Below are 55,229 nucleotides of genomic sequence, written 5' to 3'. Positions count from 1 at the left end.
CTTCGTGCTCCGGGCCGGCGGCGCCGAGTCGAACGTCGCGATGTTCCTCGCCGCGCTCGGCCACCGGGCGGGCTGGGCCAGCCGGGTCGGCGCCGACCCGCTCGGCGAGCTGGTCGTCGGGGAGGTCCGGGCGGCCGGGGTGGACACCTCGCTGGTCGAGGTCGACGCGACCCGGCCGACCGCCGTCTACCTCAAGGACCCCGGCCCGGACGGCACGAAGGTCTACTACTACCGGCGCGGTTCCGCCGCGGCCGGGATGGATCCGGGGTACGCGGACCGGGTCGAGGCGGTGCCGGCGGCCGTGCTGCACCTCAGCGGCGTCACCCCGGCGCTCTCGGAGAGCTGTCGAGGGCTGGTCGAGCGGCTGCTCGGTACCCGGCCGGCGGGGCGGCGGCTGGTCTCCTTCGACGTCAACCACCGGCCCGCGCTCTGGCCCGACCTCTCCGCCGCCGCCACCGAGCTGCTCCGGCTGGCCCAGGCCGCCGACGTGGTCTTCGTCGGGCTGGACGAGGCGGCGCGGCTCTGGGACGTCAAGGCGCCGGAGGACGTCCGCGCCCTGGTCGATCGCCCCGCAACCCTGGTGGTGAAGGACGGCCCGGTGCAGGCGGTCGCGTTCTCCGCCGACGGGGTCGCCGTCGAGCCGGCCCGGCCGGTCGAGGTGGTGGAACCGGTCGGCGCCGGCGACGCCTTCGCCGCCGGGTGGCTCTCCGGCGCGCTGCGCGGCCTCGACCCCGCCGCCCGGCTGAGGCTCGGACACCTGGTCGCCGGTGCCGCACTCGGCTCCGTCTCGGACTTCGCCGAACTTCCACCGGTGCCCACGATCTGCGCGGTGCTGGGCATCACGCCGGACGACTGGCACCGGCCCGCCGGTCGGGCCCCGGCCGGGCGGAGATAGGACGATGTCCCAGACCGTCGAGCGCGCCCTGCGCATCATCGAACTCTTCGCCGAACGGCCCCGCTCGCTCGGCGAGATCGCCGACGACCTCGGGGTGCACAGGTCGACCGCGCTTCGGCTGGTGCAGACCCTCGAACGGGGCGGGTTCGCCCGCCCGGTCGACGGCCGGTACACGATCGGGTTCCGGATGGTGGCGATCGCGCAGCACGCGGTGGAGCAGCTCGACCTGCACCCGGTCGCCCACCCACACCTGGTCCGGCTCGGTGACCGGCACGGCCACACGGTGCACCTCGCCCAACTCGTCGACGACGAGATCGTCTACGTGGCCAAGGTGGACGGACGCGGGGCGCTGCGGATGCGGTCCCGGGTCGGCCAGCCGGTCGACCCGCACACCTCGGGGGTCGGCAAGGCTATCCTCGCCCACCTCGACGAGCCGGCCCGGGAACGCTTCCTGGCCCGGCTGACCTATCCCCGGCACACCGACACCTCGATCACCGACCCGGCCCGGTTCCGGGCGGAGCTGGCCCGGATCGCCGAGCGCGGCTGGGCCGAGGACGACGGCGAGTTCGAGAACTTCGTCAACTGCGTCGCCGTACCGGTCCGGGACGCCCGGGGCCGGGTGGTCGGCGCGGTGTCGATCACCGCGTTGCGCGCCCTGGCCCCGCTGGAGCGGCTCCGCGAGCACCTGCCGGAGCTGACCGGAACCTGCGCCGCGATATCCCGGGATCTCGGCTGGACAGGAGGACACCGACCGTGAACGGAGTGACCGTGCCCAACCCGTCGACGACCTTCTTCGACACCCTCTTCGCGGACCAGCCGGTGATGGCGATCCTGCGCGGCTTCGATCCGGACCGGACGGTCGAACTCTGCGAGCGGTCCTGGGACGCCGGAATCGACGTGGTCGAGGTACCGGTGCAGAGCCCGGACGCGCTGCCCTCGCTGCACGCCGCCATCGCCGCCGGCCGGGACCGGGACCGGCCGGTCGGCGCCGGCACCGTCATCACCCCGGACCAGGCCCGGACGGTGTACGAGGCCGGCGCGGTCTTCACGGTCGCGCCCGGATACGACCCGGAGGTGGCCGCCGAATGCTCCCGGCTCGGCCTCGCCCACCTGCCCGGGGTGGCCACCTCCTCGGAGATCGGTCAGGCGCTCCGCACCGGGCACACCTGGCTCAAGGCGTTTCCGGCCAGCGAACTCGGCACCAACTGGTTGCGGGCCCAGCACGGCCCGTTCCCGACGGTGAGGTTCGTCGCCACCGGCGGGGTGGACGCCGACAACGCGGCGGATTTCCTCGGCGCCGGTGCCCGGGTGGTGGCGGTTGGTTCCGCCCTACAGGATCCCCGCCAACTCGACCTGCTCGGCCGGCTCGTCGGCACTCCGTAACGCCGGACGGCACCGTCGGTACTCCGTAACGCCGGACGGCACCGTCGGTACTCCGTAACGCCGGGCGGCACCGTCGGCTCGTACCGCCCGGCGTCGTCGACACTCCGCCGGCGGGCGGTACGAGCCGACGGTGCCGCGTACCCTCGCCGGATGAGCGGCGGCGCGGTGCGGGCGTGGCGGGCGATGCTGGCGGGGGTCACGGCCGGGGCGATCCTGCTCGGCTGTTCGGCGGAGCCGGACGCCGCCCCGGCGACACCCGGGGCCCCGGTGAGCCCGCCTGCTCCGGCGCAGACCACCCCGGCGGCGTCACCGACCCCGGCCGCGCCGGTCGAGCTGCGGCTGGCGTTCGCCGGTGACGTCCACTTCACCGGGCGTACGCTGCGGCTGCTCGACGAGCCGGAGACGGCGTTCGGTCCGATCGCGTCGAGGCTGCGGGGCGCCGACCTGACCGTGCTGAACCTGGAGACGGCGGTGACCGGTCGGGGCACCCCGCAGCCGAAGCGATTCCACTTCCGGGCACCGGCGAGCGCCTACCCGGCGCTGCGGGCCGCCGGGGTGGACGCCGCCTCGGTCGCCAACAACCACGTACTGGACTACGGGCAGGTGGGGCTCCGGGACACCCTCGACGCGGCGAACAGGGCGCGGTTCCCGGTCTTCGGCGCCGGCATCGACGCCGACGCGGCGTACGCGCCCTGGCTGACCACGGTGCGCGGGGTGCGGATCGCCGTACTCGGCATGTCACAGGTGCACGAGCTGGCCGGGCGGTGGAAGCCGACCGCGACCCGTCCCGGTGTGGCGATGGCGTTCGACACCGCCCGGGCCACCGCCGCCGTCCGAGCTGCCCGGAAGCAGGCCGATCTGGTGATCGTCTTCATGCACTGGGGGATCGAGGGGAGTTCCTGCCCGAGCGGGGAGATGAAGGGCTTCGCCGGCCGGTTGTCCCGGGCCGGCGCCGACATCGTGCTCGGTACGCACGCGCACACCCTGCTCGCCGACGGCTGGCTCGGCCGGACGTACGTGCACTACGGGCTCGGCAACTTCCTCTGGTACGGCGACTCGAAGAGCACCGACTCCGGGGTGCTCCGGCTGACCGTCCGGGACCGTACGGTGATCCGCAACGAGTTCCTGCCGGCCACGGTCTCCCGGACCGGTCAGCCGGTGCTCGTCTCCGGTGCCGCCCGGGGGCGGATCGAGGACAGGATCGCCGCGGCGAGGCGCTGTTCCGGCCTCGCCGCGACACGATCCTGATCCGGTGGTCGGGCCCTCAGGAGACCCGGGTCTCCCGCTCCCGCCACGCGGCCCGCAGCGAGGTCTTACCGTTGGTGCGCAGCAGCGATCCCTCGTAGAGCCGGGCGGCGAGCGTGATGCAGAGCGCGGCGGCGCCGAGCAGGACCAGCAGGGCCAGCACCGGCTCCCAGCCGGCGGCGTCGCCGAAGAAGAGCCGCAGCGGCATCGCGGTCGGCGCGGAGAACGGCACGTAGGAGAGCACCGCCATCGCCGTCGGGTTGCCGTTGAGGAAGATCACCAGGAAGAACGGCGCCATGATCACCAACTGGGCCGGCCCGGACGCCCCGCTGATGTCCTCCTGCCGGCTGACCAGCGCGCCGGTGACCGCCCACAGCGAGGCCATCAGCACGAAGCCGACCACGAAGAACGGGATGAACCAGGCGATCGCCGGGCCGAGCTGGGCCAGCAGACCGGCGTCGCTGCCGACGACCTGCATGGAGATCACCGCGACCAGCGCGATCAGCGCCACCTGACCGAACGCGAGCGCGCCGTTGCCGAGTACCTTGCCGGCAAGCAGCGCCCGGACCGGTACCGCCGCCACCAGGATCTCCACGATGCGGGTCTGCTTCTCCTCGGTGACGCTCTGCGCGATCTGCACGCCGAAGGTGATGGAGAGGAAGAAGAAGACCATCGAGAAAGCCATCGGCACCAGGAAGGCCAGCATCGGGTCGACCGCGTCCGGGTTCAGCAGGTGCACCGGGGGAGCGCTGCTCAGCGCCCGTACCACCGAGTCCGGGGTGCGATCCATCGCCAGCACCCGGATGCCGCCGGCCCCGTCGCCCGGCACCACGGCGGCGTCCACCTCGCCGTCCCGGACGAGCTGCTCCGCCGCCGCGACGTCGGCGGCGGCCACCACCTCCATACCGGCCCGGTCCAGGACGCCGCCAACCTCGCCCGCGCCGACCACCGCCACCGTCGAGCTGCCGTCGGAGAAGAGTGCCGGCAGCACCGTGCCGGCCGCCGCGACCACCAGGAAGAGGATGGTACTGACCAGGAACGTCCGGTCCCGGAGCTTGACCACGATCTCCCGGCCGGCGACCAGCTTCGTCGCGCTCCACATCGTGGTGCGGGCTGCGGCCGGTCCGGCCTGCGACCGGGTCGGGGACGGTGCGAGCGTCGTCACTGGGTTACCTCCCGGAAGATCTCGGCGAGCGAGGGAACGATGGGGCCGAAGGCGCGTACCGGGCCACGGGCCAGGGCCGCCCGCAGTACCGCCTGGTCGTCGTCCGGAACGGCGAGTTCGATCACGACCCGTGCGCCGTCGAGATCCACGATGGAGATCCCGGGCAGGTCACGGACCCAGCCGGCGTCGCCGTCGGTGACGAGCTGGTAGTGCGGGGCCGCGTACCGGGAGCGGAGTTCGGCGCGGCTTCCGCTGGCGCGTACCGCCCCGGCGGCGATGATCACCAGGTCGTCGCAGAGCCGCTCCACCACGTCGAGCTGGTGGCTGGAGAAGAGCACCGGTACCCCCCGGTCGGCCCGCTCCCGCAGCACCCCGGCGATCATCTCGACCGCGATCGGGTCGAGACCGGAGAAGGGCTCGTCCAGGATCAGCAGCTCGGGGTCGTGCACCAGCGCCGCCGCGATCTGGGCCCGCTGCTGGTTGCCGAGGGAGAGCTTCTCCAGCGGATCGTTGGCCCGCTCGGCCAGCCCGACCCGGTCGAGCAGGTCGTCGACGCTGCGCCGGGCGGCCAGCGCGGTAAGCCCGTACAGCCGGCCGAGGTAGACGAGCTGCTCCCGGATCTTCATCTTCGGGTAGAGGCCGCGCTCCTCGGGCATGTAGCCGAAGCGCTGCCGCACGGCCCGGGTGATCGGCTCACCGTTCCAGGTCACCGTCCCCGAGTCGGCGGCGAGCAGGCCGAGGATGATCCGCATCGAGGTGGTCTTGCCGGCACCGTTGGCGCCGACGAACCCGGTCATCCGGCCCGGGGCCACCTCGAACGAGATGTCGTCGAGCACTCTCCGGTCGCCGTACGACCGATCGACGGACGCCACGCGCAGCATCCGGCCTCCTTTCCCAGGTGCTCCGCCGGCGCGCCCTGCGCCAGCGGGGACGAGGTTAGTTCGGCCTGAACCGTCCGGCGTCCGCCGCGCGGCGGAACCGTGAGGATGATCCACTTCCGGTGCGGCACGCCACAGGGATGACCGGTGTGGCGGACCGTGGGGATGACCGGGCGACGCGCCCGGCGGCCGAGCCGTCAGCCGCCGGCACCGCCCGGGGTCACCACCCCGTGTTCGTACGCGAAGACGACCGCCTGGGTACGGTCGCGCAGCCCGAGCTTCATCAGGACCCGGGAGACGTGTGTCTTCACGGTCGCCTCGCCGAGCAGCAGCCGCTCGGCGATCTCGGCGTTGGAGGCGCCCCCGGCGAGCTGCACCAGTACCTCCCGTTCCCGCTCGGTCAACTCGGCCAGCCGGCGTCGGTCCAGGTCGGCGGCTCCGCTGCCCGCGTCCGGCCGGCTGGCCGACTGGGCCGCCGTGCCGGCCGGGGTGGTGAAGGTCGCGATCACCCGCCGGGTGATCTGCGGTGCGAGCAGCGCGTCACCCCGGGCCAGGATCCGCACCGCCTCGACCAGATCCTCGGGTGAGCCGTTCTTGAGTAGGAAGCCGCTGGCTCCGGCCCGGAGTGCGGCGAAGAGGTAGTCGTCCCGGTCGAAGGTGGTCAGAATCAGCACCGCGGGCCCGTCCGCCCCGGTGGCCGCGACGATCTGCCGGGTCGCGGCCAGCCCGTCCAGGTGCGGCATCTCCACGTCCAGCAGTACGACGTCGGGCCGCTGGGACAGGGCGAGCTCGACCGCCCGCCGGCCGTCCGCCGCCTCGCCGACCACCTCGAGGTCCTCCTCCGTCTCGAGGATGATCCGCAGGCCGGCCCGGACCAGGTGCTGGTCGTCGGCGAGGAGGACCCGGATCGCGGTCTCCGGGATCGGTTCGGTCATGACCCCTCCCCGGCTCGCCCGCTCGCCGTCCCGGGGGAGACGTCGCCGGCGTCGGCCTGGGCGATCGGGAAGCGGGCCCTCACCCGGAAACCGCCGGCGGGCCGGGCACCCACCTCCAGGCTGCCGTCGTGCGCGGCGACCCGTTCCCGCATCCCGATCAGGCCGAGTCCACCGGTGCCGGAGGACGCGGCCCGCCCGGTACGGCCGTCGTCGGTCACCTCCACCTCGACCTCCCGGCGCAGGTACCGGATCCGCACGTCGACCGCGCTGGCCCGGGCATGCTTGATCGTGTTCGTCATCGCCTCCTGGACCACCCGGTAGCCGGCCAGGGAGATCGACTCCGGTACCGGTACCGGCGTACCGTAGATTTTGTACTCGACGGCGAGTCCGGCGTCCCGGGCCCCCTGGAGCAGGCTGTCGACCTGTTCCAGCCCGTAGCCGAGCGCTTCGTCCGCGGCGCCGGCGTTGCGGAGCACCCCCAACATCCGCCGCAGCTCGTCGACGGCGGTACGCGCGCTCTGCTCCACGGCGGCGAGCGCGGTCTTGGCCTTCTCCGGGTCCCTGTCCATCACCCGCCGGCTCGCGCTGGCCTGTACGCCCATCACCGAGACGTGGTGGGCGACGACGTCGTGCAGCTCGCGGGCGATTCGTACCCGTTCCTGGTTGACCGCCCGCTCGGCGTTCTCGGCCCGGGACCGGCGTAGCTCCTCGGCCTGCACCTCCAGTTCGTGCTGGCGCAGGGCGGAGGTCCAGGTGCGGTTGCCGAGCAGGTAGGCGAGGAGGAAGAAGGCGACGTTGAACAGCACGGTGGTGATCACGGCGGCGACGAACGGGGAGATCGGACCGCTCCCGTCCGGAAGGTCCGACTCGATCGACGCGATGCTCATCCCGGCGCCGATCACCAGCCAGGCGAACATCGCGGCGATGACCCCGATCCTGATCCGGGCGGAGAGCCGGCGGTCCCGTCCCCAGACGCCGAGGCTGTAGACGGCGATGAAGAGCCCGGCGGAGGCGACCGGCACCTCCGGGCTGTGCCGGACCTGGGCGGTGATGAAGATCGCGGCGAGTACCACGGTGCTGATCTCCGGATGGCTGCGCCGCCAGATCAGCGGCAGACCACCGGCGACCACCCAGGCCAGTCGCTCCGGCCAGGGCGGCGGGGTGCCGAGCGGAAAGCTGCCCATGCTGGTCGACAGCATCACGCTGAGCAGGCCCAGCGCGGCCATCGACAGGCCCAGGTAGAGGTCCCGCTGGCGCTGTTGCCGGGTCGGCCCGGGGCGGACCCACGGACGTGCCGAATCGATCCCCGGCGCGCCGGTCGGCGCCACGTCGTCTCGTCCTGCGCTGCCAGCCTGCACCCGACATGAATAACGTATCCGCCGTGTGCCGTGCAGTTTCGCCCGGCCGGCATGGCGGAGATCACCCATCCGGTCGGCCCGGCCCGCCGGGGTGTCCGGTGGCGGCCCGGGGGGAATGGGCTGTGGTGCGCGGCGGCGTACGGCGGAATAGTTGACACGGCAAGTATGTTGTGCGGGGCAACCGGAGGTTGGCACCGGGTACCGAGTGAGGAGCTGGTGATGCAGTTCGGGATCTTCAGCGTGGGCGACGTGACCACCGACCCGACGAACGGACGGGAGCCGTCCGAGGCGGAGCGGATCAAGGCGATGGTCGCCATCGCGTTGAAGGCGGAGGAGGTCGGCCTCGACGTCTTCGCCACGGGCGAGCACCACAACCCGCCGTTCGTGCCGTCGTCCCCCACCACGATGCTCGGGTTCGTCGCGGCCCGGACCAGCCGGCTGCTGCTCTCCACCGCCACCACCCTGATCACCACCAACGATCCGGTGAAGATCGCCGAGGACTACGCCATGCTCCAGCACCTGGCCGACGGCCGGGTCGACCTGATGATGGGTCGGGGCAACACCGGACCGGTGTACCCGTGGTTCGGGCAGGACATCCGCAACGGCATCCCGCTGGCGATCAACAACTACGACCTGCTGCGCCGGTTGTGGCGCGAGGACGTCGTCGACTGGGAGGGCAGGTTCCGCACCCCGTTGCAGTCGTTCACCTCCACACCCCGGCCGCTGGACGGGATCCCTCCGTTCGTCTGGCACGGCTCCATCCGCAGCCCGGAGATCGCCGAGCAGGCCGCCTACTACGGCGACGGCTTCTTCGCCAACCACATCTTCTGGCCCAAGGAGCACACCCAGCGGATGGTGGGCCTCTACCGGCAGCGGTTCGAGTACTACGGCCACGGCGCCGCCGACCAGGCCATCGTCGGCCTCGGCGGCCAGGTGTTCATGCGGCGCAACTCCCAGGACGCGGTACGCGAGTTCCGGCCGTACTTCGACAACGCCCCCGTCTACGGGCACGGTCCGTCGCTGGAGGACTTCACCCGGGAGACCCCGCTGACCGTCGGCAGCCCGCAGCAGGTGATCGACCGCACCCTCACCTTCCGCGACTACGTCGGCGACTACCAGCGGCAGCTCTTCCTGATCGACCACGCCGGACTGCCGCTGAAGACCGTACTGGAGCAGTTGGACATCCTCGGCGAGGAGGTCGTACCGGTACTGCGACGGGAGTTCGCCGCGCTGCGCCCCGCGCACGTACCCGAGGCACCGACGCACGCGTCGATGAAGGCCGAGCGGGACGCGGCGGCGGCCACCGGGGCGGGAGCCGCCCGATGACCGCCCGCCGGCTCGTGGTGGTCTCGGCCGGGCTGCGGGTGCCCTCCTCCACCAGGCTGCTGGCCGACCAGCTCGCCGAGGCCAGCGCGGCGGAACTCGACCGGCGGGGCGTGCCGGTCGAGACCGAGCCGATCGAGCTGCGCGACCACGGGCACGACATCGTGAACCACCTGCTGGCCGGCTTCCCGCCGGCGTCGCTCAAGCCGGCCCTGGACACGGTCGCCGCGGCGGACGGACTGATCGTGGTGACGCCAATCTTCAACGCCTCGTACAGCGGGCTGTTCAAGGCGTTCTTCGACCTGGTCGGCGACGACGCCCTGGTCGACCGGCCGGTACTGATCGGCGCGACCGGGGGGACCGCCCGGCACTCCCTCGCGCTCGAACACGCCCTCCGGCCGATGTTCAGCTACCTGCGCGCGGTGGTGGTGCCGACCTCGGTCTTCGCGGCGCCGGAGGACTGGGCCGGCGGCAGCGCGCAGGGCACGCTGCGCGGCCGGATCGACCGGGCCGCCCGGGAACTCGCCGCGCAGATCGCCCGCCGCGAACCGACCGAGGCCGCCGACCCGTTCCGGCTCACCACGAGCTTCGACCAACTGCTGACCGGCGACTGAGCCCGGGGCCGGATCGGCGGGTGAGCCCCGGATCGGGCTGGCGGGGTGCCCGGCCGCGTCGGGCCGGCCGGCGTGCGTCCGGTTGAATGTGCGGATGACCCCAGCGGTGCCCCGGGCCATCACGCAGGCCACCGTCCGTGCCGTCGAGGCGGTCCGGGCGCGGGACCCGGACGCCCTCGACGAGGCGGCCGGAGATCTGGCCCTGCTCCCCGCCGAACAGGTCGGGCTGGTGCTCGGCGCGGTGCTGCGGACACTGCTGGAGCAGGCGCACCCGGACGGGCTGGACGGCGAGGACGTGCAGGCGGTACTCGTACGCTGTGCCCGGAGCAACGCCAGCTGGCTGCCGGGGCTGGACGTCGAGGTGCTGGCGCTGCTGCTGACCGGCGCGCTCGGTGTACACCAGATGGCGGACGAGGCGCCGCCACCCGAGCCGGCGGCGGTGGCCCGGCATGCCCCGCTGCTCGTCGCCGACCTGCTCGCGGTGGCCGGCGGAGCGGTCGGCGACTACCTGGCCGCCGCGCTGTCGGAGATCGCCGTGGCGGAGACGATGGAGCTGCCCTAGTCAGCGGGGCCACCGGCTCGGCGGTCCGGTCAGTGTCCGGTCCTGTCGGAGTCGGTCGCGGCCTGCTCGCCCCGGTCGAGCGCGGAGAGCGCGGCGACGTCCTCCGGGGCGAGCGTGAAGTCGAAGACGTCGATGTTGCTCTTCATCCGCTCCGGCGAGGCGGTCTTCGGAATCGGGATCAGCTCCAGTTCGAGGTGCCATCGGAGCACGACCTGCGCGGGCGTGCGGCCGTACCGGTCGGCGATCCCGGTCACCACCGGGTGGGTGAGGAGCTCGCCGCCATGCCCGATCGGTCCCCAAGACTGGGTGGCGATGCCGTGCTCCCGGTGGTACGCCCGCGCGGCCTCCCGGGTCAGCGTCGGGTCGAGCTGGATCTGGTTGACGTCCGGTGTCACCCCGGTGGCGGCGCGGATCCGGTCGATGTGCGCCGGTTTGAAGTTGGACAGTCCGACGGCCCGTACCCGGCCGTCCCGGAGCAGGTCGGTGAGGCCCAGGAAGGCGTCGACGTACCGGTCCTGCCACGGCAGCGGCCAGTGGATCAGATAGAGGTCGAGGTAGTCGACGCCGAGCTTGCCGACGCTGTCCCGGAACGCCTCCTGCACCCGGTCCCGGCCGTGCCACTCGCCGTTCAGCTTGCTGGTGACGAAGAGTTCCTCCCGGGGTACCCCGGAGGCCCGCAGGCCACGGCCGACGCCCACCTCGTTGCCGTACTTGTAGGCGGTGTCGATCAGCCGGTAACCGACCCCGATCGCCTCGGCGACCGCCCGCTCGGCCTCTTCGTCGGTCAGCGGCCAGGTGCCGAAACCGAGCTGCGGTATCCGGGCACCGTTCGCCAGCGGTCGGGTCGGCACGCTCGGCGCTGCGTTCATTGAACCTTTTTCAACCTCCCCTTGCGGTCCGCCGGACTGCAAGGTCGGACGCGGTGCATGAGCGTCGCGCGGTTCAGGTTGAAAAAGGTTCATCGGGTTGATCTCCTGCGGTTCAGGCCGGTCCGGCGGAGCGGGCCGGTGGGGTGCGACGTTCCTCCAGATCAACCTACCCGCGGCATCAACCTACCCGCGGCGGCGTACCCGTCGCCGAGGTGCTCAGCCGGATCCGTCGACCAGGTCGAGCAGGGTCCGGGCCAGGGTGTTGCGGGCCATCGGCACCTTGAAGGCGTTGCCCGGCAGCGGCTGGGCCTGCCCGAGTTCCGCCTCGGCAGCGGCCCGGAACCGCTCCTCCCGGGCCGGGCCGCCGCGCAGCAGTTCCTCGGCCCGGTCGGCCCGCCACGGCTTGTGCGCCACCCCGCCGAGCGCGATCCGGACGTCCCGGACTATCCCGTCCGCCACGTCGATTGCCGCCGCCACCGAGACCAGCGCGAAGGCGTACGACGCCCGGTCGCGCACCTTGCGGTAGCGGGACCGGGTGGCGAAGGAGAGCGCCGGTACCTCGATCGCGGTGATCAGTTCACCGTGCGCCAGTACCGTGTCCCGGTGTGGTTCGCGCCCCGGCAGCCGGTGTAGTTCGGCGACGGGGATGCGCCGCCCGCCGGCCGGACCCTCGGTCTGCACGATCGCGTCCAGTGCGACCAGGGCGACCGCGAAGTCCGACGGATGGGTCGCGACGCACTCCGACGAGGTGCCGAGGATCGCGAGTTCCCGGTGGTATCCGTCGATCGCCGAGCAGCCGGTGCCGGGCTGGCGCTTGTTGCACGGGGTGGTGAGGTCCTGGAAGTACACGCACCTGGTGCGTTGCAGCAGGTTCCCCGCGGCGGTGGCGAGGTTGCGCAGCTGGCCGGAGGCGCCGGAGAGCAGCGCCTGGGAGAGCGCCGGATAGCGCTCACGGACCAGCGGGTGTGCCGCCAGCTCGCTGTTCGGGGTGGCGGCGCCGATCCGGATGCCGCCGTCGGGCAGTTCCTCGACCCGGTCGGAGGTGAGCCGGCGGACGTCGACCAGCAGGTCCGGCGTGGCCACCTCCAGCTTCATCAGGTCGACCAGGTTGGTCCCGCCGCCGAGGAAGGCGCCGTTGGGTGCCTCGGCGAGCAGCGCGACGGCCCCGGTCACGTCGTCGGCGCGCAGGTACCGGAAGGGCCTCATCGGCGGGCCAGGTCCAGGATCGCCGGCACGATGTTCGCGTAAGCGGCGCAGCGGCAGAGGTTGCCGCTCATCCGTTCCCGGATCTCGTCGGCGTCCAGCCCGACCCTGCTCCCGTCGCCGCCCACGGTCACCGCGCTCGGCCATCCCGCCTCGGCCTCCCGGAGCATCGCCACCGCCGAGACGATCTGCCCGGGCGTGCAGTAGCCGCATTGGAAGGCGTCGTACTGGATGAAGCAGCGCTGCATCGGGTGCAGGTCGCCGTCGGGAGCCAGGCCGGCCGCGGTGACGATCTCGGCCCCGTCGTGTGCCACCGCGAGGGCGAGGCAACTGTTCACCCGCCGCCCGTCCAGCAGGACCGTGCAGGCGCCGCACTGCCCGTGGTCGCAGCCCTTCTTCGGACTGGTGTTGCCCAGCCGCTCCCGGAGGGCGTCCAGCAGGGTGGTCCGGGTGTCCACGATGACCCGGTGATCGGCCCCGTCCACCCGGAGGTTGACCTCGGCATCCATCCTTCCGGCCTCCTGGTGGGATCGAGTGGCGGATGAACACCATCAAACTAGCCGTACCAGGAAGATACAGGCTGAAAAAGCGTAAACCAGCTCAGAATCCGACCGTACGCCGCCGGCACGGCGGTGGGCGACAATCGACGTCATGCGGTTCGGCATCCTGGGCGCGACCGAGGTGTACGCGGGCGACGGCGGGCGACTCGCCGTCGGCGGCCCGCGCCTGCGTGCCCTCCTGGTGCTGCTGCTCCTCGACGCCGGCCGGGTCGTCTCGGCGGACCGACTCATCCAGGGCCTCTACGGCGAGCGTCCGCCGTGCCGGGCCGCGAACGCGTTGCAGTCCCAGGTCTCCCGGTTGCGCCAGGTGCTCTCCGGGGTCGACGGGCTGGAGCCCCTGGTGGAGTTCCACCCGGCGGGGTACCGGCTCGTGGTGGACCCGGAGGACGTCGACCTGCACCGGTTCACCCGACTGGTGGCCGATGGTCAGGGCGCGCTCGCCGCCGGTGACCGACGGCGCGCTGTCGAGCTGTTGCGCGCGGCGTCGCGGCTGTGGCGCGGGGAGCCGCTGGCCGACGTCCGGGAGGCCCCGTTCGCCCGAGCCCAGGCGGTCCGCCTGGACGAGCTGCGGCTGGCCGCCATCGAGGACCGCGTGGCGGCGGAACTCGACCTCGCCGGGCCCGGGCCCTCGGTGGCCGAGCTGCGCGAGCTGGTGGCCGCGTACCCGCTGCGGGAGCGGCTGCGCGGCCTGTTGATCCGGGCGCTGCACGCGAGCGGCCGCCGTGCCGAGGCGCTGGGCACCTTCGAGGAGGTCCGCCGGCTACTCGCGGAGGACCTGGGCACCGATCCGTCTCCTGAGCTGGCCGCGCTGCACGTGGCCGTGCTGCGCGACGATCCCGGCCTGCTCCCGGCCGGCACGCCTCACCCCGGTTCGGCCCCCGCCGGCACGCCTCGGCCCGGCCCGACCCAGGCTGGCACGGATCGGCCCGCTCCGGCTCCGGCCGGCACGCGCCGCCCCGGTCCGGTTCGGGACGCCGGGCCGCCCACGGGTGAGGCCGAGGTGTCGGGGCCGCCGGTCGGGCTGCCCGGGCAGCTCAGCAGTTTCGTCGGACGGGAGGAGGAACTGGGCCGGGTCGGCAAGCTGCTCGGTGAGGCGCGGCTGGTCACCCTGCACGGTCCGGGCGGCGCCGGCAAGACCCGGTTGGCGATCGAGGCGGCCGGCCAGGAGCCCGGGGAGGTCTTCCTGGTCGAACTCGCGGCGGTGACCGCGGGCGCGGACGTCGCCTCGGCGGTGCTGGCCGCGTTGAAACTGCGGGACGCCGCGCTGAGCGGCCAGGGTGGTCCACGGGACGCCGCCGACCGTCTGGTCACGGCGCTCGCCGACCGCGCCATCCTGCTCGTCCTCGACAACTGCGAGCACCTGGTCGCCGACGTCGCCCGGCTCGTCGCCCGGCTCCTCGGCGCCTGCCCGAAGGTGCGGGTTCTGACGACCAGCCGGGAACCGCTCGGGCTCACCGGCGAGGCACTCTGCCCGGTCTCCGGGCTGCCCCTGCCACCGGCCGGGGCAACCGCCGAGGCCGCCCCGGCGTACGCGGCGGTCCGGCTCTTCGTCGAGCGGGCCGCGGACGTGGCACCGGGGTTCGCGGTCGGCCCCGACAACCTTGCCGCGGTACTGCGGATCTGCCGTACCCTCGACGGCCTGCCGCTCGCCATCGAGTTGGCGGCGGCCCGGCTGCGGGCCCTGCCGGTGGCGGAGATCGCGGCCCGGCTCGACGACCGGTTCCGGCTGCTGACCCGGGGCAGCCGGCTCGCCCAACCCCGGCACCAGACGCTGCGCGCGGTGGTGCAGTGGAGCTGGGACCTGCTGGACGAGGCCGAACAGCGGCTGGCGCGCCGGTTGACGGTCTTCGCCGGTGGCGCCGAGCTGGAGGCGGTCGAGCGGGTCTGCGGGCCGCGCGACGCGGACGTGCTCGACCTGCTCTCCAGCCTGGTCGACAAGTCCCTCGTGGAGGCGGGGGGCGGGCGTTTCCGGATGCTGGAGACGGTGCGCGCCTTCGGTGTCGAACGGCTGGCCGAGGCCGGCGAGGCGGACGAGCTGCGGCGGGCGCACGCGGCGTACTTCCTGGAGCTGGCCCGTACCGCCGACCTGCGGCTGCGGAGCGCGGAGCAGCTGGACTGGCTGCGCAGGCTGGACAGCGACCGCGACGACCTGCACGCCGCGCTGCGCCGGGCGCTGGCCGCCGGAGACACGGCGACCGCGCTGACGCTGGTCGCCGCGCTGTCGTTCTACTGGTGGCTGCGCGGCCTGCGGGGCGAGGGGGCGGCGCTGGCCGCCCAGCTCGTCGAGCAGGTCGACGGCGTCCCGCCACCCGACCTCGCCGAGGAGTACGCGCTCTGCCTGCTGCACGCCTCGCTCGGCGGGTACGGCCTGAGCCGGCAGGGTCTCGGATCGGCCGCCGCGATCCTGTGGAACCTGGGCCGACCGCCCCGGCAGCCGTTCCTGCTCTACCTGTCCGGGGTCGCCAACGGTCCACCCCCGGACCTGGTGGGTACCCCGCTCGCCACCCCCGAAGGCTGGGACCGGTTGATCGGCGCCGATCCGTGGAGCGCAGCGATGGGGGAACTCGGCCTGGGGATGCTCTCGATGGTCGAGGGCCGGTACGACGAGGCACACTCCAGGCTCGGCCGGGCGTTGGCGGACTTCCGGGCGATCGGGGAGCGCTGGGGGACGATCCTGGTGTTGACGATCCTGATCGAGCTGGCCTACCGGCGCCGCGACCACACCCACCCGGACCTGGTCGACGAGGCGCTGCGGCTCGCCGACGAACTCGGCTCGATCCTCGACATGGCCGAGCTGATGCGGACCCGGGGCGACGGCCGGCTCAGCATCGGCGACCTGACCGGCGCGGAGGACGACTACCGGCGGGTGCTGGAGCTGGCGCTACCGGCCGGGGCGCCGGAGCAGCTGGCAGCGGCCCACCTGGGACTCGGCGAGATCGCCCGGCGTCGCGGTGACCTGGACCGGGCCCGCCGGCTCGGTGAGCAGGCGCTGGCGGAGTGCCCGACCGGCTGGTTCGGTGCCGAGGGGGTACGGCTCGCGGCGCTCGTCTGCCTGGGGCAGATCCTGGCGGCGACCGGTGACGAGCTGGGGGCCGGGTCCCGGTTCCGTCAGGTGCTCGGCGCCACGGTGGGAGTGTGGGAACTGAGCACCCTCACGATCGCGGTCGACGGCCTGGTCGGACCGGTACTCCGGGACGGCGACGCCGACCGGGCCGGCCTGCTGCTCGGCGCGGTCGCGGCGCTGCAGTCGGGTTTCGGCATCGCCGCGGCGATCGACGCGGCACCGATCGCCGTCACCCTCCGGGCCCGGCTCGGCGACCCGGCGTACCGGCGTCTGCTGGCCCGAGGCGCCGCCCTGACCAGGGAAGAGGCATTGGCGGCGCTCGACGCGGCCTGACCGGAGCACCGGCGGCGACGACGAGGGGGTCGGCGGCGGTGCGTGGCCGGTCGGCGGGGCCGGCTGTGATCGGTGCGCGACCGGTCAGCGGGGCCGTCAGTGATCGGTGCGTGGCCGGTGAGTGCGGTCGGCGACCGTCGACGGCATGACAACACAGACATCAGCGGTCGTGGCCGAGGGGCTGCACAAGCGGTACGGCGCGACCCGGGCCCTCGACGGGTTCGACCTGAGCGTGCCGGCCGGCACGGTGTGCGGGCTGCTCGGACCGAACGGTGCCGGCAAGACCACGGCGGTTCGGATCCTCGCCACGCTGCTGCGCTTCGACGCCGGTCGGGCCTGGGTCGCCGGGTACGACGTGGTCCGCCAGCCCGAGCAGGTCCGTGAGGTGATCGGGCTGACCGGGCAGTACGCGGCGGTCGACGAGATCCTCAGCGGGCGACAGAACCTGATCCTTTTCGGTCGGCTGCACCACCTGTCGGCCAAGGCTGCCCGGCGTCGTGCCGACGAACTGCTGGAACAGTTCGGGCTGACCGCGGCGGCCGGCCGGTCGGCCGCGGAGTACTCCGGCGGGATGCGCCGCCGGCTGGACCTGGCGGCCAGTCTGATCATGACCCCCCGGGTGCTCTTCCTCGACGAGCCGACCACCGGGCTCGACCCGCGCAGCCGTAACCAGCTCTGGTCGGCGGTACGGCGCCTGGTTGCCGACGGCACCACCGTGCTGCTCACCACCCAGTATCTGGAGGAGGCGGACCAGCTCGCCGACCGGATCCTGGTGATCGACGCCGGTCGGGTGGTCGCGGAGGGCACTTCGGCCGAGCTGAAGGCGCGGATCGGTGCGGACCGGATCGAGGTGGTCGTCCGGCACGCGGCGGAACTCGGCACCGCCGCCGGGATCGTGGAGCGGTCCTCCGCCGGGCCGGTGACGCTCGACGCGGAGATCCGGCAGCTCAGCGCCCCGGTCGTGGACCGGGTGGCGGCACTCGGCGACGTGATGCGGGCGCTGCGGGACGCCGGGATCGCGGTGCAGGACATCGGACTGCGCCGGCCGACCCTCGACGAGGCCTTCCTGCACCTGACCGGGCACCAGGCCGGGGCGACGCGGCCGACCACGGCGGGAGTACCGGCATGACCGGGTGGGGCGCGCCGGCCCGGTTCCGTCGGGCGGTGGCCGACGGCGCGGTGATGACCGGCCGGAACATGGCGCACGTGGTCCGGTCGCCCGAGGAGATCGTGATCTATTTCAGTCTGCCGATCATGTTCGTGCTGGTCTTCGGCTACGTCTTCGGCAGCGGGATGGCGGTACCCGGCCAGGGCAGCTACCGGGAGTACCTCCTGCCCGGGGTCTTCGCGATGACCATGCTGTACGGGCTGGGCGCCACCGCCAGCGGCATCGCCATGGACGTCAGCCGGGGCGTGGTGGACCGGTTCCGTTCCATGCCGATGGCCCGGACCGCGCTGGTCACCGGGCGGACCGGTGCCGACCTGCTCCGCGCGATGCTGGAGATGACCGTCCTGGTGGTCTGCGGACTGCTGGTCGGCTGGCAGTGGCGCAACGGCCTGCTCGACGCGCTCGCCGCGGTGGGGCTGATCCTGCTGCTGCGGCTGGCGCTCACCTGGGTCGGCATCTTCCTCGGCCTGATGGTGCCGAGCCCGGACACCGTCGGGGTGATCGTCTTTCCGCTGGCCTTTCCGCTGACCGCGCTCTCCAACGTCTTCGTGGCACCGGACCTGATGCCGGAGTGGCTCGGCGCGGTCTCGTCCTGGAACCCGCTGTCGGCGACGGTGGCGGCCAGCCGCGAACTCTTCGGCAACCCCGGGACCGGTGGGGACTCCTGGGCGGCGCAGCACCCGCTGCTCCTGGCGGTCGCCTTCCCGCTGGTGCTGATCGCCGTCTTCGCACCGCTGGCCGTCCGGCGGTACCAGCGGCTGAGCCGCTGACGACGGTGCTCGGAGCCGGTTTATCGGCGACTTGACGCGAAATGGATCTCCCTTTATCGTCATGGCGACGAAAACAGGGGAGGGGGCGCGTCATGGCCGACGTGACCAGACGGTTGTTCCTGCGACACCTGCGCGGAGCGCCGACCACGTGGATTCGGCACTCCGTGCGGGGCAGCGTCCGACACGAGGGCGTCGGGCAGTCCTTCTGGTACCGGCCGCTGGTCGGCGTACTCAGTGAGGTGCCGGTCGACGACCGCGAACTGCCGCTGCTGTTCCACGCCCGGACCAGCGACTTCGCCGATGTCACCGTGCAGGCGACGGTGACGTACCGGATCGCCGACCCGGCGCTCGCGGCGAGCCGGCTGGACTTCTCGGTCGACCCGTACAAGGGCGTCGCCCGGGGCCGCCCGCTCGACCAGGTTGCCACGCTGCTGGCCGAGCTGGCCCAGCAGCCGGCCCTCGACCTGCTGGCCCGGGTGCCGCTGGCCGAGGCGCTGACCGACATCGCCGCGGTCCGCGAGGCGGTCTCGGCGGCGCTGCGCGACGAGGCCCGGCTGACCGACGTCGGCGTCTCGGTGGTCAGCGCCCGGGTGGTGGCCGTGCGGCCCGAGCCGGAGATGGAACGGGCGCTCCAGACGCCGACCCGGGAGACGGTGCAGGTCGAGGCAGATCGGGCCACCTACGCCCGGCGGGCGCAGGCGGTCGAGCAGGAGAGGGCGATCGCCGAGAACGAGTTGCAGAACAAGATCGAGCTGGCTCGCCGGGAGCAGCAGCTGGTGGAGCAGCACGGTGCCAACTCCCGGCGCAAGGTCGAGCTGGAGGCCGCCGCCGAGCTGGCGGTGGCCCAGGGCAGGGCCGAGCGGGAGAAGGTGGCGAACGCGGCGGCGGCCGAACGGGCCCGGGTGCTGGCCGGCGCCGAGGCGGAGAAGGAACGCACCCTCGCCGGTGCCAAGGCCGACGGCGTACGCGTGGTCGGCCTCGCCGAGGCCGAGGCGGAGGCGGCCCGGCTGGCGGCGTACCGGGACCTGCCGCCGGAGGTGCTGCACGCGCTCGCGCTCCGCGAGGTCGCCGGGCAGCTTCCCGAGATCGGTCAGCTCACCGTCACCCCGGACGTGCTGACCGGCCTGCTGGCCCGGCTGTCCCGGTGAGCGCCACGCTGGCGCCGAGGGTCGTGGTGGTGAGCCGGCGCAGCGAACTGGACGAGTTGCTGGCCCACCACGGCACCCGGGCCGCCGCCGGCTACTACCTGCGCCAGCGGGGGCGCGACCTGGCCGAGGTGGTGACCCGGCACGAGGCGCTGCAGGCGGCGCTGACCACGGTCGGGGCGGCCATCCCGGCGGACTGGCGGCGGGGGCGGGTGGACCGGGACGACCTGGCCCGGTTCCCGTTCGCGGCCGAGGACATCGTGCTGGCGGTCGGCCAGGACGGGCTGGTCGCCAACGTCGCCAAGTACCTCGACGGGCAGCCGGTGATCGGGGTGGACCCGGAGCCGGGACAGAATGCCGGGGTACTCGTCCGGTTCGGACCCGAAGCGGTCACCCGGCTGCTTCCCTCGGTGGTCGCCGGGCGTGCGCCGGTCCGCGAGCGGACCATGGTCCGGGCCGTGCTGGACGACGGCCAGGAGCTGATCGGACTCAACGAGGTCTACGCGGGACACCCCGGCCACCAGTCGGCGCGCTACCTGCTCTGCACCGCCGACGGCCGGCGGGAGCGCCAGTCCTCCTCCGGGCTGGTGGTCGGCACCGGGACCGGCGCCACCGGCTGGTGTGCCTCGATCGCCCGGGAACGCGCGACCGTGCCGTCGCTGCCGGTGCCGGACGAACCGGCACTGTGCTGGTTCGTCCGGGAGGCGTGGCCGTCCCCGGCGACCGGCGCGTCGCTCACCGCCGGGCGGCTCGGCGCGGACGAGACGCTGGAAATCGTCGCGGAACGGGAGCGGTTGGTGGTCTTCGCCGACGGGCTGGAGACGGACCACCTGACGATGGCCTGGGGGCAGCGGCTGACCGTCGGTCCGGCCACCCGGCGGCTACGCCTGGTCGAGCCGGCTGCCGAGCGGGCCGACCACCCGGGACAGGCATCGCAGCGTCGCCGTCGGCGCTAGCCATTGCGGACCCAGACCCGACCAGCATCGCGTCGGGCGGGTCTGCCAACTCCACGACACCGCCATTCCATCAAACCGACTTGATACATCACTTCGACTTGATGTACTTTTCGGTGGTGACGATGTCGAGTCAAGCCGCCCCGGCGTTCGTACGTCTCGCCGCCCATCCGCTCCGGTGGCGGTTGCTGACCGAGCTGGCGGCCGGTGACTACCGGGTCCGGGAACTGGTGACCCTGGTGGGCGAGCCGCAGAACCTGGTCTCCTACCACCTGCGACTCCTGCGCGACGGCGGGCTGGTCACCACCAACCGCAGCAGCTTCGACGGCCGCGACAGTTACTACCACCTGGATCTGGACCGCTGCGCGGACGCGCTGGCCGATACCGGCAGCGCGTTGCATCCGGCGCTGCGCCGGGAACCCGCCACACCGCGTACGCCCCCGGTGGACCTGCGGGGCGCACCCGGCCCCGGCGTGCTGTTCGTCTGCACCGGGAACAGCGCCCGGTCCCCGATCGCCGAGGCCCTGCTTCGGCACCACACCGACGGCCAGGTGGTGGTGGCCAGCGCCGGGAGCCGGCCCAGGCCGCACCTGCACGCCAACGCCGTACGGGTGGTACACGAGCAGTTCAGCCTCGACCTCACCGGCCAGCGCCCCCGGCACTGGGACACCCTGACCGGTCGCCGGTTCGACTACGTGATCAGCCTTTGCGACAAGGCGCGCGAGGTGTGTCCCGACTTTCCGGACCACCCCCGGCGAGTGCACTGGAGCATCCCCGACCCTGCCACGACCGGCGAGACCGACGAGGCGAGCTACCCCGCCTTCCAGCGCACCGCAGCCGACATCGACACCCGGGTCAGACACCTGCTGCCCGTCCTCACCGCCATCCGATCCTGAAGGGGAGATACGTCGTGAACGCACCCGACCAGCGGGCCAGCGTCCGCTACATCGTCGATGACGTCCAAGCGGCCATCGCCTTCTACACCACTCATCTCGGCTTCACGCTGCACACCAGCGCCGCGCCCGCCTTCGCCGACGTCGTGCGCGGCCCGCTGCGGCTGCTGCTGTCCGGGCCGACCAGCTCCGGCGCCCGTGCCACCCCCGACGGCGCCACCACCGCCGGACGCAACCGTATCCACCTCATGGTCGATGACCTGGACCACGAGATCGACCGGCTGCGCAGCACGGGACTGTCGTTCCGCAGCGACGTGGTCGCCGGCCCCGGTGGACGCCAGATCCTGCTCGCCGACCCGGCCGGCAACCTCATCGAACTGTTCCAACCCGTGCACCGGCCGGACGCACCCTGACCGCCACCGGCAGCGGTGCCGGCTCCGGTGGGGGCGGCGGCGGGCGGAGAGCCAGAGACACAACGAGCAGGGAGAGATCGCACCATGGCCGACAGCACTGACCGGACTGGCAGCCGGGTGAGGCAGCCCGACGGGGACGAGAACCGGTGGTGGCTGGTGGCCGCCGCCGGCCTGGCCGTGTTCATGGCATCGGTCGACATGACCATCGTCAACGTCGCGCTGCCAGCGATCGAGCATGACTTCACGATGGCGACCAGCATGGCCGAGTGGGTCATGCTGGCCTACCTGCTGCCACTCGCCGGCCTGGCGTTGCCGAGCGGCCGGTGGCTGGACAGTGTCGGGCGACGCCCGGCCCTGATGTTCTCGCTCACCGGCTTCGCTCTGGCCAGCGTCGCCGGAGGGCTCGCACCCGGCCCGGCCTGGCTGATCGCGGCGCGACTGGTTCAGGGAACCTTCGGCGCGCTGCTCTTCTCGCTGGTTCCGACGTTGGCCACGACGGCCGTTCGGCCATCGGCCCGCGGGCGCGCGATGGGCCTGATCACGACCCTCGGCCCGATCGGACTCATCAGCGGGCCCGGCCTCGGCGGCATCCTGGTCGACGGGGTGGGTTGGCCATGGATCTTCTTCGTCAACGTGCCGGTGAGCCTCCTCGTCATGGTGGTCGGACTGCGCACGCTACCGCCGAGCGCGCCGCTGCGGGTCCCCGACCGCACCTGGTTCACCGAGGCCCTCCTGCTCAGCGGAGCGGTCGCCGCGCTGCTGCTCGCACTTTCCCTGACGGCGAGCGACGGTCCGGTGTGGATGGCGCTGGCGCTCGTGGGGATCCCGTTGCTTCTCCGGTGGCGAAGCATGCCCGTCAGCGGCGCGGTCCGTGATCTCTTCCGTGCCCCGGGAGAGGTGGGACCGCATGTTGCCCTGGCCACGGCCGCAACGGCGATCGGCACCGTCTTCTTCATTGTCCCGTACTTCATGCAGCGGGAACTTGGCGAGTCGGTGTCGGCCGCCGGCGTCACGATCCTGGCGTTCCCGGTGGGCATGGCCGTGATGGGACCCGTCGGCGGATTTCTTGGTGACTGGTGGAGTCACCGGCGAACCGCCCTCCTGGGGGCGGTCATCTTCACCGTCGGCCTGGCTCTCCTGCTGCCGATGGACGACTCCTGGGGCCCCACCGATGTCGCGTGGCGGCTGTTCCTGGCCGGCTGCGGAAACGGCCTGTTCAACGCGCCCAACATGGCGAACGCGATGGGTCACGCGCCCCGGCGCCTGCTGGCGACCACAGGCGCCTCGACCGGCCTCGCCCGCACCATGGGCTTCGCGCTGGGGCCCGCCCTGGCCACGCTGGCGTGGTCTCTGGCCGCCTACGGATCCGGCGGGATGCGGGCCGCCGTCGCCCTGGCGACGGTGTTCAGTGCGCTGTCGGTCGTCGCCCTGCTGGGCATGGGAGCTTCCGGCGATCAGGCGGCGGTAACCCGGGCCCGGCGTGCCGACGCGGCTGTGCCGTGACCCACCGGCCCTGGCGACGTGCAGGAGATCCGTTCGGCGTCAGAAGGTCGCCTTCGGGGCTCCCCGGCCCGGGTCGACCCGGGCCGGCCCGGCGGCCGAGGGCCGTATGTCGACGTCGAAGATCGCGGTCGGCAGGTAGACCGTCGCGCACGAGTTCGGGATGTCCACCACGGCGGAGAAGCGCCCCTCGATCGGTGCGGCCCCGAGCAGCAGGTACGCCTGCTCGGGGCTGTAGCCGAACCGGGTCAGGTAGTCGATCGCGTGCAGGCAGGCGCGCTGGAACGCGAGCTGCGAGTCGAGGTAGTGCTGCTCGCCCTCGGTGCTGACCGAGATGCCGGAGAAGGCCAGCCACTGGCTGTACTGCGGAGCCACGATCCCGGGCAGGAAGATCGCGTTCTCCGACACCCCGTACATGGTCATCCCGCCCTTGATCACGTCCACGTGCAGGTCGATGAAGCCGCCCATCTCGATCGCACCGCAGAAGGTGATCTCGCCGTCGCCCTGGGAGAAGTGCAGGTCGCCAACTGACAGGTTGGCGCCGGGGACGTACACCGGGTAGAAGACCCGGGTCCCCTTGGTCATGTTCTTGATGTCCTGGTTGCCGCCGTTCTCCCGGGGCGGCGCGGTCCGGGCCCCCTCCGCCGCCACCCGGTCGAAGTCGCCGCCGGTCAGCGAGCCGAGGATCGCGCCGTCCGGCAGCGGTGGCAGCGACAGCGGCGGTACCCGGTCCGGGTCGGTGGCCCGCAGCGCACCCTCCCGCTCGTTCCACTTCGCCAGCAGCGCCGCGGACGGTGCGGTACCCATCAGCCCGGGGTGGATCATCCCGGTGAAGGTCACCCCGGGTACGTGCCGGGAGGTCGCCTGCTGCCCGAAGAAGTCCCAGACCGCCTTGTACGCGTCGGGGAAGTAGTCGGTCAGGAAGCTGCCGCCGTTCTGTTTCGCGAAGATGCCGGTGTAGCCCCAGCCCTGCCCGGCGAGCGGACCGGAGTCCTCCTGCGGGATCGGTCCCACGTCGAGAATGTCGACCACCAGCAGGTCGCCGGGTTCGGCGCCGCTGACCGAGAACGGGCCGCTGAGCGCGTGCACGATCTGCAGCGGCGCGTCCCGGACGTCCTCGGCCGAGTCGTCGTTGTGGATCGCGCCGTCGAACCACTCCCGGCAGTGCACCCGGAACGTCTGGCCGGGCCGGACGGTGGCGACCGGCGGGATCTCCGGATGCCACCGGTTGTGGCCGATCACCTCCTGCTCGGTGAACTTCTTCGTCGAGTCCAGTGGAAACAACAGCTCGGGCATCGCGGCTTCCCTTTCACCCGTCAGGGTCGTGGCAGACGGGCGTGCCCGGGATGGACCGGCCGGGGCGCCGCGCCGCGTCGGCCGGGAACCCGGGATACCACCTCCGGTGCTTCGGCGCTGCGGCCGGCCCGGTCGAGAGCCGCGACCAGTGGCCGCGGCATGGCGTGCAGCGAGGGCGCCGAGTAGACCCGGGTGGACTCCGCCGCGCAGGTCGCGCAGCGGACCCGCGCGGGAGCCTGCCCGATCGGGAACCGGGCCGGAAAGATCCCGTCCCGGGGACACCGGTACTCGTACGTCGCCACGGCTACAGGATCGGACCCGGTGGGGCGCCTTCGCAGGCTAATGGCGCAATCAGCGCCTTTCGGGCCGGCGTCCGCGCCGAACGCCACGGGGCCAACCGCGCCCGCCGGAAGCGGGTCCGATCTCCGGCAGGTGAAGGAAAGCGCCGAGCGGTAAAAGATGGCCGGAAAATATTGACTTGTGATCGGCAGGCAGCCATCCTCGTCGATATTCAACCCCCGCTCGGTATGGAGGACCCCTTGTTCAGACGTACCGTCAGAATCCTCGCGGCGCTCGGCATGGCGGCCGCGGCCACCCTCGTCGGGACGGTGACCACCGCCGGCCCGGCCCAGGCCGACGGCTGCTACACCTGGGGCCGGACCCTTTCGGAGGGAATGTCCGGTGAGGACGTACGGCAGTTGCAGATCCGGGTCGCCGGCTACCCCGGCTACAACGCGGTGCTCACCATCGACGGCGCCTTCGGGCCGGCCACCCGGGCCGCCGTGCTCCGCTTCCAGCAGGCCTACGGGCTGGGCGCCGACGGCATCGCCGGCCCGCAGACGTTCAACCGGATCTACGCCCTCCAGGACGACGACTGCACCCCGGTCAACTTCAGCTACGCCGAGTTGAACAACTGCAACTCGGACTGGTCCGGTGGCGCGGTCTCGGCCGCGACCGCCCGGTTCAACGCCCTGGTCAACATGTGGAAGCTCCAGGCCATGCGGCACGCCCTCGGCGACCAGCCGATCCGGGTAACCAGCGCGTTCCGCAGCCACGCCTGCAACAACGCGGTCGGCGGCTCGGCCACCAGCCGGCACCTCTACGGCGACGCGGTCGACCTGGGCGTCAGCCCGCACAGCCTGTGCCGGCTCGCCCAGCAGGCCCGCAACCACGGCTGGCGGGAGATCCTCGGCCCCGGCTACCCCGGACACAGCGACCACACCCATGTGGCACACAAGTCGAGTCGTACCTGGTCGGCGAGTTCCTGCGGAGTCTCCTGACCGCCGGTCCGCCGATCGCCCGTCGGTAGCGGCGGGGCGGGCGGCGGCGGCCCCGTGCGTTCGTCGCCGGGCCCCTTCCCGTCCGGGAAGGGGCCCGGCGGCCACCTGAGCCGGCGGCAGGCCAGCACACGTGACCGTCCCGACCGATGCGGGTCGACCGGATCGACTGATCAATTTCCCTCTCTCCACATTGGACGTAAGCTGGCGGCCTTCACCCTCAGTCGAATCCAGGCCCTGACCGGTCGGCTAACCGCCGCTGGTAGCGCGGCGGGAAGACGGCCGGCGGGCGAGGCCCCGCCCCGGGCCGCCGCGGGGGGAGTGCGACGGCGACCCGGGGCGGGACCGGTCGGGTGACGAGGCGTCAGAGCGTCGGTGGCAGCCAGCCGAGGAAACGTACGGCCAGCGTGACGGCGTCGCTCTGTGGCTGGTCGGCGAGGGCGGTCAGCAGCTTGCGGGCGAGGTGCAGCCGCAGGCCCTGCCGATCGCCCCGGAACATGGCGAGCAGCACGAGTCGGGCCGGCTGGCAGGGCCAGTTCGCCCCGCAGGCGCGGCAGCGGAAGGCCGGCCGGCTGTGCACGTGTGGGCGGCGACGGGCGAGAAGTGGCCAGGTCATGCCGGGGGCGCCGGGTCTGGGCCGACTCATCGCACCGCGCCTCCGGCCCGGCTGCCCGGGGCGGCGCGGTGGGTCTGGGCCGGGGTCAACGCGCCGGCGTCGCCCGGGCGAGTCTGCGGACCAGCGGCCCGGCCGGCCTCGGGGGAGCGGGTCGGCGAGTTACGTAACGGGAAGCGGCTGTTCGCGGCCCGGCCACGGGTCCGGGGTGCATCCGGTGTCCGGACCCGGGGCGGCGGAGGCGGCGGGTCCGGCGGTCGGCCGGCCGCGAGCGCGCCGGCCGGCGGCGGCGGATCAGGCGGTACGACCGCAGCCCGCCCGCTGCCCTGCGGCGGCGGGTACGGCATCGGCACGAGTTCGACCGAGTCCGGGCAGCGCCAGCGCCATCCGCAGCGGCAGTACCGCCAGAGTCGCCGCCAGTCCCGGCGGTGCCGGGGCTTCGTCCGCCCGGCCCGGATCACGATCGCCCGAATTCGGGATACCGGAATCATTGAGTGCTCCCTTTCTGGGATTCCCAGATTTGGATGCGGGGGCGGCGCCGGGAAAATTGCCGTCCCCGCCGGCGTCGCCCCCGCGGCAGCCCTCGCCCGGCCCTGAACTTTCTTCCCGGAATTGGTATCGAGCGGGGGCGCATGTCTTCCACAGTGGCCCGTCGATCCCTATTCTCGGAAGGCGTCGCGCCGCATCGTGGGTGCTCACGGCAGATCGTGTGCCGTGTGTGGCGCGCCGGTCGGACCTGTGAGGACGGTGTGGGCATGGATGATCGAATTCGCTATCTGCTCGACGAGTTGCGGCTGACCCGGGATGCGCGCGGAATGACGCAGGACGATCTTGCGGGGCATATTCCGTGGGCGAGCTCCACCATTGCGATGATCGAGTGCGGCCGTCGCAAACCACCGCCGGGTTTCTGGGACGCCGTCGACGGCGCGTTGCAGACCGGCGGCGCGCTCGGCCGGCTCGCCACCCGGCTCGGCTCGCCGCAGTGGTTCATCGACTGGTCGGCCGCCGAGCAGGCCGCCGTCTCGCTGCGGTCGTACGAGTCGCTGGTCGTGCCGGGGCTGTTGCAGACCGAGGCGTACGCCCGAGCGGTGCTCACCGACGCCGGGTTGACCAACCTGGAGGAGATGGAGCGGCGCCTCGCCACCCGGCTCGCCCGGCAGGCGGTGCTGACCCGGGCCGATCCGGTGGACCTGACCGCCGTGCTGGACGAGGGGCTGCTGCACCGTCCGGTCGGCGGGCCGGCGGTGATGCGTGAGCAACTGGAGGCGCTGGTCGCCGTCGGCGCGCTGCTGCACGTGCGGCTGCACGTCGTCCGCACCACCGTCGGCGCGTACGCTGGGCTGAACGGACCGTTCGTGATCGCGACGGCGGCGGACCGCACCGAGACCGGCTATCTGGACAACCAGTTGGTCGGGCAGGTGGTCGACGGACCGGGCAACCTGGCGGCGTTGCAGCGGGCCTGGGAGGCCGTCCGGAGCGAGGCGCTTCCGCAGCAGCAGTCCACCGAGTTGATACGGGAAGTGGCGGAGAAATGGATCTGACCGGCGCTGAGTGGATCAAGAGTTCCCGGAGCAGCGGCAACGGCGGCAACTGTGTGGAGGTGGCCCGCAATCTGCCGGGTGTGGTGGGGGTGCGGGACAGCAAGGACCCGGCCGGGTCGGCGCTGGCCTTCGGCCCGGCGGCGTGGCGGGTTTTCGTCCGCGACGTCCCGACCCGCTGACCCGCGGTGCAAGGAAGGGCCCCTTCTACACCAGAAAACGATAGGAGGGGGCCCTTCCTTACGGCGGGGCGGATGCGGCAGTCCACCGAGGTGACAGGGAGATGGCGGAGAAATGGATCTGACCGGCGCTGAGTGGTTCAAGAGTTCCCGGAGCAGTGGCAACGGCGGCGCCTGTGTGGAGGTGGCCCGCAATCTGCCCGGTGTGGTGGGGGTGCGGGACAGCAAGGACCCGGCCGGGCCGGCGCTGGCCTTCGGCCCGGCAGCCTGGCGCTCCTTCGTCCGGGACCTTCCGGCCCGCTGACGCTGGGCGGGCCGGCGCCCTCGCACCCGGCCAGCCCGCAGCGGCGCGAGCCGTTCTACCCACACAGGAGAGGCGCGCATCCGGAACGCGAGCCCTGGCGTGCAGAGCGGCGACGTGTAGCGGTGCCGAAGGGCACCACGGCGGACGGGTTCGAGCGGCACATCGGCACCAACCACCTCGGGCCGTTCGTGCTGACCGGCCTGCTGATCAACCGCGTACGCGACCGCGTCGTCACCGTCTCCAGCGGCCTGCACGTCCTCGGCAGGATCCGCGACGATCTGAACTGGGAACGCCGCCGCTACCAGCGGTGGCTGGCGTACGCGCAGTCCAAGTTGGCCAACCTGCTCTTCGCCTACGAGCTGCAACGACGGTTGTCCGCAGCGGGTCGGCGGACCATGTCGGTGGCAGCTCACCCCGGCGTCGCCGCGACCGAGGGCATGCGCCGGGACAGGTCGTTGCAGGGCAAGCTCCTCGCCGGTGGGCCTGCGCAGAGTCCTGAGATGGGCGCGTTGCCGATGCTGTACGCGGCGACCGCGCCCGGCGTCGGAGCCGGCGCCTGCGTCGGGCCGGACGGGTTCATGCAGCGCAGCGGCTACCCGACGCTGGTCCGTTCAAGCCGCACATCCCGCGACAGCACGCTCGCCGCCCACCTGTGGGGGCGTTCCGAACTTCTCACCGGCGTCCGCTACACCATCGAACCGCTCTGATGTGCCGGGAGCGGGATCAGCTACCGGGCGGGCGGCACCGGTAGGCCCGCCTCGTAGCTGGCGGCGAAGGCTTCCAGGGCAGCGTCGGTGCCGGCCCGGTCCCCGGTGGCGAGCAGGTCGAGCAGTAGTCCCCGGACCACCGCCAGGCCGAGCCGGGCGTGCGTCCGGGCCACCTCGGCCGGTACGCCCCGGCCGGCGGCCAGCTCGACGTTGAGGTCCAGCCAACTCTCCACCACCCCCTCCAGCAGTGCGGTGGTGCCCGGATGACCCTGCAGCGCCTGGCCGTACAGCTCGAAGAAGAGCCGCTCGTACGGCCACAGCGCCGGGACGGCCAACCGCCGCCACATGCTCCGGATCGCCTCTGCCGGTGCGCTGGCCGGGTCGAACTCCAAACCGGCCAGCGCGGACCGCTGCCGGCGCTCGATCTCCCGGACCACCTCGACGAGCAGTCCCTCCTTGGATCCGAAGTGGTAGATCAGCATCCGGTGACTGGTGCCGAGGTCGGCCGCCAGCCGGCGCAGGCTCAGCGCGCCGACGCCCTGTTCGGCGATCCGTTCGACGACCCGGGACAGCAGTTCTTCCCGTACTTGACCAGGCATGTACCATACGGTACACGTACCACTTGGTACAGGAGTGGGGAGGGCGTGACGTGGCACGGAAAGAGATCGACGTGCGGGTGCACACCACGGCCGGCCCGGCGGTGGTCTACGCGCTGCTGGTCGACGGGGCCGGGTGGCCCACCTGGTCGCCGCTGGGCTCCTTCGAGCTGGAGCGCCCCGGCGCGGACGAGCCGGAGGGGGTCGGCGCGATCCGGGTTTTCCGGACCGGCCGGGTGACCAGCCGGGAGCGGGTCGTGGAGCGGGTGCCGGACCGACGGTTCAGCTACGAACTCCTCTCCGGGCTGCCGCTGCGGGACTACCGGGCCGACGTCGACCTCACCCCGGAGCGCGGCGGCACCTCGATCCGCTGGCACTCCACCTTCTCCGCCAGGGTGCCGGGGACCGGCTGGCTCTACCGGCTGGCACTCGGCCGGTTCATCGGCAAGGTCGCGGCGGGCCTCGCCACGCACGCCGCCGCGACGGCCGGGCGGTCAGCGGACGGTCCGCTGCGCCGACATCCGGGGCAGTAGCGCGGCCAGCCGGCTCGCCGCCGAGTCGTTGTCGATCTGCTGGTACAGCGCGTAAGCGGCCGACCACGCCGACTCGGCGGAAGAAGTGTCGTTGACGCTGGCGTAGGCGTGCCCGAGTACGGTCAGCGTCCGGGCCCGGATGAAGTGCGACCGCGCATCCCCGAGCAGTTGGAGCACCCGGCGCAGCAACGCCACCGCCCGGCGCGGACGGCTGTCGATCAACTCAAGTTCGCCGAGCCCGATCAACGAGATCGCCTCGCCGAACACCAGGGCGTCAGCCTGGCTGCGGGCCAGTGCGACCGCCAGGGTGTGCCGGGCGGCCGGATGGCCGAGTACGGCGTAGAGCTGACCCAGCCGAGCCAGCGCGTACGTCTCCTGCACCTCGTCACTGGGATCCCGGGCGACCGCCACCGCCTGCCGCAGGTACTCCTGGGCCGGCTCGGGCAGGTCGAGTTCTGCGTAGGTCAGGCCGAGCAGGGTCAGCGCGACACTCTCGTCCCGGCGGGCACCCATGCGGCGGGCGAGGTCCAGATACCGGTGACCGAGTTCCCGGGCTACCTCGTCGTGTCCCTGCTCCCGAGCGATGATGGCACGCTGCGCCAGCGCGTGGCACTCGCCGAGCTGGTAACCGACGTCGACCGAGATCGACAACGCCTCGGCGATCAGCGGTGCCGCCGCCGGATGCCGGCCGGTGACCCGGTGCACGTCGGCGCAGAGCCAGAGTGCGTCGGCCACCCCGCGCGGCTCGTCGACCTGCCGGAAGATCCGCAGCGCCGTCTCGGCCGCGTCGAGCCTGTCCCGCAACAGGGCGCCGGGCCGGGAGGCCCACAGGTCGGAGAGGTTGCGCAGCAGCACCGCCTCACCGCGCCGTTCTCCGGCCCGCCGGCAGGCCCGCAGCGCCGCCTGATGGAGCTGTCGCGCCTCGTCGTACAGGCCGCGCAACTCGTAGCAGGGCTGCGTCGCTGCCGCCAGGTTCCAGGCGAGATCGGCCAGGTCGAGTCCGGCCGCCTGCCGGATCGCGGCGACCAGCGCCGGCCGCTCGCGGTCGAACCAGCCGAGCGGATCCGTCACCGGTCCCGCCGGGGCGGCCGGTGGCCAGCGGCGGGCCGGACCGGAGATCCGGGCCAGCGTCCGGGTCGAAAGCCCGGCGTCCGCCGCCTCCGCCCGGGTCAGCCAGGCCCCGAAGGCCCGCTCCAGGGCGGCCCGCCGGACCTCGTCGGACTCCTCGGCGGCGGCCCGCTCCCGGGCGAAGAGCCGGACGAGGTCGTGCATTCCGTACCGGGGCTCGCCGCCGGCCGGGTCGAGCAGCTCCAGCAGGCAGGCATCGACGAGCGACTCCAGCAGGCTCTCCGCCCGGGCCGGCGGCACGTCGAGCATCGCGGCCCCGGTCCAGGCCGGTACGTCGGGCGCGTCGAGCAGGCTCAGCAGCCGGAGCATCCGGCGGGCCGGTTCGGCCAGGGCCCGGTAGCTGAGCCCGAGACTCGCCCGCACCTCCAGGTCGTCGGTGGCGAGTTCGTCGAGCCGGCCAAGCTCGTCGCGAAGACGCTCGGCGAGCTGCCCGAGCCGCCAGCGCGGCCGGGCGGCGAGCCGGGCCGCGGCGATGCGTACCGCCAGCGGCAGGTAGCCGCAGAGCCGGACGATCTCCGTGGCGGCGTCGGGCTCGGTTCTCGCCCGGTCCGGCCCGACGATCCGCTCCAGCAGCCGGATCGCCTCGTCCGGCGTGAAGGTCGCCAGTCCCAGGTGGGCGGCGCCCTCCAGCCCGGTCAGCCGGGTCCGGCTGGTTACGATCACCGCGCCCGGGGCACCGCCGGGCAGCAGCGGCCGGACCTGTGCGGCGGACCGGGCGTCGTCGAGTACGACCAGCAGCCGCCGGTCGTGCACCGCGTCCCGGAACTGGCCGGCGCGCTCCTCCAGACTGTCGCTGTGCAGGTTGTCGGGCAGCCCGAGTACCCGCAGGAAGCGCCCGAGCACGGCGAACGCGTCGGCCCCGTCCGGCCAGCTACCCCGCAGGTCCGCGTAGAGCTGCCCGTCCGGGTACTCCCGGCGCAGCCGGTGTGCCGCGTACCACGCCAGGCTGGACTTGCCGACGCCGGCCGGCCCGGAGAGCGCGACGACCCGCAGCCGGTCGGCGGGGCCGGTGAGGCTGGTCTCCAGCCAGCCGACGGCGTCGGCGCGGCCGGTGAAGTCGGCGACGGTCGGCGGCAGTTGGTGCGGGCGGGGCCGGGCCGGCGCGGTCGGACCGACCCCGGTGCCGCCGGCCGGGCCGACCCCGGTGCCGCCGCCGGCCGGGCCGGCCAGTGCCGGGTCGGTGTGCAGCATCCGCAGGTGCAGCCGGCGCAGCTCCGGGCCGGGGTCGACGCCGAGGGTGTCGGCGAGTCGGTGCCGGAGTCGGGTGTAGTGCTCCAGGGCGTCCGCCTGGCGTCCGCTGCGGTACAACGCGAGCATGAGCTGGCCGGCGAGGCGCTCGTCCAGCGGATGCTCACCGGCCCGCCGGGTCAGCTCCGGTAGCAGCGCGGCGTGCCGGCCCCGGCGCAGCGCGACGTCCCAGCGGTCGAGTTCGGCGGCGAACCGCTCCTGCCCCACGGCGGTACGCAGGGTGCTGAGCCATGGCGTCTCCAGGTGCGCGAACGCCTCGCCCCGCCACAGCCCGAGCGCCTCGTCGAACAGCCCGAGTGCCCCGGTGTCGTCCGGGGCGTCCCGGGCCTGCCGCACCAGTGCCCGGAACCGGTGCAGGTCGACGGTGTCCGGCTCGACGGTGAGCTGGTAGCCGGCCGAACGGCGCAGCACCGTGACGCCCCCGGCGGGGGAGAGACGGTTGCGCAGCCGGGAGAGGTAGCTGTAGAGCGTCTCCCGGGCCCGCTGCGGGCGGCGGTCACCCCAGACCCGGTCCAGCAGCTGGTCGACGGAGACCAGCTCGTTCGCCTCGACCAGGAGCGCGACCAGCACGCAGCGCTGGCGTGCCGGCCCCATCTCGATCAGGTGCCCGTCGACGCGGACGTCGATGTCGCCGAGCAGCCGAAACTCCAGCACGTCCGCGAACCTCCGCCTGGTCGGGACAACCCTGCCCGGTGGCCGGGTCGGACGACCGGTTCAAGGATCACACAACGCCGGTCCGGCGTCGGATTCGGCGTCCGGGTGTCCCAGGCGTCCGGCGTCCCAGGAGTCCGGGAGCCCGAAATCCCCCGGCTTCCGGCCTCGGGGAAGCGTTAATTAGGATGGCGCCGGCTATCGCCGAGCGCATCGCCGGTACGGGGCAGGATCACCGGCGTCGCTCCCTGTCGGCAGTGGGCATTTTCGTGGAGGGGTCACATGAGCACCGGAACCGAAACCTTCGAGTTCCAGGCCGAGGCGCGGCAGCTACTCCAGCTGATGGTCCATTCGATCTATTCGAACAAGGACATCTTCCTGCGGGAACTCATCTCCAACGCCTCGGACGCGCTCGACAAACTGCGGCTGGCGGCATTCTCCGACAAGGAGTTGACGGTCGACACCTCCGATCTGCACATCTGGATCGAGGTCGACCGGGAGGCGCGCACCCTCACCGTCCGGGACAACGGCATCGGCATGTCCCGGGACGAGGTCATCATCCTCATCGGCACCATCGCCAAATCCGGCACGGCGGAACTCCTGGAGAAGATCAGGGAGTCGAAGGACGCGGCCGGCTCGCAGGACCTGATCGGACAGTTCGGGGTGGGTTTCTACTCCAGCTTCATGGTCGCCGACAAGGTCACCCTGCTGACCCGGCGGGCGGGCGAGTCGACCGCGACCCGCTGGGAATCCGACGGCGGGGTCACCTACGCGGTCGAGACCGTCGACGACGCGCCGCAGGGCACCTCGGTAACCCTCCACCTGCGGCCGGAGGACTCCGAGGACCAGCTCTTCGACTACACCGCCGAGTGGAAGATCCGGGAAATCGTCAAGCGGTACTCGGACTTCATCGCCTGGCCGATCCGGACGGCGGTGGAGCGGACCGACAGCGACGGCAAGACGACCACCGAGATCGAGACGCTCAACTCGATGAAGGCGCTCTGGGCCCGGTCGAAGGACGACGTCAAGGAGGACGAGTACAAGGAGTTCTACCGGCACCTCAGCCACGACTGGACCGACCCGCTGGAGACCATCCACATGCGGGCCGAGGGGACCTTCGAGTACGAGTCGCTGCTCTTCATCCCGTCCCGCGCGCCGTTCGACCTCTTCATGCGGGGCGCCAAGCGTGGCGTGCAGCTCTACGTCAAGCGCGTCTTCATCATGGACGACTGCCAGGAGCTGATGCCGGAATACCTGCGTTTCGTCAAGGGCGTGGTGGACGCGCAGGACCTGTCGCTGAACATCTCCCGGGAGATTCTCCAGAAGGACCGGCACATCCAGTTGATGCGCCGGCGCCTGGTCAAGAAGGTGCTCTCCACGGTCAAGGAGATGCAGACCGGTGACGCCGAGCGCTACCAGACCTTCTGGTCGGAGTTCGGCCGGGCGGTCAAGGAGGGCCTGCTCGACGACTTCGACAACCAGAACACCATCCTGGAGATCTCCTCGTTCGCCTCCACCCACGATCCGGAGCGGCTGACCACGCTGGCGCAGTACGTCGAACGGATGAAGGAGGGGCAGACCGACATCTACTACGCCACCGGCGAGTCCCGCACCATGATCGAGAACTCGCCGCACCTGGAGGCGTTCCGGGCCAAGGGCTACGAGGTGCTGTTGCTGACCGACCCGGTCGACGAGATGTGGGTCTCCGCGGTGCCGAACTTCGACGGCAAGAAGTTCCAGTCGATCGCCAAGGGACAGGTCGACCTCGACACCGACGAGGAGAAGGAGAGCGCGGGCAAGGAGCGCGAGCAGCGGCAGAAGGACTTCGCCGACCTGCTCGGCTGGCTGACCACCCAGCTCGCGGAGAACGTCAAGGAGGTGCGGCTGTCGTCCCGGCTGACCACCTCACCGGCCTGCATCGTCGGCGACGCCCAGGACATGACCCCGACCCTGGAGAAGATGTACCGGGCGATGGGACAGGAGATGCCGGCGGTGAAGCGGATCCTGGAACTCAACCCGACGCATCCGCTGGTGACCGGGCTGCGGGAGGCGTACGAGCAGCGTAGCGAGGACCCGACCGTCGCCGAGACCGCCGAACTGCTGTACGGGATGGCGCTGCTCGCCGAGGGCGGTGAACTCGGCGACCCGGCCCGGTTCACCCGGCTGCTCGCCGATCGGCTCGCCCGTACCCTCTGATCCCTGCCGGGAAGGCGCGGCCGGCGCCCGGGCCGCCAGGCACCGCTTGGCGGCCCGGGGCCGCTGGCTACCGGCTTGCCCGCCGGGGCCGCTGGGTAAGACCAGCGCCATGAGTACGACGCTGAGCGCCGAGCCGGCCGCCGACCCGACACCCGGACCGGCCGTGACCCCGGCCCAGGTGGCCCGGGTCGCGGTCGTCGCGCACCGGAAGAAGTCGCTCGGCGGCGGGCTCGACGAACTCCGCTCCCGGTTGCGCGGCGCCGGGATCGAGGACCTGCTCTGGTACGAGGTGCCGAAAAGCCGCAAGGCGCCGAAGAAGGTACGCAAGGCACTCGACAGAGGCGCCGAGCTGATCTTCGTCTGGGGCGGGGACGGCATGGTGCAGCGCTGCGCGGACGCGCTGGCCGGCTCGGACGCGGCGCTGGCGAACCTGCCCGCCGGTACGGCGAACCTGCTCGCCACCAACCTCGGCATCCCGGAGGATCTGGCCGAGGCGGTCCGGATCGGGTTGACCGGGTCGCGCCGCCGGATCGACCTCGGGCGGCTCGGCGGCGAACACTTCGCCGTGATGGCCGGCGCGGGCTTCGACGGGGAACTGATCCGGGACGCCGACCGCGACCTGAAGGATCGGTTGGGTCGGCTGGCGTACGTCTGGACCGGGCTGCGGCACGTACGTGGCGAGACGACCCGGATGCGGATCCGGGTGGACGGCGCGGACTGGTTCGAGGGGGAGGCGAGCTGCGTACTCTTCGGCAACGTCGGCACGATCACCGGCGGCATCCCGGCCTTCGACGACGCCCACCCCGACGACGGATGTCTGGAGGTGGGCGTGGCGACCGCCAGCGGAGTGCTGGACTGGGCCCGTACCCTCGGCCGGATGGCGGTCGGGCGCTCCGACTCCTCGCCGTTCGTCCGGATCACCCGGGGGCGGAAGATCAACGTCCGGTTCGCCGAACCGATGAGCTACGAGCTGGACGGCGGGGCCCGCGACCGGGTCACCCGGCTCAAGGCCCGGGTCGCGCCCGGCGCGCTGACGGTCTGCGTACCCGACGAGAAGTCCTGACCTCATCCGCTCCCGGGTGCGGGTCAGCGGGCTGAGCCGGTGAGCCGGTCGTCATCGGCCTGCCGGGTCCGCAGCCGGGCGGGCAGGTCGAGGATCGAGTCGAGCCGGCGCGCCGCCGGCACCGGTGCCCGGCGCTCCGGATCGATCAGGTACGCCGGGATGCCGGCCCGCTCGGGCCCGACGAAATCGGGCCGGTAGGTGTCGCCGACGAAGACCGCCGCACCGGCGTCGATGCCGAGGATGTCGAGCGTGGCCGCGTAGATCCGCGGATGTGGCTTGCACCAGCCCAGTTCGACCGAGGTGACCACGGCGTCGAAGTAGTCTGCCAGCCCCATCGCCGCGAGGTGACCGGGGACCAGGTCCGGCTGGTGCGTGTTGGTGACGACCGCGAGCCGGTAGTCACGATGCAGGTCGCGTACCAGGTCGGGAACGCCGGGGAGGTAGCGCACGCCGGTGTTCCACTCCCGGACGTACTCCCGGGTGAACGCCTCGACGTCGTCCGCTGCCGGCGGCGGGCCGAGGAGATCGGTCAGGAACGCCGTGCCGACCTCGGTCATCGAGAACTCGGAGTCGTCCTCCGCGCTGCGCCGGTCGAAGTCGGCGAAGGCCGCTGACCAGGCGGCCAGGAAGTCGGCGTAGCCCAGGTCGGCGCCGAGCCCCCGAAGCAGGGCGTGCGAGCCCGGGTAGCCCTGTTCGGTGCGGCTTGCCGAGTAGTCGACCAGGGTGCCGAAGAAGTCGAAGAGGATGTGGGTACGGCCGGCGGCAGGCATCGCGCCATTCTCCCATCCGGCTCCGGCTCCGGCGCTCGGTGGCACGACGGGAAAATTCCGTCGAATCCGCCGCTGACCTCTGCGTATAGTCTGGCTACCCGGTCCGGCCGGGTGGCCCGGGGAGCCGGGTCGACGCTGGGGAGGTCGTCGCGGCCAGGGAAGTGGAGCGCAGGCTCATCGCGTCGAACAGGAAGGCGCGACACGAGTACGCGGTCCTGAAGACGTACGAGGCGGGGATCGTGCTGCGCGGCACCGAGGTCAAGTCGCTGCGGGCCGGGCAGGCTTCGCTGGTCGACGCGTTCGCCCAGGAGCGGGACGGGGAACTCTGGCTCTACGGGCTGCACATCGCGGAGTACGCCTACGGGACTTGGACGAACCACCAGCCGAAGCGGATGCGGAAACTCCTGCTGCGGCGCGTGGAGATCAACAGGATCCTGGACCGGATCCACGAGCCCGGCCTGACCCTGGTGCCGCTGTCGCTGTACTTCTCGAACGGCTGGGCCAAGGTCGAGCTCGGCGTCGCGCGCGGCAAGCGGTCCTACGACAAGCGCCAGGCCCTGGCCGAGCGGGACGCCAACCGGGAGATCGCCCGGGAGCTGGGGCGGCACCTCAAGGGCGCGTCCCAGCGATCCCGGGCGGGCCGGGGCTTCTGAGCAGGGTCACCCCGCCGACCCGGCCCAGGAAGGCGGCGAGGCTGGCCGTGGTGCGTTCGACCTTCTCGGCCAACGTGATGGTCTCGTCGAGGCGCCGCCCGGCGTCCTTCTTTCCCCGCAGGTAGAGCGAACAGGCCAGGTCGGCGCAGAGATAGGCGCCGACGGAGTTGCCCTGCCGGCCCTCCCGTCCGGCCTTGCGGGCGGTCATCAGCGAGACCCCGTCTCCGGTGTGCGTGGTCAGGCAGAACGAGCACATGCTGCGCCGGACGCGCCCGGTCTGCGGCGCCGCCCGCAGCGTCACGCCGACGAGTCCGCTGCCGGACTCGGCGACCAGGTAGGCCCGCTCGGCGGCGGCGGGGTCCCGCCAACCGAGGAAGTCGAGGTCGGTCCAGGGGCGTTCGTCGAGGTCCCTCGGCACGGCGAGACGCTTCGCCTCGCCCTTCGTGCAGTTGACGAAGGAGGCGCGGATCTCGGGCTCGGTCAGGGGTAGCATAGGAACCAGCCTAATATCTCTAGGCGGACAGCAAACAATCCTAGGCGTGAGGTGTGGCACATGCACCCTGGTGCATCTTCCAGCCGGCCGCGTGCGGGGCTCACCGCCGAGCGGCTGACCCTGGCCGCGGCGGAGCTGGCCGACGAGGTCGGCTTCGAGAAGCTGACCATCGCGGCGCTCGCCCGCCATTTCGGGGTCCGGGACGCCAGCCTCTACTCCCACCTCAGGAATGCCCGCGACCTGCGGGTAAGGGTGGCGGCACTGGCCCTGACGGAACTCGCCGACCGGGCCGCCGCCGCGCTCGCCGGCCGGGCCGGCCGGGACGCGCTGGCCGCCTTCGCCGACGCCTACCGCGACTACGCGAAACAACACCCCGGCAGGTATGCGGCGGCACAGCTGGAGCTCGACCCCGAGACAGACACGGTGGCCGCCGACGCGGCCCGCAGGCACGCCGAGCTGACCCGCAGCATCCTGCGCGGATACCGGCTGGCCGAACCCGCCCAGACCGATGCGGTACGCATGCTGCACAGCACCTTCCACGGCTACGTGAGCCTGGAGCGGGCCGGTGGCTTCCGGCACCATCCCCGCCCGGTCGACGACTCCTGGGCCAGAACGGTGGACGCGGTCGACACCGCTCTGCGGCACTGGCCGGCGCAGTGACCCCGGCGACGGGGCAGGGCACCGGAGGGTAGGCGCGCGGGTCGGATCCTATATTGGTCCGCAGCCGAACCCGCCCCCTCTGGCTGTCAGCCCGAGCCGGTGCCGGGAAGACCCGACACGAGCCGGAGGTGGCCGTTGCACAGCCGGGCCGGGCAGCGCTGGGCGACGAGCTGGGCATCGATGCCGCAGCTCGCCGAGCCGGACAACATGCCGCCACCACCGTTCACCGGGCACGACCGGGTGCTGGCCGACAGCACGCTCCGGCAGACCATCCGGGTGTCGGTGGGCGGATCGCGGATCCGGTTGCGCCTCTCCAACGCCTTCGGCGGTGCACCGCTGCCGATAACCGCCGCCACCGTGGCGCTGCCGGAGGACGGCCGGGCCGGGGTCAGCGCTATCCGGCCCGGCAGCGCGCGGCCGGTGACGTTCAGCGGTCGCGGGTCGGTCTCCGTGCCGGTCGGGGCGCAGATCGTCTCCGACCCGGTCGACCTCGCCGTGCCGGCCCGGGCCAACCTCACCGTGACGCTCTATCTCGCGCAGGGGCAGGCGTCGGAGCGGATCACCTCGCACCCCGGCTCCCGGACCACCTCCTACCTGCTGCGCGGCAACCATGTGGCGGAGTCGACGCTGCCCGGCGCCACCCCGGTCGACCACTGGTACCTGCTCAGCGGGCTGGAGGTGCCGGCCCGGCCCGCCACCGGGGTCGCGGTGCTGCTCGGTGACTCGTTGACCGACGGGCGGGGCTCCACCACCAACGGAAACGACCGCTGGCCGGACCGGCTCGTGGACCGGCTGCACGGGTACCGGCCCACCTCGGACGTCGCGGTGGTGAACCAGGCGGCTGGCGGCAACCGGGTACTCGACGACGGGCTGGGGCCGAACGCGCTGGCCCGGCTGGACCGGGACGTACTGGCACAGAGCGGCGTCAGCTGGCTGGTGGTGTTCGAGGGGGTCAACGACATCGGCACCGCCGAGGCCACCGAGCCCGCGCAGCGCGCCGTGACCGACGATCTGATCACCGCGTACGACCAGATCGTCACCCGGGCACACGCGCAGGGCATCCGGGTGTACGGCGCCACCCTGACCCCGTTCGGCGGCCACGCCGACTACGACGACCCGGCCGGGCTGCGGGAGGCGACCCGCCAGGCGGTCAACCGGGGTATCCGCACCGGCGACCTGTTCGACTCGGTGATCGACTTCGATCGGGCCGTACACGATCCGGCCGACCCGCGTCGGCTCCTGTCCACCGCCGACTCCGGCGACCACCTGCACCTCAACCCGACCGGCTACCGGCTGCTCGCCGATGCGGTCCCGGTCGGCCTCTTCCGCTGAACCTCTCGCCACACGCCCGGCAACGAGGTCGGATCGACGAATCCCACCGGTCGCCGTCTTCTGCTCGGGAGTGGTCCCGGTGCGGTGGGGCCATCATGGTGACATGACGACCTTGACGTCTCGTTGCCTGGCCATCACGGCATGCGCGCTCACGATGACCTTCGTCTCGGTGGGCTGCGGCAGCGCCCAGGTGGGTGGCACTGGTTCCGCGAGCGCGCCGCCCACTGCCTCGAAGAGCGAAACGAGTTCCCCAACCAGCAGCTCGGCGCCTGAGCCCGCCCCGACCTCGAACCAGCCGAGCGCCCAGGACGGTACGAACTACCAGGCATGTCTTGGCGGCAACTGCGAGATCGCTGTGTCCAAACCGGTCACGATCACGTTGTCCGATTCTCCGGTCGGTGCCGGTCCCTTCACCGTGCGGAAGGTGAACGCCGACAGCGTCGAGGTGCGCATGGCCCTCCCCGCCGGGCCCAGTCTTGGCGCCACCATCAAGAAGGGCTGCACGACCGCCTTCTACGCGAACAACGCCAGTGGATTTGCGCACACATCGTGCTCAGGAGAACCAGAGGATGTCCTCGGTATGTATGTCAAGCAAATGGTGACTGTCAAGGGCATCACCGACGGCACCGCAATCCTGAACCTGAAGTCGGAGTGAGCGGCCCGCGCGATCGTGGGGCGCATCGCCCGGTGCCACCGAGTCCGAGATCACTCTCTGCTTACCGCATGGAGAGTCACATTCATACCGGTACGCGCCGACCTCGATGCGTTTGATGAGAGTGTCGCGACCCTGTCCCAGGCTCCGTGAGGCCTGGACGGCCCGGGAAAGTCCCGGCGAGTAGCGGCGCGATGGTCCGGGTATGGATCGCGACATGAGTGAAGAGCCGAGTGACCGGGTCGAGAACCGGGCCGCCCACCTGCTTCCCGAGGAACAGTCCGTCGGCAGCGACGACCCGGAGGCGCAGGCCGAGGCGGTGCTGGCCGAATCCGACGGGCGCGAGGCGGGAGCGGCGGTGCTGGCCGAGTCCGACCCCCGGACGACGGAGGCGGAGCGCCGCATCGCCGAGGCGGCGGCCGCCCCGGACTCGTTCCTGGAACGGCGCACCTCGGAGCAGACGGTGGCCCCGGAGCAGACGGCCGGGTCGGGGCAGACGGCCACCCCGGAGCCGCCGGACTGACAGCGAGCAGCGCGGGTCAGATGGCGGTGGCCCGGGCCACCTTCCATTCCCCGTCGACCCGGTGCAGTTCCAGGACCACCCGGTTCTGGTCGACCTTCTCGCCGTCGGTGTTGGCGTTGCGGCGGTACTGGTTCAGATAGACCAGCAGCTCCACCTCGGCCGACTCCGCCCGGATCACCCCGCTGGCGGAGACCTCCGCGAGCACCACCGCCTGCTCGGCGACGGCGGTCGACTTCAGCGCCGAGGTCGTCTCGGCGTACTCGTCGGCGAACGGGCCGGTCACGAAGGCGCGTCCGTTCGCGACGCTGGCGTCGAAGCTGCGGTAGTCGTAGGAGAAGATGGCCTTGGCGGCCGGACCGGCGGTGGCCAGCGCCTGGCGTACCGCGGAGTCGCGCTGCTCGGCCCGGTGGTGGGCGTACCAGGCGGTGCCGGCCGCCATGCCGGCGAGCACGGTGGCGACGGCGAGGGCGAGGTGCAGGCGGCTACGGCGACCCTCGGCGGTACGGCGCCCTTCCGCGGTACGGCGCCCCTTGACGGTACGGCGCCCGGGGCGCAGCCGTCGGGCGAGCGTGGCGATGGACGTTCGCATCGGAGTGCTCCTCTCAGCCGACGAACTGGAGCCGGGAGACCAGCCAGGTGTCGGAGTCGCCTTCCCTGGTCAGGTCGACCTGGATCCGGTAATGGGCCGGCCGTCCATCCGGGGCGTTCACGTTCCGCACGGTCGCGTCCATCGCCACCAGTACCACCGCGTGGCGCAGGTCGCCGGAGAGCAGGCCGGCGCGCAGCACCGTACCCCTCGACTCGACCTTGTTCTCCAGCACCGCCTCCCGCACCTTGGCCTGGCCCCGGACGAACTCCTCCTTGAATTCCCCGGTGGCGCCGGCCGTGATCCGCTGGAGGTCGCTGTCCACGCTGGACGCGCTGACCGAGACGAAGTTGACCGTCGTCTGCCGCGCGGCGGCCAGGGCCTGCGTGTGGGCCTGCTCGACCGCCCGGTCCTGCCACCACCGGTAGCCGGAGACACCGGCCAGGGCGAGCGCCGCACAGAGCGCGGCGACCAGCGCGACGGTCGTCCCGAGCCGCCGCCCCGCGCTCTTCCGCCCGGCCGCCGCCCCGCCGGTCGCGCCGGCCGCCTCGGCTGTGCTCGCGCTACCGGCCCGTTCCTGGTCGGCCTCATCGTGGTCGGCCGGTTCCTGCTTGGCCTTTTCGCGGTCGGCCGGATTCTGTTCGGTCTCCTCGTGGTCGGCCGGATTCTGCTTGACCGGTTCCTGGTCGGCCGGTTCCTGGTCGAGCCGTTCCAGCATCTCCCGCACCGGGTCCTCGGCGACCGGCATTCGCCGGGTCACCGTACGTCGGGGCACCGGTCGCCCGCCCCGGGCCGGCTGTCGTGTCCCGCCCCCCGACCGGCGTGCCCCGCCGGCCCGGGCCCGTCCCTCGGCGGGTGTCGGCGGCGGGACGGCCGGCGTGCCCGGGTCGGCCGCTGCTGAGCCCTTCACCAGTTTCAACCTACGTTCCTCACCGCTGCGCATCGGTCGGCTCCTCGGATCGGTCATGGCGCTAGGCCGGCAAGTAGTAGTTGCTTCCAGGACTGGTCGCCGGCGAGCTGGTACTGCCCACCGGTCGTGCCGAAGGAGAGCGGCGTGCCGGCCGGGCCCAGCGCGACCCCGGTCGCCGGGTCGTAGCCGGCAACGGTGGCGGGGGAGACCGGCGGGGTGTGCTCGGCCGGCACGTCCGGCTCCGGCAGTGCCGGTCCGCCGGGTCGCGGCGGCGCCGGGTCGGTGCCGCCGGGCCGGGGCGCCGCCGCGCTGCCCCGGACACTGGAACCGCGGGCGGCCTCCGCCGCCGTGCAGCGGGTGGACCCGTCGTAGACGCAGGCCGGCGGGTCGGCGACGTTCAAGACGAGCCCGAAGTGCACCGTGCCGTCGCCGGGGGTGACGGTGAACGCGCCGTCCACCACCAGCGGATAGACCACCAGCAGTTGCTCGATGCCGGGCAGCCGCCGGGCGGCCACCCCGTTCACCGCGACCAGGTTGCCCAGCAGGGTACCGATCGACGGGTCCAGGTCGCGCAGCAGGCCGACGAGTTCGGTCGCGGCGGCCGGCCCGTCGGCGAGGATCCGCCGCAGGTCCGGGTCGGCGGTCCGGACCGTCTCGGCGAGCCGGGCCAGCCCGTCCGCCCAGCGGCGCAGCGCGGCGGCGGACTCCTGCTGGGTACGCAGCACGGTCCGCCCGTCCCGGATCAGCGTCACCGTCTCCGGCAGCCGTACCGTCGCCTCGGCGAGCAGTGCGCCGCTCGCGTCGAGGATCCGGCGCAGCGCCGCCTCGTTCCCCTCGAACGCGACACCCAACTCGTCGATCACGACCGCCAGGTCGTCGGGGTCGATGGAGCGGACCAGCGCGTCCAGGTTGGCCAGCAGGGTTTCCGGGGCCAGCGGGGTGCCGGTGCGCTCCTTGGGGATCACCGAGCCGTCCCGCAGCCAGGGGCCGGTGTCGCGCTCGGGGCGCAGGTCGACGTACTGCTCGCCGACGGCGGAACGCTGCGAGACCACCGCGCGCAGCGCGTCCGGGACGCGTACGTCCTCGTCCAGCCGGAGTGCGACCCGCACTACCTCGCCGTGCAGGTCGACCGCCTCGACCCGACCGACCGGAAAGCCCCGGTAGCTGACCGACGCGTTCGGGAAGACGCCTCCGGAGTCGGCGAAGTCGGCGTACACCAGATAGCCGCTGCCGAGCAGCCGGTCGCCGAGCCCGACGTAGCGGACCGCGACATAGCTGATCCCGAGCACGCTGACCAGCAGGAACGCCAGCACCTGGAGTCGGGCGGTACGTCCGGTCACTTCGACGACCCCCCGCCGAGTATGTCGAGCAGCCCGCCGGTCCGCCCGTTCGTCGCCCCGTCCGGCGGGGGCAGCAGGCAGCCGGGGGAGAGGATGGTGCCCAGCGGCAGCCTGGTGCCGGGCGGGAAGATCGTGCCCGGTGGCACCACTCCACCCGGCGGCAGCAGCCCGCCCGGCGGCAGCAGCGACCCGGGGCGGAGCAGTTCACAGCCCGGCGGCAGCTCGCACTCCGGCAGCAGCGGCGGCAGCCAGTCGATCGGCAGCAACCCGCCGACCGGCAGGCAGACCGGTGGCAGTACGCCGGGCAGCAGCGGCCCGACCCCGCCGGGCCGCCCGTCATCGCCGCCACCGGGGCGCTGCCCGCCGCCGCTCGCACCGGGCCGGTTGCCGGTGGCGCGGCCACCGGGCCGACTCCGGCCCGTCGGCGGCGACGTCGCCACCGGCTTGGCCGAGAAGAGGTTCGCCAGGATCGTCGCGGCGTCGAGGTCGGCGGTGAGGGAGAGGTTGATGTAGTCGCCGACGATCGCACCGGTGACGTTCGGTGGGAACGGGTACGACAACATGAAGTCGAGCGACTTCGGCAGTGCGTCGCCGGCCCGGACGAGTTGTTCGAGCGTCGGTTGCAGGGCTCGCACGCTTGCCACCAGGTCCTCCCGGCTCTCGGTGACCACCCGGGACCCCACCCGGCCCAGTTCGCCGAGCGCGGTCACCGCCTCACTGAGCCGCTTCCGCTGCTCGGCCAGTACGGCGAGGCCGGGGTCGAGCGCGGAGAGCGCGTCCCCGATCACGGCGCGCTGCCGGGCCAGCCGATCCGTCAGCCGGTCCAGCGCGTCCACCGCGCGGACCAGGTCCGCCTTCTGCCGGTCGAGCCCGGTCACGAAGGTGTCCAACTGGCGCAGCGCGTTGCGGGCGGCCGGTTCCCGCCCCTGCAACGCGGCGGCGAGTTCCTGGTTGATCGTCTTGAGCTGGGCCAGCCCGCCGCCGTTGAGCAACAGGCCGAGCGCGGCAAGCACCTCCTCGACCTCGGCCGACCGTTTCGTCCGGGCGAGCGGGATCACGGCGTCGTCGCCGAGTTGCCCGGCGGGTGGTTCGGTGACCGGGGCGGCCAGCGCGACGTACTTCTCGCCGAGCAGGCTGGTCTGCCGGACCGCCGCGGTGGCGTTGCCGGGCAGTCGCACGGTGCGGTCGATCCGGAGCCGGACCAGCGCGGTCCAGCCGCGCAGCGAGATCTCCCGGACACTGCCCACCGTGACGTCGTTGACCTTGACGGCTGACTGCGGCACCAGGTCGAGTACGTCGGTGAACTCGGCGGTGACCTCGTACGCCGGTCCGTTCGGCGCGCCGCCGGGCAGCGGCAGACCGGCCGCATCCAGGCTGCCGCAGCCGGTCGCCCCGACCGTCGCCGCCAGCAGCACCGCGACCGCCCGGGTCACCGTCCGGGCCTCGGCGAGGACCGGCCGGCTCATCGGACACCCCGCAGGATGCCACCGAGCGTGCGGTCGAGCGACACCTCCGGCCCCGGCGCTCCGGGCACGGGTGCTGCCGTGCCGTCACCGGCGGCCGGCGGCGTCGCCGGTGCGGGCTTGCCGGACGGCGGCAGGTTGAGCAGCGTGCGCAACTCCTCCGGGAGCGGGAGCCGCTTCAGGTTCAGGGTCTCGGCCAGCTCGAAGCAGCGCTTGGGCACCTTCGGCGCCGGCAGCGCGTCGGCCAGGGTCGCGCAGACGTACGCGGCCGGGTCGTACGGCCCGAGCAGGTTGTCCCGGGTGTCCAGGGTGCCGGACCGGGCGTTGTAGGCCAGGTTCAGGTTGGACAGGGTCAGCGGGGCCACGTCCAGGATTCTGATCAGCGCCTTCTGCTGCCGGACCAGCACGTTCGTCACGTCCGCCAGCGCCTCCACATTGGATTTCAGGATCGCCCGGTTGTCCCGGACGAACCGGGTCACCTCGCCGAGCGCGTTCGCCAGGTTGCGCAGCGCGGCGGCCAGGTCGTCCCGTTCGGCGGCGAGTTGGGTGGCCACGTCGGCGAGGCGGGAGTTGAAGGCCCGCACCTGCTGGTCGCTGCGGGCCAGCGCGGTGGTGAACCGCTGCAGATTCGCCACCGTGCCGAACAGGTCCTGCCGCCCCTCGGCCAGGGTGTCCAGGGCCCGGGAGAGCCCGTCCAGGGTGTCGTGCAGGTTGTCCCCGTTGCCGGCCAGGTTCGCCCGGGCGGTGCCGAGCAGCTCGTCCAGCGCCCCGTCGGCGTTGGCGCCGCCCGGTCCGAGCGCCCGGTTGAACTCGTCGAGGGCCCGGTAGATGTCGTCGATCTCCATCGGCGCCATCGTCCGGTTCACCGGCAGTTCGGCGCCGTCCGGCAGCCGGGCACCGCCGGAGAACGCCGGGGTGAGCTGGACGTACCGGTCGCTGACCAGGCTCGGTGGCACGATCACCGCCGAGGCGTCGGCCGGGATGTCGTGCCGGGCGTCGTAGCGCAGCTCCAGCCGGAGGGTACGACCGGCCGGGGTGATCGAGACGACCTCACCGATCCGCACCCCGAGGACCCGGACGTCGGAGCCGGCGTGGATGCCGACCGCCCGGGTGAAGTGCGCGACGAGGCGCCGCTGCGGGGTGCCCTGGTGCGGCAGCACGAACGTGGCGGCGGCGGCCACCAGTACGGTCACCCCGGCGGCGAGCAGTGCCCGGCGCCGGTTCGGTGCGACGGGGCGGAGCCGGCGCATCAGCGACCTCCGGTCGGCACGTACGGCTGGAGCAGCCCGCGCAGGTACGAGTCGAACCACCGGCCGTTGCCCAGCACGTTGGTGAAGGCGTCCAGGAACGGGCCCATCGTCTGCAACGTCCGCTCCAGGTCGTCGCGGTTGCGTTGCAGGGTGGCCACCACCCCGCGCAACTGGCGCAGCGTCGGCTCCAGCGTGGCGCGGTTCTCGGCGACCAGCCCGGAGAGCTGTGCCGACAGGTCCCGGGTGGCGACCAGCAGGTCGTGGATCGCGTCCCGCCGCCGGTGCACCTCGTCGAGCAGCAGGGCACCGTCGGCGACCAGCCGACGGAACTCCTCGTCCCGGTTCGCCAGTACGTCGGTGACGCTCCGGGCCCGCTCCAGCAGTTCGCGCAGTTCGGCGTCCCGGCTGGCGACCGTGCGGGAGAGCCGGGAGAGCCCGTCCAGCGAGGAGCGCACGCTGCCCGGGGTGTCCGCGAAGGTCTCCGCGAGCGTGGTGAACGCGGTCGCCAGCTGCCCGGTGTCGATCTCGTCGAGCGTGCCGGCCAGCCCGGTGACCGCCTGCATCACGTCGAACGGGGACGCGGTGCGGGAGAGTGGGATCTCCGCCTCCTCGGCCAGCCGGCCCGGTCCGGCCGGCGCCAGCGCCAGGTACTTCTGGCCGAGAACCGTCTTGATCCGGATCGTCGCAGCGGTTGCCCGGCCGAGCCGCAGCTCGCCGTCGTCGATCCGGAACCGCACCCGCACGTACGTGCCGGTGCCGCCCCGGGCCAGGTCCACCTCGGTCACCTCGCCGACGCGTACCCCGGCGACCCGGACCTCGTTTCCCTCGACCAGCCCGCTGGCGTCCCGGAACGCCGCCGCGTACGCCCGGTCGCGCAGCGCCGCGAGGTCGTCCAGCCGGAACGCGGTCAGCAGCAGCCCGGTCAGCACCACCAGCCCGACCGCGCCGATGGTGACGGGGTTGCGTTCCCGGAACGGTCTCACCGGGCACCTCCTGATCCGGCGCAGCGGTCTCACCGGGCACCTCCTGATCCGGCGCAGCGGTCTCACCGGGCACCTCCTGATCCGGCGCAGCGGGCCGCCTCGGAACTGAACGTGGCCGGGTTGACGCTCTGCCCGCCGAACGCCAGCCGGCCGTCGAAGTCGCAGACGAAAAGGTTGAGCCAGGAGCCGTCCGAGGCGACCCGGGTCAGCGCCTCGTACCGGTCGGGTAGCCGGCCGAGGGTGCCGTCGATGACCGCCGCGTTCCGGTTGAGGGTGCCGGCGAGGTCGCCGAGTTCGGTCACGTCGGCGGCGAGCGCCGGCCGTGCGTCGGCGAGCAGCGCGGCGGTGCTGCCGGTGAGTTTGCCGAGGTTGACCAGTGCCGCGCCGATCGCCTCGCGGTCGCCGGCCAGGCCGGAGACGAACTGCTGCAAGGAGCGGATCGTCTGGTCGAGTTCGGCGTCCCGGTCATCGAGGGTGGCCAGCACCGAATTCAGGTTGGTCACCACCCGGCCGATCACCGCGTCCCGGTCGGCGAGGGTGTTGGTCAGCGAGGCGGTGTGCGCCAGCAGGCTGGCCACGGTGCCGCCCTCGCCCTGTAGCACCTGGATGATCTCGTATGCCAGCCTGTTGACGTCCTCCGGACTCAGCGCGGTGAAGAGTGGCCGGAACCCGTTGAAGAGGGTGGTCAGGTCGAGGGCCGGGGTGGTCTGGCCGATCGGGATCAGCCCGTCCGGGCGCAGTGGCGGCCCGCCGCCGGGGCCCTCGGCGAGCGCGACGTAGCGCTGGCCGATCAGGTTGCGGTAGCGGATCTTCGCCCGGACGGTGGTGCGGAGCGGCACCTCCTCGGTCAACCTCAGGGTGACCTCGGCGACACTGTCCTGCACCACCCGGATCGTGTCGACCCGGCCTACCCGGACTCCGGCGATCCGGACGTCGTCACCGGGGAGCAGGCCGGTGACGTCGGTGAATCGGGCCCGGTAGCTGGTGCCGCCGAAGGAGAACGAGCCGAGTGCCTGGGCGAGCATCCCGGTGAGCAGCAGCGTCACGGCGGCGAACGCGATCAGCTTGACCAGGGGGCCGACGGGTACCCGCCTCATCTGGCGTTCACCACCGCGCCGCGCAGCAGCGGGCCCCAGAGCAGTACGGCGATGTCGGGCACCTGCACCGGCAGGATGCCGGTGGCGGCTCCGATGATCGGCTTGAGCAGGTTCCGTTCCTCCTCGGTGCCGGCAGAGCCCATCGCCGGTGGGTTGCCGGCGGCCGGGATTCCGTCGACGGCGGCGCCGGAGTTCGCCGGAGGCTTGCCGACCGGGAGCCTGACCGGGCCGGGGCGGGAGCCGCCGTGGTCGTAGCCGTCCTCGATCCGTACCTCGGGTGCGGGTGGCCTCGGGTTCGGCAGCTCCCGGCACTGCGGGCCGGTCGATGCGCCGTACACCGGGGCGTCCCGGCCGGGCTGGTAGGCGCCGTTGTCCCGGGTCACCTCCAGCGTCACGTGCATCCGGCCGTTCCGGAACACCTCCTCGGCGCGTGGCTGTGCCCGTACCAGCCCCTGCATCAGGCACGGATACTCCGGCGCGTACGCGGCCAGCAGCTCCAGCACCGGCCGGCCGAGTTCACCGAGCCGGATCACCTGGTCACCGTGCCGGTCCAGGAAGAGCCGGCCCACGTCGGCGGCGTCGGTCGACTCGGCGAGGAAGGCCGCGAGCTGGGTGCGCTGGTCGGCGACGGTGCGCGCGGTCGGGGTGACGTCCCGGAGGATCGCCAGCAGGTCCGGCAGGGCCGCGTCGTAGGAGTCCAGCACCGCCGCGAGCCGCCGGACGTCCTCGGTGAGCGCCGGCAGTTCGCGGTTGAGTTCGCCGAGGTAGCCGTCCAGGGTCTCCAGGGTCCGCCCGAGCTGCTCGCCGCGACCCTCCAGGGCGGTGGCGAGCGCGGCCAGGGTGCTGGCCAGCCGGTCCGGGCGGATCGACCGGAGCAGTGGCAGCGCCTCGTCGAGGACCCGTTCCAGCTCGACACCGTTGCGGCTGCGGTCCCGGCTGATCACGGCACCGTCCCGCAGCGGACCGGCGGTGGAGCCGGCGGGGGCGACCAGGGCCACGTACCGCTCGCCGAAGAGGGTCTTCGGCAGCAGCCTGGCGGTGACGTCGGCCGGTACCTGCCCGATCCGGTCCGGGTCGAGCGCGAGCCGCAGCCGGGCCCGCGTTCCGTCGCTGTCGACCTCGCGTACCTCGCCGATCGGCACTCCACGCAGCTTCACCTCGGCGCCGGGGTTGAGCTGCATCCCGGTCCGGGCGGTGTGCAGGGTCACCCAGGCGACCGGGGTGAAGACCTTGCGGTACTGCAACACGGCGAGCGTCAGCGCCGCACCGAGTACCACCACGAAGACGAGACCGAGGACGCGTCGGCCCCACGGCGACCCGCGATGCTGCATGCTCCCGTTCACCCCGCGATCCGTACGGTCGTGGTCGCGCCCCAGATGGCCAGCGACAGAAAGAAGTCGACGATGTTGATCGCCACGATGGCGGTACGCACCGCACGGCCGACCGCGATGCCGACTCCGGCCGGCCCGCCGCTGGCGTGGTACCCGTAGTGGCAGTGCACCAGTACGACGATCACGCTGAACACCAGCACCTTGCCGAACGACCAGAGCACGTCCACCGGGGGCAGGAAGAGGTGGAAGTAGTAGTCGTAGGTGCCGGCAGACTGTCCGAAGTAGAAGACCGCGATGCTGCGGGTGGCCAGGTAGCTGGAGAGCAGGCCGATCACGTAGAGCGGGACGACCGCGACGAAGCCGGCGATCATCCGGGTGGTGACCAGGAACGGCAGCGAGGGCACGCCCATCACCTCGAGGGCGTCGACCTCCTCGGAGATCCGCATCGCCCCGAGCTGTGCGGTGAAACCGGAGCCGACGGTCGCCGAGAGCGCCAGGCCGGCGACCAGCGGGGCGATCTCCCGGGTGTTGAAGTAGGCCGAGACGAATCCGGTGAACGCGCTGCTGCCGAGCTGGTCGAGCGCCTGGTAGCCCTGGAGCCCCACCTCGGTGCCGGTGAAGAAGGTCAGGAAACAGATCACCCCGACCGTGCCGCCGGTGACCGCCAGTGCGCCGCGACCGAAGCTGATCTCGGCGAGCAGGCGTACCACCTCGCGGCGGTAGCGGTGCAGGGCCCGTGGGGTCCAGGCGAACGCCCGCAGGTAGAAGGCGAGCTGTCCGCCGAGGTTGTCCAGGGTACGCAGCATCGGCATCTCACATCCCCCGCTGCGGTACGAGCTGGAAGTAGACCGCGGTGATCACGAAGTTCAGCGCGAAGAGCAGCATGAAGGTGAGTACGACGCTCTGGTTGACCGCGTCGCCGACCCCCTTGGGCCCGCCCCGCGCCGTCATCCCGTGGTACGACGCGACCAGCGCGGCCACCGCACCGAAGAGCACCGCCTTGACCTCGCCGACGGCCAGGTCGGACAGTTGGCCCAACGCCTGGAAACTCGCCAGGTACGCCCCGGGTGTCCCGCCCTGCATCACCACGTTGAAGAAGTAGCCGCCGGCCACCCCGACGACGCTGACCAGCCCGTTGAGCAGCGCCGCGACCAGTGCGGCGGCGACGATCCGGGGTGCGACGAGCCGGTGCACCGGGTCGATGCCGAGCACCTCCATCGCGTCCAGCTCCTCCCGGATCTTCCGGGCACCGAGGTCGGCGCAGATCGCCGAGCCACCCGCCCCGGCGATGATCAGCGCGGTCACGATCGGGCTGGCCTCGCGCACCACCGCCAGCACCGAGGTGGCGCCGGTGAACGACTGGGCGCCGAGCTGGCGTACCAGGGAGCCGAGCTGTAGCGCGATCACCGCCCCGAACGGGATCGCCACCAGCGCGGCCGGCAGGATCGACACCGAGCTGATGAACCAGGCCTGCTGCACGAACTCGCGGACCTGGAACGGCCGCCGGACCAGCCCGCGCAGCGCGTCGAGACAGAAGGCGAAGAAGTGGCCGGGGCCGCGCAGCCGGGCGGTCACCCTGGCCGGGCCGGCCTGCCCGGTGCCGGTCGGCTGGCTCATCGGAACGCCTCGGTCGGCTGGCATCGCAGTGCCTCGGTCGGCTGGCTCATCGCAGTGCCTCGGTGGGCTGCCAGACGCTGCCCCGGACACCCTGGAACGATCCGACCGGCGGGGTGACGCCATGTTCCTCGCACCAACGGCCCGGCGGCTGCTCGGCGGGGCGGGGCCGACCGTCGGTGGGGGCGAGTTGCAGCGGGATCGGTGGCAGCGGCGGCAGTTCCACGCCCGCTTCCGCCTCGGCCCGCAACTCGTCGGAGTCCTTCTCCTCGGCCATCCCGATCGGGCCGATCCGCTGCGCGTTCAGGAACTGCCGGACCACCGGCTCGGTGCTGGAGAGGAGCATCTCGCGCGGACCGAACATGGCCAGCCGGCCGTGGTAGATCAGACCGATGTTGTCCGGCACCGTACGGGCGGTGTTGATGTCGTGCGTGACGATCAGGAACGTCGCCCCGGTCTGCTGGTTGAGGTCGATGATGAGCTGGTTGAGGTACGCGGTGCGCACCGGGTCGAGCCCGGAGTCCGGCTCGTCGAAGAGAATGATCTGCGGGTCCAGCACCAGCGCCCGGGCCAGTCCGGCGCGCTTGCGCATGCCACCGGAGATCTCGCCCGGCAGTTTCCGTTCCGCGCCGAGCAGCCCGACCATCTCCAGCTTCTCCTGCACCACCGCCCTGACCTCGGACTCCGACCTGCGGGTGTGTTCGCGCAGCGGGAAGGCGACGTTGTCGTAGATGCTCATCGAGCCGAACAGTGCGCCGTCCTGGAACAGCACCCCGAAGAGCCTGCGAACGTCGTACAGCGCGCGTTCGGAGAGCCGGGTGAGGTCCCGGCCCTCGATCCAGATTGCTCCACGGTCCGGTTTCAAGAGCCCGACCAGGGTCTTCAGGAACACCGACTTGCCGGTGCCGGACGGGCCGAGCAGCACCGAGATCCCGCCCGCCGGCAGCGTGAGGCTGACGTCGGACCAGACCGGTTGGCCGCCGAAGGACTTCGTCAGCCCTTCGACCCGTATCTCGACGCCCATCCGTCCACCGCCCGCCGCCGCTCCCGGTGGACTCCGCCCACCGCCGTCTCTGGTGGACATCGCGGCGGGCACCCCGGGCGTAACAGCGAAGTCCGGTAATTCTTCGACCACTTTCCGTGGTGCGAGTTTCCGTGGTACGACGTCGAGCCGTCCCGCGGTGCCGGCGGACCGCCCCCGTCGGTGGTGCGATCCGACGGCTCCCGATACGGTGCCGTTGACCCGCCGGTAACTCCGGGCGTGGTGCCGGACGAAGGCGTGCCCCGACGAAGGTGTGCCCGACGAAGGTGCGACCGCATACATGACCGCAGCACCAGAGAATGAGCTCGTCGCCCGCGCGGCCCGACGCGACCCCGAGGCGACGGCGGCGCTGCTCGCCGAGGTCCGCCCCGGCCTGGTCCGGTACTGCCGCGCCAGGCTCGGCCGGGTCGGCGGCGCGTACGCCACCGCCGACGACGTGGCCCAGGAGGTCTGCCTGGCGGTGCTCCGGGCACTGCCCCGGTACCGGGACCAGGGCCGGCCGTTCGCCGCCTTCCTCTACACCATCGCCGCGCACAAGGTCGCCGACGCGCAGCGGGCCGCGATCCGCGACTCGGCCGTCACCACCGACGGTCCGCTGCCGGACGGGCCGGACTCCGCCCCCGGTCCCGAGCAGCGGGCCGTCGCCACCGACCTGGCCCGGCGGCTCTCCGCGCTGCTGGCCCGGCTGCCCGAGGTACACCGGGAGATCGTCCTGCTCCGGGTGGCGGTCGGCCTCACCGCCGACGAGGTCGGGGTCATCGTGGGGATGTCGGCCGCCGCCGTCCGGGTGACCCAGTCCCGGGCGCTGGCCCGGCTCCGCGCCCTGGCCGGCACGGCCCTGGACGAGGTTGCCGCATGAGTACCCTGCGAGGCGGAGCAGAGCGAGACGACGACACGGACGCGCGCGGCGACGCCGTACCGGGGCGGGATGGGGTGTTGACCGGCCGGGAGGACCTGAACCCGGATCCGACTGCCGAGCCGGATCCGGCGGTGGTCGCGGCCGACGACAGGTTGCTCGACGCGTTGGGTCGGGCCGAGTCGGCACCCGGTGACGACCCGCTGGCCGGGCTGCTCACCGCCTGGCGGGCGGAACTCCACGCCGACCTGCCCTGCTTCGACGTCGATGCCGCACTCGCCGCGACCGTGCCGCGCCAGCCCGCGACGATCCCGCGCCAGCCCGCGACGATCCCGCGCCAGCCCGCGGCAGTGCCGCGCCAGCCCGCGGCCCCGAATCAGCCCGCGACGACCCCGCGTCGGTCCGCGGCAGTGCCGCGCCAGCCCGCGACGATGCCGCGTCGGCCCGCGACATTCCCGCGTCGGCCGCGCGCCGGCCGGCTCGTCCGCCGGCTCGTCCTGTCCAGCGTGGTCGGTGTCGTGCTGACCGCCCTGCTCGGCCTCGGCGTCAACCATGCCGGGCCGACCAGCCCGCTCTGGCCGGTCGCGACGGCGGTCTATCCGGACCGGTCCGCGGTCCGCGCCGCCGAGCACACCATCCAGCTCGCTCGGGAGGCGCTGGCGGATCACCGCCACACGCAGGCGCGGGCGGAACTGGACCGAGCAGCCGTCCAGGTGACGGCGATCCGTGACCCGGCAGAGGCTGGCCGACTGCGTGCCGAGATCGAGCGGCTCCGGCGCGGGCTACCCGGATCGGCGGACCGCTCCGAGGTACCTGCCGGCGAGCAGGCGCCCCCGGTCCAACCGGCCCCGACCACCCCGACCGCGCCGCGTACCCCTGGCGTTGCTCCACCGCCGACGGTGGGATCCGATCCGACGCAGCCGGCACCGGCGACGCCGGCGGACCGGGACCTGCTCCCGGTGCCGCTACCCGTGTTGCCGTCGCTGCTGCCGTCCGGGCTGCCGCTGCTGCCGAGCGGCGGCTGTGTACTGCTCTGCCCGCCAGACTGACCGGGGGCACGTGCCACTCGTCCGGCGGACCGCCATAAGCAGTGTGGCGGGGGGGGGGGGGGGGGGG

General features: G+C 72.6%; 56 protein-coding genes (1 of these 56 running past the window's edge). 30 read left to right on the top strand and 26 right to left on the bottom strand.

Annotation, left to right across the window (positions count from 1 at the left end; all coding sequences use genetic code 11):
- From ABNF97_RS28035 to ABNF97_RS28020, 4 genes are all read left to right on the top strand, one after another.
- Positions 1-895: the 3' portion of a sugar kinase gene (locus ABNF97_RS28035; protein ID WP_349340371.1), read on the top strand. 137 nt of this gene lie to the left of the window's left edge; only the last 895 of its 1,032 coding nucleotides appear in the window; the start codon falls outside the window, past its left edge; its stop codon occupies positions 893-895.
- Positions 896-899: 4 nt separating this feature from the next.
- Positions 900-1,652 carry an IclR family transcriptional regulator domain-containing protein gene (locus ABNF97_RS28030; RefSeq protein ID WP_130463343.1) on the top strand — a complete coding sequence of 251 codons (753 nt, stop codon included), beginning with the start codon at positions 900-902 and terminating at the stop codon, positions 1,650-1,652.
- Positions 1,649-2,278: a bifunctional 4-hydroxy-2-oxoglutarate aldolase/2-dehydro-3-deoxy-phosphogluconate aldolase gene (locus ABNF97_RS28025; protein ID WP_349340370.1), complete on the top strand. Its 630-nt coding sequence runs from the start codon at positions 1,649-1,651 to the stop codon at positions 2,276-2,278. The genes ABNF97_RS28030 and ABNF97_RS28025 overlap by 4 nt, the downstream gene beginning before the upstream one ends.
- 150 nt (positions 2,279-2,428) lie before the next feature.
- Positions 2,429-3,526: a CapA family protein gene (locus ABNF97_RS28020; RefSeq protein ID WP_349340369.1), complete on the top strand. Its 1,098-nt coding sequence runs from the start codon at positions 2,429-2,431 to the stop codon at positions 3,524-3,526.
- 16 nt (positions 3,527-3,542) lie between these two features.
- On the opposite strand, the gene ABNF97_RS28015 is transcribed toward ABNF97_RS28020, so the two are convergent.
- The 4 genes from ABNF97_RS28015 to ABNF97_RS28000 all read right to left on the bottom strand — a co-directional run bounded on the left by ABNF97_RS28015 (position 3,543) and on the right by ABNF97_RS28000 (position 7,805).
- Positions 3,543-4,625 carry an ABC transporter permease gene (locus ABNF97_RS28015; protein WP_130466058.1) on the bottom strand — a complete coding sequence of 361 codons (1,083 nt, stop codon included), beginning with the start codon at positions 4,623-4,625 and terminating at the stop codon, positions 3,543-3,545.
- A gap of 59 nt (positions 4,626-4,684) precedes the next feature.
- On the bottom strand, positions 4,685-5,569 hold the full coding sequence (locus ABNF97_RS28010) for an ABC transporter ATP-binding protein (protein ID WP_349340368.1): 885 nt from the start codon (positions 5,567-5,569) through the stop codon (positions 4,685-4,687).
- A 194-nt stretch (positions 5,570-5,763) separates the two neighbouring features.
- A complete protein-coding gene (locus tag ABNF97_RS28005; protein WP_130463341.1) occupies positions 5,764-6,501 on the bottom strand; it encodes a response regulator in 738 nt (245 codons plus the stop codon).
- Entirely contained in the window at positions 6,498-7,805 is a 1,308-nt protein-coding gene (locus ABNF97_RS28000) for a sensor histidine kinase (RefSeq protein ID WP_349340379.1), read from the bottom strand. Before ABNF97_RS28000 ends, ABNF97_RS28005 begins: the two co-directional genes overlap by 4 nt.
- 273 nt (positions 7,806-8,078) lie before the next feature.
- Here ABNF97_RS28000 and ABNF97_RS27995 point away from each other — a divergent pair, with 273 nt between their 5' ends.
- From ABNF97_RS27995 to ABNF97_RS27985, 3 genes are all read left to right on the top strand, one after another.
- Positions 8,079-9,185, top strand: coding sequence for an LLM class flavin-dependent oxidoreductase (locus tag ABNF97_RS27995; protein ID WP_349340367.1), 1,107 nt, complete (start codon positions 8,079-8,081; stop codon positions 9,183-9,185).
- Entirely contained in the window at positions 9,182-9,796 is a 615-nt protein-coding gene (locus ABNF97_RS27990; RefSeq protein WP_130463339.1) for a CE1759 family FMN reductase, read from the top strand. The genes ABNF97_RS27995 and ABNF97_RS27990 overlap by 4 nt, the downstream gene beginning before the upstream one ends.
- A 94-nt stretch (positions 9,797-9,890) precedes the next feature.
- A complete protein-coding gene (locus tag ABNF97_RS27985; RefSeq protein ID WP_130463338.1) occupies positions 9,891-10,358 on the top strand; it encodes a hypothetical protein in 468 nt (155 codons plus the stop codon).
- Positions 10,359-10,387: 29 nt separating this feature from the next.
- Here the strand turns inward: ABNF97_RS27985 and ABNF97_RS27980 are convergent, their stop codons facing one another.
- The 3 genes from ABNF97_RS27980 to ABNF97_RS27970 form a co-directional block, all read right to left on the bottom strand.
- Positions 10,388-11,227, bottom strand: a complete 840-nt coding sequence (locus ABNF97_RS27980; RefSeq protein ID WP_130463337.1) for an aldo/keto reductase — start codon at positions 11,225-11,227, stop codon at positions 10,388-10,390.
- Between the two features lie 216 nt (positions 11,228-11,443).
- Positions 11,444-12,433, bottom strand: a complete 990-nt coding sequence (locus ABNF97_RS27975; RefSeq protein WP_349340366.1) for an FAD binding domain-containing protein — start codon at positions 12,431-12,433, stop codon at positions 11,444-11,446.
- Positions 12,430-12,939, bottom strand: coding sequence for a 2Fe-2S iron-sulfur cluster-binding protein (locus ABNF97_RS27970; RefSeq protein ID WP_130463335.1), 510 nt, complete (start codon positions 12,937-12,939; stop codon positions 12,430-12,432). The genes ABNF97_RS27975 and ABNF97_RS27970 overlap by 4 nt, the downstream gene beginning before the upstream one ends.
- A gap of 142 nt (positions 12,940-13,081) precedes the next feature.
- Between ABNF97_RS27970 and ABNF97_RS27965 the strand changes: the two genes are divergently transcribed.
- From ABNF97_RS27965 to ABNF97_RS27930, 8 genes are all read left to right on the top strand, one after another.
- On the top strand, positions 13,082-16,387 hold the full coding sequence (locus ABNF97_RS27965) for an AfsR/SARP family transcriptional regulator (RefSeq protein ID WP_349340365.1): 3,306 nt from the start codon (positions 13,082-13,084) through the stop codon (positions 16,385-16,387).
- A gap of 145 nt (positions 16,388-16,532) precedes the next feature.
- Complete coding sequence (locus ABNF97_RS27960; protein ID WP_130463333.1) at positions 16,533-17,516, top strand: ATP-binding cassette domain-containing protein; 984 nt, start codon at positions 16,533-16,535, stop codon at positions 17,514-17,516.
- Positions 17,513-18,325, top strand: coding sequence for an ABC transporter permease (locus tag ABNF97_RS27955; protein ID WP_349340364.1), 813 nt, complete (start codon positions 17,513-17,515; stop codon positions 18,323-18,325). The genes ABNF97_RS27960 and ABNF97_RS27955 overlap by 4 nt, the downstream gene beginning before the upstream one ends.
- Positions 18,326-18,417: 92 nt before the next feature.
- Positions 18,418-19,473, top strand: coding sequence for an SPFH domain-containing protein (locus ABNF97_RS27950; protein WP_130463332.1), 1,056 nt, complete (start codon positions 18,418-18,420; stop codon positions 19,471-19,473).
- Positions 19,470-20,426, top strand: a complete 957-nt coding sequence (locus ABNF97_RS27945; RefSeq protein WP_349340363.1) for a diacylglycerol kinase catalytic domain-containing protein — start codon at positions 19,470-19,472, stop codon at positions 20,424-20,426. The genes ABNF97_RS27950 and ABNF97_RS27945 overlap by 4 nt, the downstream gene beginning before the upstream one ends.
- A gap of 122 nt (positions 20,427-20,548) precedes the next feature.
- The gene (locus tag ABNF97_RS27940; RefSeq protein WP_130463330.1) at positions 20,549-21,319 is read left to right on the top strand and encodes an arsenate reductase/protein-tyrosine-phosphatase family protein; all 771 of its coding nucleotides are present in this window, start codon (positions 20,549-20,551) and stop codon (positions 21,317-21,319) included.
- A gap of 14 nt (positions 21,320-21,333) precedes the next feature.
- Positions 21,334-21,729, top strand: a complete 396-nt coding sequence (locus ABNF97_RS27935; RefSeq protein ID WP_349340362.1) for a VOC family protein — start codon at positions 21,334-21,336, stop codon at positions 21,727-21,729.
- 156 nt (positions 21,730-21,885) lie between these two features.
- On the top strand, positions 21,886-23,232 hold the full coding sequence (locus ABNF97_RS27930; RefSeq protein WP_349340361.1) for an MFS transporter: 1,347 nt from the start codon (positions 21,886-21,888) through the stop codon (positions 23,230-23,232).
- Between the two features lie 39 nt (positions 23,233-23,271).
- On the opposite strand, the gene fmdA is transcribed toward ABNF97_RS27930, so the two are convergent.
- Both fmdA and ABNF97_RS27920 read right to left on the bottom strand, forming a co-directional pair.
- Entirely contained in the window at positions 23,272-24,525 is a 1,254-nt protein-coding gene (gene fmdA, locus ABNF97_RS27925) for a formamidase (protein WP_130463327.1), read from the bottom strand.
- Positions 24,526-24,545: 20 nt separating this feature from the next.
- Positions 24,546-24,827 (bottom strand): FmdB family zinc ribbon protein, encoded by a 282-nt coding sequence (locus ABNF97_RS27920; RefSeq protein WP_130463326.1) that lies wholly within the window; start codon positions 24,825-24,827, stop codon positions 24,546-24,548.
- 237 nt (positions 24,828-25,064) lie between these two features.
- On the opposite strand from ABNF97_RS27920, the gene ABNF97_RS27915 reads away from it, so the two are divergent.
- Positions 25,065-25,805: a D-Ala-D-Ala carboxypeptidase family metallohydrolase gene (locus ABNF97_RS27915; RefSeq protein ID WP_130463325.1), complete on the top strand. Its 741-nt coding sequence runs from the start codon at positions 25,065-25,067 to the stop codon at positions 25,803-25,805.
- 361 nt (positions 25,806-26,166) lie between these two features.
- Here ABNF97_RS27915 and ABNF97_RS34355 read toward each other — a convergent pair whose 3' ends face one another.
- Positions 26,167-26,448, bottom strand: coding sequence for a flavin reductase (locus tag ABNF97_RS34355; protein ID WP_502930557.1), 282 nt, complete (start codon positions 26,446-26,448; stop codon positions 26,167-26,169).
- Positions 26,445-26,906 (bottom strand): hypothetical protein, encoded by a 462-nt coding sequence (locus ABNF97_RS27905; RefSeq protein WP_349340360.1) that lies wholly within the window; start codon positions 26,904-26,906, stop codon positions 26,445-26,447. Before ABNF97_RS27905 ends, ABNF97_RS34355 begins: the two co-directional genes overlap by 4 nt.
- Positions 26,907-27,170: 264 nt before the next feature.
- Here ABNF97_RS27905 and ABNF97_RS27900 point away from each other — a divergent pair, with 264 nt between their 5' ends.
- From ABNF97_RS27900 to ABNF97_RS27885, 4 genes are all read left to right on the top strand, one after another.
- Positions 27,171-27,956 carry a helix-turn-helix domain-containing protein gene (locus tag ABNF97_RS27900; protein ID WP_349340359.1) on the top strand — a complete coding sequence of 262 codons (786 nt, stop codon included), beginning with the start codon at positions 27,171-27,173 and terminating at the stop codon, positions 27,954-27,956.
- Entirely contained in the window at positions 27,947-28,135 is a 189-nt protein-coding gene (locus tag ABNF97_RS27895) for a DUF397 domain-containing protein (RefSeq protein WP_349340358.1), read from the top strand. Before ABNF97_RS27900 ends, ABNF97_RS27895 begins: the two co-directional genes overlap by 10 nt.
- A gap of 112 nt (positions 28,136-28,247) precedes the next feature.
- Entirely contained in the window at positions 28,248-28,436 is a 189-nt protein-coding gene (locus tag ABNF97_RS27890) for a DUF397 domain-containing protein (RefSeq protein ID WP_349340357.1), read from the top strand.
- 122 nt (positions 28,437-28,558) lie between these two features.
- The gene (locus ABNF97_RS27885) at positions 28,559-29,143 is read left to right on the top strand and encodes an SDR family NAD(P)-dependent oxidoreductase (protein WP_349340356.1); all 585 of its coding nucleotides are present in this window, start codon (positions 28,559-28,561) and stop codon (positions 29,141-29,143) included.
- A gap of 20 nt (positions 29,144-29,163) precedes the next feature.
- On the opposite strand, the gene ABNF97_RS27880 is transcribed toward ABNF97_RS27885, so the two are convergent.
- A complete protein-coding gene (locus ABNF97_RS27880) occupies positions 29,164-29,742 on the bottom strand; it encodes a TetR/AcrR family transcriptional regulator (RefSeq protein ID WP_349340355.1) in 579 nt (192 codons plus the stop codon).
- Between the two features lie 50 nt (positions 29,743-29,792).
- Between ABNF97_RS27880 and ABNF97_RS27875 the strand changes: the two genes are divergently transcribed.
- Complete coding sequence (locus tag ABNF97_RS27875) at positions 29,793-30,272, top strand: SRPBCC family protein (protein WP_349340354.1); 480 nt, start codon at positions 29,793-29,795, stop codon at positions 30,270-30,272.
- Here the strand turns inward: ABNF97_RS27875 and ABNF97_RS27870 are convergent.
- Positions 30,234-33,302: an AfsR/SARP family transcriptional regulator gene (locus ABNF97_RS27870; RefSeq protein ID WP_349340353.1), complete on the bottom strand. Its 3,069-nt coding sequence runs from the start codon at positions 33,300-33,302 to the stop codon at positions 30,234-30,236. The genes ABNF97_RS27875 and ABNF97_RS27870 overlap by 39 nt on opposite strands.
- 279 nt (positions 33,303-33,581) lie before the next feature.
- Here ABNF97_RS27870 and htpG point away from each other — a divergent pair, with 279 nt between their 5' ends.
- Positions 33,582-35,495 (top strand): molecular chaperone HtpG, encoded by a 1,914-nt coding sequence (gene htpG / locus ABNF97_RS27865; protein WP_349340352.1) that lies wholly within the window; start codon positions 33,582-33,584, stop codon positions 35,493-35,495.
- 109 nt (positions 35,496-35,604) lie between these two features.
- Entirely contained in the window at positions 35,605-36,558 is a 954-nt protein-coding gene (locus tag ABNF97_RS27860; RefSeq protein WP_349340351.1) for a diacylglycerol/lipid kinase family protein, read from the top strand.
- A gap of 23 nt (positions 36,559-36,581) precedes the next feature.
- Here ABNF97_RS27860 and ABNF97_RS27855 read toward each other — a convergent pair whose 3' ends face one another.
- Entirely contained in the window at positions 36,582-37,328 is a 747-nt protein-coding gene (locus ABNF97_RS27855; RefSeq protein WP_349340350.1) for an HAD family hydrolase, read from the bottom strand.
- A gap of 161 nt (positions 37,329-37,489) precedes the next feature.
- On the opposite strand from ABNF97_RS27855, the gene smpB reads away from it, so the two are divergent.
- Positions 37,490-37,981, top strand: coding sequence for an SsrA-binding protein SmpB (gene smpB, locus ABNF97_RS27850; RefSeq protein ID WP_130463313.1), 492 nt, complete (start codon positions 37,490-37,492; stop codon positions 37,979-37,981).
- Here smpB and ABNF97_RS27845 read toward each other — a convergent pair.
- Positions 37,938-38,474, bottom strand: a complete 537-nt coding sequence (locus ABNF97_RS27845) for an FBP domain-containing protein (RefSeq protein WP_349340349.1) — start codon at positions 38,472-38,474, stop codon at positions 37,938-37,940. The two genes, smpB and ABNF97_RS27845, sit on opposite strands and share 44 nt — an antisense overlap.
- Before the next feature lie 60 nt (positions 38,475-38,534).
- On the opposite strand from ABNF97_RS27845, the gene ABNF97_RS27840 reads away from it, so the two are divergent.
- The 4 genes from ABNF97_RS27840 (at position 38,535) to ABNF97_RS27825 (ending at position 41,641) form a co-directional block, all read left to right on the top strand.
- Positions 38,535-39,134, top strand: a complete 600-nt coding sequence (locus ABNF97_RS27840; protein ID WP_349340348.1) for a TetR/AcrR family transcriptional regulator — start codon at positions 38,535-38,537, stop codon at positions 39,132-39,134.
- A 135-nt stretch (positions 39,135-39,269) separates the two neighbouring features.
- Positions 39,270-40,466, top strand: a complete 1,197-nt coding sequence (locus ABNF97_RS27835; RefSeq protein WP_349340347.1) for an SGNH/GDSL hydrolase family protein — start codon at positions 39,270-39,272, stop codon at positions 40,464-40,466.
- 103 nt (positions 40,467-40,569) lie between these two features.
- A complete protein-coding gene (locus ABNF97_RS27830) occupies positions 40,570-41,121 on the top strand; it encodes a hypothetical protein (RefSeq protein ID WP_130463310.1) in 552 nt (183 codons plus the stop codon).
- A gap of 214 nt (positions 41,122-41,335) precedes the next feature.
- Positions 41,336-41,641 (top strand): hypothetical protein, encoded by a 306-nt coding sequence (locus ABNF97_RS27825; RefSeq protein ID WP_349340346.1) that lies wholly within the window; start codon positions 41,336-41,338, stop codon positions 41,639-41,641.
- Positions 41,642-41,657: 16 nt separating this feature from the next.
- Here the strand turns inward: ABNF97_RS27825 and ABNF97_RS27820 are convergent, their stop codons facing one another.
- The 11 genes from ABNF97_RS27820 to ABNF97_RS27770 form a co-directional block, all read right to left on the bottom strand.
- Positions 41,658-42,230 carry a hypothetical protein gene (locus tag ABNF97_RS27820; protein ID WP_130463309.1) on the bottom strand — a complete coding sequence of 191 codons (573 nt, stop codon included), beginning with the start codon at positions 42,228-42,230 and terminating at the stop codon, positions 41,658-41,660.
- A 13-nt stretch (positions 42,231-42,243) separates the two neighbouring features.
- Positions 42,244-43,170, bottom strand: coding sequence for an Rv1363c family protein (locus ABNF97_RS27815; RefSeq protein WP_349340345.1), 927 nt, complete (start codon positions 43,168-43,170; stop codon positions 42,244-42,246).
- A gap of 20 nt (positions 43,171-43,190) precedes the next feature.
- The gene (locus ABNF97_RS27810; protein WP_349340344.1) at positions 43,191-44,477 is read right to left on the bottom strand and encodes an MCE family protein; all 1,287 of its coding nucleotides are present in this window, start codon (positions 44,475-44,477) and stop codon (positions 43,191-43,193) included.
- Positions 44,474-45,943, bottom strand: coding sequence for an MCE family protein (locus ABNF97_RS27805; protein WP_130463306.1), 1,470 nt, complete (start codon positions 45,941-45,943; stop codon positions 44,474-44,476). Before ABNF97_RS27805 ends, ABNF97_RS27810 begins: the two co-directional genes overlap by 4 nt.
- Positions 45,940-47,190, bottom strand: coding sequence for an MCE family protein (locus ABNF97_RS27800; protein WP_349340343.1), 1,251 nt, complete (start codon positions 47,188-47,190; stop codon positions 45,940-45,942). The genes ABNF97_RS27805 and ABNF97_RS27800 overlap by 4 nt, the downstream gene beginning before the upstream one ends.
- Entirely contained in the window at positions 47,190-48,173 is a 984-nt protein-coding gene (locus ABNF97_RS27795; RefSeq protein ID WP_349340342.1) for an MCE family protein, read from the bottom strand. The genes ABNF97_RS27800 and ABNF97_RS27795 overlap by 1 nt, the downstream gene beginning before the upstream one ends.
- Positions 48,174-48,235: 62 nt before the next feature.
- Positions 48,236-49,270 carry an MCE family protein gene (locus ABNF97_RS27790; RefSeq protein WP_349340341.1) on the bottom strand — a complete coding sequence of 345 codons (1,035 nt, stop codon included), beginning with the start codon at positions 49,268-49,270 and terminating at the stop codon, positions 48,236-48,238.
- On the bottom strand, positions 49,267-50,613 hold the full coding sequence (locus ABNF97_RS27785; protein WP_349340340.1) for an MCE family protein: 1,347 nt from the start codon (positions 50,611-50,613) through the stop codon (positions 49,267-49,269). The genes ABNF97_RS27790 and ABNF97_RS27785 overlap by 4 nt, the downstream gene beginning before the upstream one ends.
- A complete protein-coding gene (locus tag ABNF97_RS27780; RefSeq protein WP_349340339.1) occupies positions 50,610-51,413 on the bottom strand; it encodes an MlaE family ABC transporter permease in 804 nt (267 codons plus the stop codon). The genes ABNF97_RS27785 and ABNF97_RS27780 overlap by 4 nt, the downstream gene beginning before the upstream one ends.
- A 1-nt stretch (position 51,414) precedes the next feature.
- The gene (locus ABNF97_RS27775) at positions 51,415-52,218 is read right to left on the bottom strand and encodes an ABC transporter permease (protein ID WP_130463301.1); all 804 of its coding nucleotides are present in this window, start codon (positions 52,216-52,218) and stop codon (positions 51,415-51,417) included.
- A gap of 46 nt (positions 52,219-52,264) precedes the next feature.
- On the bottom strand, positions 52,265-53,239 hold the full coding sequence (locus tag ABNF97_RS27770; protein ID WP_130463300.1) for an ATP-binding cassette domain-containing protein: 975 nt from the start codon (positions 53,237-53,239) through the stop codon (positions 52,265-52,267).
- Positions 53,240-53,537: 298 nt separating this feature from the next.
- On the opposite strand from ABNF97_RS27770, the gene shbA reads away from it, so the two are divergent.
- Both shbA and ABNF97_RS27760 read left to right on the top strand, forming a co-directional pair.
- The gene (shbA, locus tag ABNF97_RS27765) at positions 53,538-54,116 is read left to right on the top strand and encodes an RNA polymerase sigma factor ShbA (RefSeq protein WP_130463299.1); all 579 of its coding nucleotides are present in this window, start codon (positions 53,538-53,540) and stop codon (positions 54,114-54,116) included.
- Entirely contained in the window at positions 54,113-55,162 is a 1,050-nt protein-coding gene (locus ABNF97_RS27760) for a hypothetical protein (protein WP_349340338.1), read from the top strand. Before shbA ends, ABNF97_RS27760 begins: the two co-directional genes overlap by 4 nt.
- The last annotated feature ends 67 nt before the right edge of the window (positions 55,163-55,229 follow it).

Source organism: Plantactinospora sp. B6F1, assembly GCF_040120695.1.
Lineage (GTDB): Bacteria > Actinomycetota > Actinomycetes > Mycobacteriales > Micromonosporaceae > Plantactinospora.
Note: the sequence above shows the minus strand (reverse complement) of the source record. Positions and strands in the feature narration are given on the sequence as shown.

Excerpts from the sequence above, each read along its gene's own strand:
- ABNF97_RS27860 (WP_349340351.1), top strand. The coding sequence starts at position 35,605 with ATGAGTACGACGCTGAGCGCCGAGCCGGCCGCCGACCCGACACCCGGA.
- ABNF97_RS27840 (WP_349340348.1), top strand. The coding sequence starts at position 38,535 with ATGCACCCTGGTGCATCTTCCAGCCGGCCGCGTGCGGGGCTCACCGCC.
- ABNF97_RS27995 (WP_349340367.1), top strand. The coding sequence starts at position 8,079 with ATGCAGTTCGGGATCTTCAGCGTGGGCGACGTGACCACCGACCCGACG.
- ABNF97_RS27990 (WP_130463339.1), top strand. The coding sequence starts at position 9,182 with ATGACCGCCCGCCGGCTCGTGGTGGTCTCGGCCGGGCTGCGGGTGCCC.
- ABNF97_RS28030 (WP_130463343.1), top strand. The coding sequence starts at position 900 with ATGTCCCAGACCGTCGAGCGCGCCCTGCGCATCATCGAACTCTTCGCC.
- ABNF97_RS27780 (WP_349340339.1), bottom strand. The coding sequence starts at position 51,413 with ATGCCGATGCTGCGTACCCTGGACAACCTCGGCGGACAGCTCGCCTTC.
- ABNF97_RS27985 (WP_130463338.1), top strand. The coding sequence starts at position 9,891 with ATGACCCCAGCGGTGCCCCGGGCCATCACGCAGGCCACCGTCCGTGCC.
- shbA (WP_130463299.1), top strand. The coding sequence starts at position 53,538 with ATGACCGCAGCACCAGAGAATGAGCTCGTCGCCCGCGCGGCCCGACGC.
- ABNF97_RS27975 (WP_349340366.1), bottom strand. The coding sequence starts at position 12,433 with ATGAGGCCCTTCCGGTACCTGCGCGCCGACGACGTGACCGGGGCCGTC.
- ABNF97_RS27825 (WP_349340346.1), top strand. The coding sequence starts at position 41,336 with ATGAGTGAAGAGCCGAGTGACCGGGTCGAGAACCGGGCCGCCCACCTG.
- ABNF97_RS27895 (WP_349340358.1), top strand. The coding sequence starts at position 27,947 with ATGGATCTGACCGGCGCTGAGTGGATCAAGAGTTCCCGGAGCAGCGGC.
- ABNF97_RS27890 (WP_349340357.1), top strand. The coding sequence starts at position 28,248 with ATGGATCTGACCGGCGCTGAGTGGTTCAAGAGTTCCCGGAGCAGTGGC.
- ABNF97_RS27845 (WP_349340349.1), bottom strand. The coding sequence starts at position 38,474 with ATGCTACCCCTGACCGAGCCCGAGATCCGCGCCTCCTTCGTCAACTGC.
- ABNF97_RS27960 (WP_130463333.1), top strand. The coding sequence starts at position 16,533 with ATGACAACACAGACATCAGCGGTCGTGGCCGAGGGGCTGCACAAGCGG.
- ABNF97_RS27950 (WP_130463332.1), top strand. The coding sequence starts at position 18,418 with ATGGCCGACGTGACCAGACGGTTGTTCCTGCGACACCTGCGCGGAGCG.
- ABNF97_RS28005 (WP_130463341.1), bottom strand. The coding sequence starts at position 6,501 with ATGACCGAACCGATCCCGGAGACCGCGATCCGGGTCCTCCTCGCCGAC.
- ABNF97_RS27965 (WP_349340365.1), top strand. The coding sequence starts at position 13,082 with ATGCGGTTCGGCATCCTGGGCGCGACCGAGGTGTACGCGGGCGACGGC.
- ABNF97_RS27970 (WP_130463335.1), bottom strand. The coding sequence starts at position 12,939 with ATGGATGCCGAGGTCAACCTCCGGGTGGACGGGGCCGATCACCGGGTC.
- ABNF97_RS27790 (WP_349340341.1), bottom strand. The coding sequence starts at position 49,270 with ATGAGGCGGGTACCCGTCGGCCCCCTGGTCAAGCTGATCGCGTTCGCC.
- ABNF97_RS28010 (WP_349340368.1), bottom strand. The coding sequence starts at position 5,569 with ATGCTGCGCGTGGCGTCCGTCGATCGGTCGTACGGCGACCGGAGAGTG.
- ABNF97_RS27980 (WP_130463337.1), bottom strand. The coding sequence starts at position 11,227 with ATGAACGCAGCGCCGAGCGTGCCGACCCGACCGCTGGCGAACGGTGCC.
- ABNF97_RS27760 (WP_349340338.1), top strand. The coding sequence starts at position 54,113 with ATGAGTACCCTGCGAGGCGGAGCAGAGCGAGACGACGACACGGACGCG.
- htpG (WP_349340352.1), top strand. The coding sequence starts at position 33,582 with ATGAGCACCGGAACCGAAACCTTCGAGTTCCAGGCCGAGGCGCGGCAG.
- ABNF97_RS27805 (WP_130463306.1), bottom strand. The coding sequence starts at position 45,943 with ATGAGCCGGCCGGTCCTCGCCGAGGCCCGGACGGTGACCCGGGCGGTC.
- ABNF97_RS27905 (WP_349340360.1), bottom strand. The coding sequence starts at position 26,906 with ATGATTCCGGTATCCCGAATTCGGGCGATCGTGATCCGGGCCGGGCGG.
- ABNF97_RS27770 (WP_130463300.1), bottom strand. The coding sequence starts at position 53,239 with ATGGGCGTCGAGATACGGGTCGAAGGGCTGACGAAGTCCTTCGGCGGC.
- fmdA (WP_130463327.1), bottom strand. The coding sequence starts at position 24,525 with ATGCCCGAGCTGTTGTTTCCACTGGACTCGACGAAGAAGTTCACCGAG.
- ABNF97_RS27855 (WP_349340350.1), bottom strand. The coding sequence starts at position 37,328 with ATGCCTGCCGCCGGCCGTACCCACATCCTCTTCGACTTCTTCGGCACC.
- ABNF97_RS27820 (WP_130463309.1), bottom strand. The coding sequence starts at position 42,230 with ATGCGAACGTCCATCGCCACGCTCGCCCGACGGCTGCGCCCCGGGCGC.
- ABNF97_RS28015 (WP_130466058.1), bottom strand. The coding sequence starts at position 4,625 with ATGTGGAGCGCGACGAAGCTGGTCGCCGGCCGGGAGATCGTGGTCAAG.
- ABNF97_RS28020 (WP_349340369.1), top strand. The coding sequence starts at position 2,429 with ATGAGCGGCGGCGCGGTGCGGGCGTGGCGGGCGATGCTGGCGGGGGTC.
- ABNF97_RS27775 (WP_130463301.1), bottom strand. The coding sequence starts at position 52,218 with ATGAGCCAGCCGACCGGCACCGGGCAGGCCGGCCCGGCCAGGGTGACC.
- ABNF97_RS27880 (WP_349340355.1), bottom strand. The coding sequence starts at position 29,742 with ATGCCTGGTCAAGTACGGGAAGAACTGCTGTCCCGGGTCGTCGAACGG.
- ABNF97_RS27830 (WP_130463310.1), top strand. The coding sequence starts at position 40,570 with ATGACGACCTTGACGTCTCGTTGCCTGGCCATCACGGCATGCGCGCTC.
- ABNF97_RS27940 (WP_130463330.1), top strand. The coding sequence starts at position 20,549 with ATGTCGAGTCAAGCCGCCCCGGCGTTCGTACGTCTCGCCGCCCATCCG.
- ABNF97_RS27815 (WP_349340345.1), bottom strand. The coding sequence starts at position 43,170 with ATGCGCAGCGGTGAGGAACGTAGGTTGAAACTGGTGAAGGGCTCAGCA.
- ABNF97_RS27900 (WP_349340359.1), top strand. The coding sequence starts at position 27,171 with ATGGATGATCGAATTCGCTATCTGCTCGACGAGTTGCGGCTGACCCGG.
- ABNF97_RS27800 (WP_349340343.1), bottom strand. The coding sequence starts at position 47,190 with ATGCGCCGGCTCCGCCCCGTCGCACCGAACCGGCGCCGGGCACTGCTC.
- ABNF97_RS27955 (WP_349340364.1), top strand. The coding sequence starts at position 17,513 with ATGACCGGGTGGGGCGCGCCGGCCCGGTTCCGTCGGGCGGTGGCCGAC.
- ABNF97_RS34355 (WP_502930557.1), bottom strand. The coding sequence starts at position 26,448 with ATGAGTCGGCCCAGACCCGGCGCCCCCGGCATGACCTGGCCACTTCTC.